Source organism: Neisseria sp. CP9, from assembly GCF_047758525.1.
GTDB lineage: Bacteria > Pseudomonadota > Gammaproteobacteria > Burkholderiales > Neisseriaceae > Neisseria.
On record NZ_CP180502.1, the window covers coordinates 403,701 to 461,371 of the forward strand.

47 protein-coding genes, 3 tRNA genes, 2 pseudogenes and 1 riboswitch (2 of these 53 cut by a window edge) are annotated in these 57,671 nt (G+C 49.2%); of the genes and pseudogenes, 25 read left to right on the top strand and 27 right to left on the bottom strand.

Annotated features, from left to right (window positions below; genetic code table 11):
- Positions 1 to 769: the 5' portion of a chorismate synthase gene (gene aroC / locus ACMYUL_RS01850; protein WP_415771773.1), read on the bottom strand. It extends 332 nt beyond the left edge of the window; only the first 769 of its 1,101 coding nucleotides appear in the window; it begins with the start codon at positions 767 to 769; its stop codon lies off the left edge, out of view.
- Between the two features lie 104 nt (positions 770 to 873).
- Positions 874 to 1,644 carry a sulfite exporter TauE/SafE family protein gene (locus tag ACMYUL_RS01855; RefSeq protein ID WP_415771775.1) on the bottom strand — a complete coding sequence of 257 codons (771 nt, stop codon included), beginning with the start codon at positions 1,642 to 1,644 and terminating at the stop codon, positions 874 to 876.
- Between the two features lie 425 nt (positions 1,645 to 2,069).
- On the opposite strand from ACMYUL_RS01855, the gene ACMYUL_RS01860 reads away from it, so the two are divergent.
- The 7 genes and pseudogenes from ACMYUL_RS01860 (at position 2,070) to ACMYUL_RS01890 (ending at position 6,106) form a co-directional block, all read left to right on the top strand.
- On the top strand, positions 2,070 to 2,534 hold the full coding sequence (locus ACMYUL_RS01860; protein WP_003764370.1) for an Lrp/AsnC ligand binding domain-containing protein: 465 nt from the start codon (positions 2,070 to 2,072) through the stop codon (positions 2,532 to 2,534).
- A 71-nt stretch (positions 2,535 to 2,605) separates the two neighbouring features.
- Positions 2,606 to 2,731, top strand: a pseudogene (locus ACMYUL_RS01865) (IS5/IS1182 family transposase); the annotation flags it as partial.
- A gap of 407 nt (positions 2,732 to 3,138) precedes the next feature.
- Positions 3,139 to 3,849: a phosphoglycolate phosphatase gene (locus ACMYUL_RS01870; RefSeq protein WP_415771777.1), complete on the top strand. Its 711-nt coding sequence runs from the start codon at positions 3,139 to 3,141 to the stop codon at positions 3,847 to 3,849.
- A gap of 275 nt (positions 3,850 to 4,124) precedes the next feature.
- Complete coding sequence (recX, locus tag ACMYUL_RS01875; RefSeq protein ID WP_415771779.1) at positions 4,125 to 4,595, top strand: recombination regulator RecX; 471 nt, start codon at positions 4,125 to 4,127, stop codon at positions 4,593 to 4,595.
- A gap of 74 nt (positions 4,596 to 4,669) precedes the next feature.
- Entirely contained in the window at positions 4,670 to 4,831 is a 162-nt protein-coding gene (locus ACMYUL_RS01880) for a hypothetical protein (protein WP_167390271.1), read from the top strand.
- Positions 4,832 to 4,955: 124 nt separating this feature from the next.
- Complete coding sequence (locus tag ACMYUL_RS01885) at positions 4,956 to 5,306, top strand: helix-turn-helix domain-containing protein (protein ID WP_242883573.1); 351 nt, start codon at positions 4,956 to 4,958, stop codon at positions 5,304 to 5,306.
- The gene (locus ACMYUL_RS01890; protein WP_415771781.1) at positions 5,210 to 6,106 is read left to right on the top strand and encodes an IS3 family transposase; all 897 of its coding nucleotides are present in this window, start codon (positions 5,210 to 5,212) and stop codon (positions 6,104 to 6,106) included. Before ACMYUL_RS01885 ends, ACMYUL_RS01890 begins: the two co-directional genes overlap by 97 nt.
- Before the next feature lie 168 nt (positions 6,107 to 6,274).
- Here ACMYUL_RS01890 and ACMYUL_RS01895 read toward each other — a convergent pair whose 3' ends face one another.
- The 7 genes and pseudogenes from ACMYUL_RS01895 to ACMYUL_RS01925 form a co-directional block, all read right to left on the bottom strand.
- The gene (locus ACMYUL_RS01895; RefSeq protein ID WP_415771783.1) at positions 6,275 to 6,880 is read right to left on the bottom strand and encodes a DUF4112 domain-containing protein; all 606 of its coding nucleotides are present in this window, start codon (positions 6,878 to 6,880) and stop codon (positions 6,275 to 6,277) included.
- A gap of 203 nt (positions 6,881 to 7,083) precedes the next feature.
- Positions 7,084 to 8,213 (bottom strand): annotated as a pseudogene (locus ACMYUL_RS01900) (DUF6396 domain-containing protein).
- Between the two features lie 358 nt (positions 8,214 to 8,571).
- Complete coding sequence (locus tag ACMYUL_RS01905) at positions 8,572 to 9,702, bottom strand: DUF6396 domain-containing protein (RefSeq protein ID WP_342032325.1); 1,131 nt, start codon at positions 9,700 to 9,702, stop codon at positions 8,572 to 8,574.
- A 167-nt stretch (positions 9,703 to 9,869) separates the two neighbouring features.
- Positions 9,870 to 11,000 carry a DUF6396 domain-containing protein gene (locus ACMYUL_RS01910; protein ID WP_342032326.1) on the bottom strand — a complete coding sequence of 377 codons (1,131 nt, stop codon included), beginning with the start codon at positions 10,998 to 11,000 and terminating at the stop codon, positions 9,870 to 9,872.
- Positions 11,001 to 11,191: 191 nt separating this feature from the next.
- The gene (locus ACMYUL_RS01915) at positions 11,192 to 11,932 is read right to left on the bottom strand and encodes a hypothetical protein (protein ID WP_415771785.1); all 741 of its coding nucleotides are present in this window, start codon (positions 11,930 to 11,932) and stop codon (positions 11,192 to 11,194) included.
- Positions 11,933 to 11,951: 19 nt separating this feature from the next.
- The gene (locus ACMYUL_RS01920; protein ID WP_415771787.1) at positions 11,952 to 14,264 is read right to left on the bottom strand and encodes a peptidoglycan-binding protein LysM; all 2,313 of its coding nucleotides are present in this window, start codon (positions 14,262 to 14,264) and stop codon (positions 11,952 to 11,954) included.
- A gap of 69 nt (positions 14,265 to 14,333) precedes the next feature.
- Entirely contained in the window at positions 14,334 to 16,976 is a 2,643-nt protein-coding gene (locus ACMYUL_RS01925) for a type VI secretion system Vgr family protein (RefSeq protein WP_415771789.1), read from the bottom strand.
- Between the two features lie 197 nt (positions 16,977 to 17,173).
- Between ACMYUL_RS01925 and rfbB the strand changes: the two genes are divergently transcribed.
- From rfbB to ACMYUL_RS01960, 7 genes are all read left to right on the top strand, one after another.
- Positions 17,174 to 18,241, top strand: a complete 1,068-nt coding sequence (gene rfbB / locus ACMYUL_RS01930; RefSeq protein WP_415771791.1) for a dTDP-glucose 4,6-dehydratase — start codon at positions 17,174 to 17,176, stop codon at positions 18,239 to 18,241.
- A gap of 69 nt (positions 18,242 to 18,310) precedes the next feature.
- Positions 18,311 to 19,186, top strand: coding sequence for a glucose-1-phosphate thymidylyltransferase RfbA (rfbA, locus tag ACMYUL_RS01935; RefSeq protein ID WP_003761467.1), 876 nt, complete (start codon positions 18,311 to 18,313; stop codon positions 19,184 to 19,186).
- Between the two features lie 173 nt (positions 19,187 to 19,359).
- On the top strand, positions 19,360 to 19,899 hold the full coding sequence (rfbC, locus tag ACMYUL_RS01940) for a dTDP-4-dehydrorhamnose 3,5-epimerase (protein WP_049231254.1): 540 nt from the start codon (positions 19,360 to 19,362) through the stop codon (positions 19,897 to 19,899).
- A 105-nt stretch (positions 19,900 to 20,004) separates the two neighbouring features.
- A complete protein-coding gene (locus ACMYUL_RS01945) occupies positions 20,005 to 20,883 on the top strand; it encodes a metal ABC transporter permease (protein ID WP_070513958.1) in 879 nt (292 codons plus the stop codon).
- A gap of 279 nt (positions 20,884 to 21,162) precedes the next feature.
- The gene (locus ACMYUL_RS01950) at positions 21,163 to 22,380 is read left to right on the top strand and encodes an aspartate kinase (protein WP_415771794.1); all 1,218 of its coding nucleotides are present in this window, start codon (positions 21,163 to 21,165) and stop codon (positions 22,378 to 22,380) included.
- A 279-nt stretch (positions 22,381 to 22,659) separates the two neighbouring features.
- Positions 22,660 to 23,310, top strand: coding sequence for a hypothetical protein (locus tag ACMYUL_RS01955; RefSeq protein WP_342031940.1), 651 nt, complete (start codon positions 22,660 to 22,662; stop codon positions 23,308 to 23,310).
- A 188-nt stretch (positions 23,311 to 23,498) separates the two neighbouring features.
- Complete coding sequence (locus tag ACMYUL_RS01960) at positions 23,499 to 25,724, top strand: NADP-dependent isocitrate dehydrogenase (protein WP_415771796.1); 2,226 nt, start codon at positions 23,499 to 23,501, stop codon at positions 25,722 to 25,724.
- Positions 25,725 to 25,919: 195 nt separating this feature from the next.
- On the opposite strand, the gene ACMYUL_RS01965 is transcribed toward ACMYUL_RS01960, so the two are convergent.
- The 4 genes from ACMYUL_RS01965 to ACMYUL_RS01980 all read right to left on the bottom strand — a co-directional run bounded on the left by ACMYUL_RS01965 (position 25,920) and on the right by ACMYUL_RS01980 (position 30,936).
- Positions 25,920 to 26,767 (bottom strand): IS630 family transposase gene (locus tag ACMYUL_RS01965; RefSeq protein ID WP_415771798.1). Its coding sequence is split into 2 segments (ribosomal slippage): positions 25,920 to 26,452 and positions 26,452 to 26,767, totalling 849 coding nucleotides; the frame shifts between segments, so codons are not numbered across the junction.
- Between the two features lie 534 nt (positions 26,768 to 27,301).
- On the bottom strand, positions 27,302 to 28,162 hold the full coding sequence (locus tag ACMYUL_RS01970; RefSeq protein ID WP_070513985.1) for a phosphoribosylaminoimidazolesuccinocarboxamide synthase: 861 nt from the start codon (positions 28,160 to 28,162) through the stop codon (positions 27,302 to 27,304).
- A 167-nt stretch (positions 28,163 to 28,329) separates the two neighbouring features.
- Complete coding sequence (locus tag ACMYUL_RS01975; RefSeq protein WP_246830425.1) at positions 28,330 to 29,760, bottom strand: calcium-binding protein; 1,431 nt, start codon at positions 29,758 to 29,760, stop codon at positions 28,330 to 28,332.
- Positions 29,761 to 30,348: 588 nt separating this feature from the next.
- Positions 30,349 to 30,936 carry a LemA family protein gene (locus tag ACMYUL_RS01980; RefSeq protein WP_246830426.1) on the bottom strand — a complete coding sequence of 196 codons (588 nt, stop codon included), beginning with the start codon at positions 30,934 to 30,936 and terminating at the stop codon, positions 30,349 to 30,351.
- Positions 30,937 to 31,521: 585 nt separating this feature from the next.
- Between ACMYUL_RS01980 and rfbD the strand changes: the two genes are divergently transcribed.
- Positions 31,522 to 32,388, top strand: coding sequence for a dTDP-4-dehydrorhamnose reductase (rfbD, locus tag ACMYUL_RS01985; protein WP_070513990.1), 867 nt, complete (start codon positions 31,522 to 31,524; stop codon positions 32,386 to 32,388).
- Between the two features lie 303 nt (positions 32,389 to 32,691).
- Here the strand turns inward: rfbD and ACMYUL_RS01990 are convergent, their stop codons facing one another.
- From ACMYUL_RS01990 to ACMYUL_RS02000, 3 genes are all read right to left on the bottom strand, one after another.
- A complete protein-coding gene (locus ACMYUL_RS01990) occupies positions 32,692 to 33,486 on the bottom strand; it encodes a Cof-type HAD-IIB family hydrolase (protein WP_342031943.1) in 795 nt (264 codons plus the stop codon).
- A gap of 176 nt (positions 33,487 to 33,662) precedes the next feature.
- Positions 33,663 to 33,737, bottom strand: a tRNA-Glu gene (locus tag ACMYUL_RS01995).
- A gap of 13 nt (positions 33,738 to 33,750) precedes the next feature.
- Positions 33,751 to 33,827, bottom strand: a tRNA-Arg gene (locus ACMYUL_RS02000).
- A gap of 118 nt (positions 33,828 to 33,945) precedes the next feature.
- On the opposite strand from ACMYUL_RS02000, the gene ACMYUL_RS02005 reads away from it, so the two are divergent.
- On the top strand, positions 33,946 to 35,358 hold the full coding sequence (locus tag ACMYUL_RS02005; protein ID WP_070513994.1) for a 3'-5' exonuclease family protein: 1,413 nt from the start codon (positions 33,946 to 33,948) through the stop codon (positions 35,356 to 35,358).
- 145 nt (positions 35,359 to 35,503) lie between these two features.
- On the opposite strand, the gene ACMYUL_RS02010 is transcribed toward ACMYUL_RS02005, so the two are convergent.
- From ACMYUL_RS02010 to hemA, 3 genes are all read right to left on the bottom strand, one after another.
- Positions 35,504 to 36,262 carry a tetratricopeptide repeat protein gene (locus ACMYUL_RS02010; protein ID WP_083299301.1) on the bottom strand — a complete coding sequence of 253 codons (759 nt, stop codon included), beginning with the start codon at positions 36,260 to 36,262 and terminating at the stop codon, positions 35,504 to 35,506.
- Between the two features lie 92 nt (positions 36,263 to 36,354).
- Positions 36,355 to 36,954: a Maf family protein gene (locus ACMYUL_RS02015; protein ID WP_070512660.1), complete on the bottom strand. Its 600-nt coding sequence runs from the start codon at positions 36,952 to 36,954 to the stop codon at positions 36,355 to 36,357.
- A gap of 98 nt (positions 36,955 to 37,052) precedes the next feature.
- Positions 37,053 to 38,306, bottom strand: a complete 1,254-nt coding sequence (gene hemA, locus ACMYUL_RS02020) for a glutamyl-tRNA reductase (RefSeq protein WP_415771803.1) — start codon at positions 38,304 to 38,306, stop codon at positions 37,053 to 37,055.
- 235 nt (positions 38,307 to 38,541) lie between these two features.
- Between hemA and cysI the strand changes: the two genes are divergently transcribed.
- Positions 38,542 to 40,296: an assimilatory sulfite reductase (NADPH) hemoprotein subunit gene (gene cysI / locus ACMYUL_RS02025; protein WP_070656683.1), complete on the top strand. Its 1,755-nt coding sequence runs from the start codon at positions 38,542 to 38,544 to the stop codon at positions 40,294 to 40,296.
- A 213-nt stretch (positions 40,297 to 40,509) separates the two neighbouring features.
- Here cysI and ACMYUL_RS02030 read toward each other — a convergent pair whose 3' ends face one another.
- From ACMYUL_RS02030 to ACMYUL_RS02040, 3 genes are all read right to left on the bottom strand, one after another.
- Positions 40,510 to 41,469: a siderophore ABC transporter substrate-binding protein gene (locus tag ACMYUL_RS02030; protein WP_415771805.1), complete on the bottom strand. Its 960-nt coding sequence runs from the start codon at positions 41,467 to 41,469 to the stop codon at positions 40,510 to 40,512.
- A 217-nt stretch (positions 41,470 to 41,686) separates the two neighbouring features.
- On the bottom strand, positions 41,687 to 42,142 hold the full coding sequence (nudB, locus tag ACMYUL_RS02035) for a dihydroneopterin triphosphate diphosphatase (RefSeq protein ID WP_342031947.1): 456 nt from the start codon (positions 42,140 to 42,142) through the stop codon (positions 41,687 to 41,689).
- The gene (locus ACMYUL_RS02040) at positions 42,142 to 43,521 is read right to left on the bottom strand and encodes a mechanosensitive ion channel family protein (protein WP_415771808.1); all 1,380 of its coding nucleotides are present in this window, start codon (positions 43,519 to 43,521) and stop codon (positions 42,142 to 42,144) included. The genes nudB and ACMYUL_RS02040 overlap by 1 nt, the downstream gene beginning before the upstream one ends.
- 245 nt (positions 43,522 to 43,766) lie before the next feature.
- Here ACMYUL_RS02040 and ACMYUL_RS02045 point away from each other — a divergent pair.
- Positions 43,767 to 43,843, top strand: a tRNA-Pro gene (locus tag ACMYUL_RS02045).
- 150 nt (positions 43,844 to 43,993) lie between these two features.
- On the opposite strand, the gene ACMYUL_RS02050 is transcribed toward ACMYUL_RS02045, so the two are convergent.
- Complete coding sequence (locus tag ACMYUL_RS02050; protein WP_342031949.1) at positions 43,994 to 44,677, bottom strand: 2,3-diphosphoglycerate-dependent phosphoglycerate mutase; 684 nt, start codon at positions 44,675 to 44,677, stop codon at positions 43,994 to 43,996.
- Between the two features lie 230 nt (positions 44,678 to 44,907).
- Positions 44,908 to 46,431 carry a fumarate hydratase gene (locus tag ACMYUL_RS02055; RefSeq protein ID WP_415771810.1) on the bottom strand — a complete coding sequence of 508 codons (1,524 nt, stop codon included), beginning with the start codon at positions 46,429 to 46,431 and terminating at the stop codon, positions 44,908 to 44,910.
- Positions 46,432 to 47,253: 822 nt separating this feature from the next.
- On the opposite strand from ACMYUL_RS02055, the gene ACMYUL_RS02060 reads away from it, so the two are divergent.
- The 5 genes from ACMYUL_RS02060 to ACMYUL_RS02080 all read left to right on the top strand — a co-directional run bounded on the left by ACMYUL_RS02060 (position 47,254) and on the right by ACMYUL_RS02080 (position 53,722).
- Positions 47,254 to 47,892, top strand: coding sequence for a 2Fe-2S iron-sulfur cluster-binding protein (locus tag ACMYUL_RS02060; protein ID WP_070512637.1), 639 nt, complete (start codon positions 47,254 to 47,256; stop codon positions 47,890 to 47,892).
- Positions 47,892 to 49,520, top strand: a complete 1,629-nt coding sequence (locus tag ACMYUL_RS02065; RefSeq protein WP_070512634.1) for an FAD-binding protein — start codon at positions 47,892 to 47,894, stop codon at positions 49,518 to 49,520. Before ACMYUL_RS02060 ends, ACMYUL_RS02065 begins: the two co-directional genes overlap by 1 nt.
- Positions 49,517 to 50,770, top strand: coding sequence for a complex I 51 kDa subunit family protein (locus ACMYUL_RS02070; protein WP_415771813.1), 1,254 nt, complete (start codon positions 49,517 to 49,519; stop codon positions 50,768 to 50,770). The genes ACMYUL_RS02065 and ACMYUL_RS02070 overlap by 4 nt, the downstream gene beginning before the upstream one ends.
- A 441-nt stretch (positions 50,771 to 51,211) precedes the next feature.
- Positions 51,212 to 52,663: a DASS family sodium-coupled anion symporter gene (locus ACMYUL_RS02075; protein ID WP_415771815.1), complete on the top strand. Its 1,452-nt coding sequence runs from the start codon at positions 51,212 to 51,214 to the stop codon at positions 52,661 to 52,663.
- 93 nt (positions 52,664 to 52,756) lie between these two features.
- Positions 52,757 to 53,722: an IS30 family transposase gene (locus tag ACMYUL_RS02080; RefSeq protein WP_415771817.1), complete on the top strand. Its 966-nt coding sequence runs from the start codon at positions 52,757 to 52,759 to the stop codon at positions 53,720 to 53,722.
- On the opposite strand, the gene ACMYUL_RS02085 is transcribed toward ACMYUL_RS02080, so the two are convergent.
- The 3 genes from ACMYUL_RS02085 to gcvT all read right to left on the bottom strand — a co-directional run bounded on the left by ACMYUL_RS02085 (position 53,703) and on the right by gcvT (position 56,005).
- Positions 53,703 to 54,293: a DNA-3-methyladenine glycosylase I gene (locus tag ACMYUL_RS02085; RefSeq protein ID WP_415771819.1), complete on the bottom strand. Its 591-nt coding sequence runs from the start codon at positions 54,291 to 54,293 to the stop codon at positions 53,703 to 53,705. The two genes, ACMYUL_RS02080 and ACMYUL_RS02085, sit on opposite strands and share 20 nt — an antisense overlap.
- 106 nt (positions 54,294 to 54,399) lie before the next feature.
- Positions 54,400 to 54,786: a glycine cleavage system protein GcvH gene (gene gcvH, locus ACMYUL_RS02090; protein ID WP_415771821.1), complete on the bottom strand. Its 387-nt coding sequence runs from the start codon at positions 54,784 to 54,786 to the stop codon at positions 54,400 to 54,402.
- A gap of 118 nt (positions 54,787 to 54,904) precedes the next feature.
- Positions 54,905 to 56,005: a glycine cleavage system aminomethyltransferase GcvT gene (gcvT, locus tag ACMYUL_RS02095; protein WP_415771823.1), complete on the bottom strand. Its 1,101-nt coding sequence runs from the start codon at positions 56,003 to 56,005 to the stop codon at positions 54,905 to 54,907.
- Between the two features lie 205 nt (positions 56,006 to 56,210).
- A riboswitch (glycine riboswitch) is annotated at positions 56,211 to 56,307 on the bottom strand.
- A gap of 283 nt (positions 56,308 to 56,590) precedes the next feature.
- Between gcvT and ACMYUL_RS02100 the strand changes: the two genes are divergently transcribed.
- Together ACMYUL_RS02100 and ACMYUL_RS02105 are read left to right on the top strand one after the other, a co-directional pair.
- A complete protein-coding gene (locus ACMYUL_RS02100) occupies positions 56,591 to 57,073 on the top strand; it encodes an Lrp/AsnC family transcriptional regulator (RefSeq protein WP_070498860.1) in 483 nt (160 codons plus the stop codon).
- Positions 57,074 to 57,232: 159 nt separating this feature from the next.
- On the top strand, positions 57,233 to 57,671 hold the 5' portion of the coding sequence (locus ACMYUL_RS02105) for a DUF1415 domain-containing protein (RefSeq protein ID WP_415771825.1). The gene runs 149 nt beyond the window's last position; 439 of the gene's 588 nt are visible here — the first part of the coding sequence; it begins with the start codon at positions 57,233 to 57,235; its stop codon lies beyond the right edge, outside the window.

Below are 57,671 nucleotides of genomic sequence, written 5' to 3' on the forward strand. Positions count from 1 at the left end.
TGCCACGCTGGACGACGCTACCGAAGCCTGCGCCGATTTCCACGCCTTTGACGGCGTTGATGCCCATCATGGCGTAGGCGATTTCGGCATCGAGGCGGTCGAAAACGGGTTCACCCAAACCGACGGGGACGTTGGCCGCTTCGATATGCAGTTTCGCGCCGACGGAATCCAACGATTTGCGCACGCTGTCCATATAGTTTTCCAGCTCGGCGATTTGGCTTTGGTTGGCGGCGAAGAAGGGATTTTGGGAAATGTACTCGTAGCCTTCAAACTGAATTTCTTTTTCACCGACTTGGGTGACGTAGGCGGTGATTTCCGTGCCGAATTTTTCTTTCAGCCATTTTTTGGCGACGGCTCCGGCAGCAACGCGGGCGGCGGTTTCGCGGGCGGAGCTTCTGCCGCCACCGCGGTAATCGCGCGTGCCGTATTTGTGCCAGTAGGTATAGTCGGCATGACCGGGACGGAAGCTAGTGGCGATGTTACCATAGTCTTTGCTGCGTTGGTCGGTATTGCGGATTAAGAGGGCGATGGGTGTGCCTGTGGTTTTGCCTTCGAAGACGCCGGAGAGGATTTCGACTTGGTCGGCCTCGCGGCGTTGGGTAACGTGGCGGCTGGTGCCGGGTTTGCGCCGGTCGAGGTCGGCTTGGATGTCTGATTCGGTCAATGCCAGTCCGGGAGGACAGCCGTCGATGATGCAGCCCAAACCTGCGCCGTGGCTTTCGCCAAAGGTGGTAACGGTGAAGAGTTGTCCGAAAGTGTTGCCTGCCATGTTTTCCCTCTATCGGTCATATGCTGAAAGATGACGGATTTTAACATACAAAGGTCGTCTGAAACGCTTTCGGGGGGCGAATCCTGCCTGCTGCGTACCTTCTGTTATCGAATCAAATCCCAAGCGAATTTTCCTATGGTCAGACACAACAACACCATAAATCCGTAACGCAGAAACTTGGTTCCGCCGCGTATCGCCAATTTCGCGCCGACCACGCCGCCGCACAAATTCGCCAGCGCAAGCGGAATCGCCCACGCCCAAAAAACATGACCTTGCGGGATGAAAACCGCCAGCGCGGCAAGGTAGGTGGTGGAATTGATGACTTTTGCCGATGCGTTTGCCGTTAGAAAATCATAACCGTAAAAACGGACGAATACGAAGGCCAGCAGGCTGCCTGAGCCCGGCCCGAAGATGCCGTCGTAAAAACCGATGAGCGCGCCGAAGAGTAAGCCCCATAAGGTTTCGCGGCGCGTCAGTTTTTCGGTGCGCACCGTCTGCCCCAAATCTTTTTTGATAAAGGTGTAAACACACATGGCAATCATGATGACCAGCATCGCCGGTTTCATGTAGTGCACGGGCAGATACGCCACGGCATTCGCGCCCAGATAGGAAGCGGCAAACGCCAGCACGGCGACGGGCAGCAGCATTTTCCACGGCAGGGGGATTCTGCGCAGGTATTGCCCCGTTGCAGTCAGCGTGCCGCATAAGGCAGCGAATTTGTCGGTGCCGATTACCGAAGCCACGGGCGTGGAAGCGGGCAGCAGGTTGAACAGCCCCGGTATTTGCAACAATCCGCCGCCGCCAACCGCCGCGTTCATCAGTCCGGCGCAAAATCCGGTGAGCAGTAAGAGGTAGAAAAACGAATCTACGGGCATAGCACCCTCCCTTGAAAAATGCCGCCTTATCGGTGCTGCGCGATTGTGGCGGAATGCTATATGAAACAGGCAGTATTTTAACTGAAAACCAATCTGCGCCACATTGCCGCCTATTCCGTTTCAGACGACCTTTTCTTTTAGATTCAGTAACTCACATTGCGGAAGAGGCGTTCCTCCATTAGAATCCGCCCTTCCTTGTTTTCCCGCCCATAAGGCACGACTAGGGACAAAACCGTTTTCAGACGACCTGTTTGCCCCGATGCCGCAAAAGCGCAATGCCATCGACCGCTGACTGACTTTCTTTTCAGTTGCTTTAAAGATATAGTGGGTTAACTTAAAACAAGGGTGGCTTTGCATTATCCAGCCCTGCGCTTTATCCATCTGCCTAAATGATGCGTTTCAGCTCAGTTGAAAGAAACTCCGCAATGAAAGAATTAGACAAAACCGACCTGAAAATCCTGAAAATCCTTCAGCAAAATGCCCGCACACCCATGACCGAGCTGGCAGAAAAAGTCGGATTATCCACTACTCCGGTTACCGAACGCGTCCGCCGTCTTGAGCGCGACAATTTTATTACCGGCTATCATGCCCGCCTCAACCCGCACCAACTCGGGCAAAGCCTGTTGGTCTTTGTCGAGCTGAAGCTGCGTTCCAAATCGGGCAATATTTTTGAAGATTTCCGCCGTGAAATCATGCGGATTCCGCAAATTTTGGAATGTCATCTTGTGTCCGGCGAATACGATTACCTGATTAAAGTCCGCCTGCCAAATATGGCTGCTTATCGAGATATGTTGGGCAATATCCTGCTGCACCTACCTGCGGCAGCGGAAAGCCGCAGCTATGTCGTTATGGAAGAGGTCAAAGAAACGGCTGTGTTAGACTTAGAGTGATTTAACTACATCAAAAAAGGTCGTCTGAAAGTTTATAACGCTCAGACGACCTTTTTTCAAAATACCTTTTATATAGTGGATTAAATTTAAATCAGGACAAGGCGACGAAGCCGCAGACAGTACAGATAGTACGGCAAGGCGAGGCAACACCGTACTGGTTTAAAGTTAATCCACTATACAAACCAGAGGAACGCTATCAACCAAGAGGCTTTAACGCGTTCAAACACATCCCTTCCCCATCAAATCCAAGCACATTCTCGCCAAACCTACAAACAAAAAAAAATGCACACATCCAACTGAATGTGTGCCAAGTCTACAAAGGAGAAATAGAGGAGAAACTATTAACTGACTACTCGAACCAGCTAACGAATCGGATTATCCATGAAAATAAAATTTTAGGCAAGTATTTTTCTTGTAAAATTTCTAAATTAATTTATTGGAATATTTAAGCTGTAACTCTATTTCATTACTCTTAGCATGCCGCTTCCAAATAAAAGTCACCCACTGCAAACCAAACACCAAGCCAGCATCAGCAGCCTCCAAGCCTTGCCTGCCGAATCAATGCTAAAATACGCGCCTCTTTCATCTACGAGTAAAACACATCATGACCGCCGCCATCGAACACGTCCAAGCCGCCGCCTTTGATTTGGACGGCACATTATGCGATTCCGTCCCCGACCTTGCCGCCGCGGCCAAAGCCATGCGCGAATATCTCGGCATGGAGCCGCTGCCCGCTAAAACGGTAGAAAGCTACGTCGGCGACGGCATCGGCAAACTCGTCCACCGCGTCATCACCAATGACCGCGACCAAGAAGCCGCGCCTGATTTGTGGGAAAAAGGCTTCGTGTTCTACATGAAATACTACCGCGACCACTTGAGTGACTTCACCCGTCCCTACCCCGAAACCGAAGCCGGACTGGCATTGCTCAAATCGCTGGGCATCCCGCTGGTGGTCATCACCAACAAAAACGAAATCCTCGCTGTCGAACTCTTAAAACAGCTCGGACTTGCCGACTACTTCAGCCTGATTCTCGGCGGCAACAGCCTGCCCGAAAAGAAACCCAGCCCGTTGCCGCTGCAACACGCCGCCGAAGTCTTGGGCATTGATCCTGCCAACATGATTATGGTCGGCGACTCCCGCAACGACATCATCGCTGCCAAAGCCGCCGGCTGCCTCAGCGTCGGCGTAACCTTCGGCTACGGCGACATGACCCTGCTCTCACAAGACAAAGCGACCAAGCCCGACTGGATTATCGGCTCACTGCCCGAAATCTACGAAAACCTGCAACCGAAAAAAGCGGAGGACGACGAATAATCAGTATCCTTGTTTTCAGACGACCTTTATTCCTGCTTCAAAGGTCGTCTGAAAGTAAAGCAGTGGAAATAAAAAGATTCGTCATTCCCGCGCAGGCGGGAATCTAGACTTTAATTTTTCAGAATTGTTTAAAAGTTGTGTTGATTTCAAATCACTGGATTCCCGCCTGCGCGGGAATGACGAAATGAAAGTTTCTTATCTCCCACTATCTTGCAACCTGCAAGTCAGATTCAAGAATCTGACCTACGAATCGACCTTTTTCAGACGACCTCTGCATGAAACCCCAAAAATCCCTGCGCGCCCGCGCGATGGACATCCTTTCCCGACAGGAAATCAGCCGTGTCGGACTCAAGCGCAAGCTCGCCCCGTATGCCGAAAGCGAAGAAGAATTGGAAAACGTGTTGGACGAATTTGCCGAACGCAACTGGCAATCCGACCAACGCTACGCTGAAGCCTACATCCACAGCAAAAGCCGCCAACACGGCTCCCTGCGTCTGAAACAGGCATTGGCGCAGCAAGGCATAGACGAAACCCTCAGCCGCGAATTCATGCCCGACAAAGCGCGCGAACTGCAAACCGCAGTCGCCGTGTTACGCAAAAAATTCAAACAACCCGCCGCCGATTTGAAAGACAAACAAAAACAAGCGCGTTTCCTCGCCTACCGCGGATTCGACATGGACACCATCCACGCCGCGCTCAAAAGCAGTTGGGACGAAGACGATGTTTTTGAATACGGAGAAAATTGAAACTCCCCGCTTGAATCTTCATGTCCATCGGCGTACCCTTACGCTTTTGCCAACCATTCACAACCGAGATAACCATGTCTGAAGAACAACGCAACACCCCCAATCCGCTTTTGGAAGACGAACGCAAAAACCCCGTTTACCGACTCGGTCGGGCTGTCGCCGGATTTATGGTTATCGTATGGGCGGGCGTATTGGCTTTAGTGTTCTATTTAGTCTTCCGTTTTTGGTTCAACTAAATTTCTCACGTTCCCCATCCCATTTTCTACAATAGTTCTCACCTTGCAAAAAGGTCGTCTGAAAAATGAACTGCACCCCAAAAGTTGGACACATACCCTCCAACCACCAAGGTGCAGTTTTTTTATGAGCAAATATACATTACACTTTAAATACCAAGCCGTACTCCACTACCTGCATATACGCAGCCAACAGCGTACCGCAGATCATTACGGCATCTCCCGAACCCACCTGCGACGATGGATACGCGCCTATCAAGAAGGCGGCATCGGCGCACTCGAACATCCCCAATCCAAAACCATGCCCCAACACCGCAAAAACCCCTTCATCGCCGACAAACCCGACCACGAAAAAACACAGGCGGAGCTTATCGAAGAGTTGTGCTATATGCGCGCAGAGGTCGCCTACCTAAAGGAGTTAAAAGCCCTCAGCCAAAAGCGGACCGAAAAGGACAAAGCCAAACCGTCCAAACACTGAGGGCGCAACACCCGCTCAAATACCTGCTGCACATCGCAAACCTGCCCAAAAGCAGCTTTTACTACCATCACCAAGATCGACCCGATCCCGACGAGGCCGACAAAGCCCTCCTTGTCGAAACCTACAAACGGCATAAAGGACGCTACGGACAAAGGCGCATTGCCGCAGCATTGGATTGGAACCGCAAAAAAGTGGCGCGGTTGATGAAGCAGTTGGAACTGAAAGCCCTCATACGGGCGAAAAAAGCCTACCGCCATCCCGCCATGGGCGAGATATCGGAACACCTCCTCAAACGCCTATTCACAGCCGAAAAGCCCAACGAGAAATGGCTGACCGACGTGACCGAACTCAAAGGAAAGGACGGCAAACTGTACCTCTCGCCAATCTTGGACCTGTTCAACCGAGAAATCGTCGCCTACGCCATGAGCCGCAATGCTAACAGCGAAATGGTGAAGGAAATGCTCGAAAAAGCCGCACCCCGGCTGACCGGCGAAGGAACGATGCTTCATTCGGACCAAGGCGTGCTGTACCGTACAGCGGGATATAGGGAATTGCTTGCGGAGCATTCCATGGTTCAAAGCATGTCGCGTAAGGCGAACTGTTGGGACAATGCGCCGATGGAGAGTTTCTTTGCGGTGTTGAAGACGGAGTGTTTCTATAACGCAGGTGAATTGACGGTGGACGAATTGATGAAACAGATAGATGATTATATAGACTACTACAACCGGGAGCGTTGCAGTTTGAAATTGAAAAAGCTGAGTCCTGTCGCATACAGAACCCAGCTTGCACAGAGCGCCTGAAAAGGCTTTTATGAGTGTCCAAGATTTGGGGGCCAGTTCAAAATCAAATATCGATTTTTCAGACGACCTTTTCAATTTATCCAAACGCATTTAAGTTCAGTCCCAACCACACCCGACAAATTTAAAGCCATTTCCGATAAATTGCATATCCGCTCAAATCACAGACATTCAAAACCAACCGGCAACAGCGTGAAACAGATAAGTCATACCGCTCCACGCCCATTTACTTACGACAACCGTTATCCAACCCATCAACACCAGCACAATCAAACCGAAAAAATCAGGCAGATGCAGATACAACCAAGCAGCAACAGGCTTGTGCCAAAAGTCTGATTTTTGTTGTTTCTTCTCCAAAGCCGCGTGCATAAACGGACGCTCCAAATGTATGTCGTAGTCGATGCCATACTCACTGCGCACATGCTCATTGATAACTTTCAAAGTACGGCGGCTCGGCTGCAAGAAAATATCAATAAGCGTACCGACAACAGGAATCATGCCAAGCACCATATCGGCAAAAGCAAGATATACGGCAGGACGCATTTTATGATCCGGCACGCCCAACTCCCGCCCCATACGAAAAGCCTTCATCGTCAACAAAAGTCCGGCAATATCCCCGACAAAAGGAATCAGCGACAATATGGCATCGACGCCGATACCCTGCTTGGTAAAAGGAATACAAAACAAACTATCCATAGTGTTGGCATATTTAGCCAACTCACGTTCACGTCGGATGATTTCCTGACGTTCGTAAGGTACAGGTGTGTGCTTCATCATGTTTTCTTGTAATGGGTTAATGAATTTTAGAACGGTGCAACGTCATTACTGCTTACGGTCAGTCTCTATAAAAGTTAATTTCAGTATGACGGCTTATAGAACAAGGTCGTCTGAAAAATATTTAAGTGTTTTTCACTTTATCAAAGTGCACTTTCAGACGACCTTTGGATAAGGTCAAACTACTTTGGCACGAATTGGTTTCTTTACTTCGGCAGACCGGTATTCGGATCCAATCCTGCCTGTTGCGCCAATCTGCGCACCAATTCATCGGATGGTTTTGCCGGAGCCGGACCTTCTTCAAAACGTTGGATGGCGATTTTACCGTCCCAACTCGGCAGTTTTGCCGGAGGCAGCGGGACGATTTCGTCTAGATCGTGAACGTTGAGCTCGGGTTTAAGGTGGCTCGGCGGGTCAGATAGTCGGAAATAATTTCGTATCGACGAGAACGTTCTTTATCCTCAGGAATCCCCCATTTTTTATGACGACTATCAGGGTTTTTACTATAGAACACTTTTCCTGCTATATGTGCAGATGTATCATTACCAGCTTTGACTCCTTGATGAGTATAAATTAACGCCTGTTTATAATTTTGCTCACTACTTTCTGTAACACTTGCCATTAACGCAGCATCAGCATCTGGATACATTTGATTGGTAGCACAAGTCCGCATTTTGTCAGTTACTTTTAACCTAACAGAATGACTAGAATCATCTTGTATTTTCATTAACAGCTCACCTACTTCATACTGCGCCTTGGCATTCCCCAAATCTGCAGCCTTGCGTAAATAAATTATTGCATCATCAGGGTCATGTTTTGGACCATAACCGACATCGATATAAAGCGACCACCAGTAATGTGCGCTGGCAGGTAGGATTTTCATCAGCTTTTCGTTCCAGTAAATACCTTCGCCACGACGTTCTCGAGTTTCGATATTGATGTCTTTGCTTTTCAGCAATATTTCCTGCAAAGTCAGGTTTGCCTGCCAATGTCCGTTGGCGGCGGCAATACGGTAATACGGCAGATAGCGGTCGAGTACGCCCGGTTTGGGCAGCCAGCGGTTTTTAAAATCGTGGTAAAGGGCGTAGCGGTATAGTTGATCTGCTTCCTGTGGCAAAGAAGGAAACTGTTCTTTGACGCAAGTAAATTCTAAGTTCTTGAGTTTGGAATGTTTGTAAGCATATGAACCCAAAACTTGCTTGCCTGCATCTGTTTGGGGATTTCTGACAACATCCATCGCAGACCTTGCCAGTTCCCTACCGACATCGCATGCGGTAAGCAATGGCATGCTCACCAATATAGTAGATAAAAGTGACGATATGTATTTGTTTTTCATTGTTTTTTATTGAAACAGTGTGTGTTTGGTTCAAATCATATGGGAGAGACCTTTGCAATAACATAGGTTACTAAAATTTTATGCTCAATCTCATTTTCAAAATGCAAAACCTTTCTGATTTTTCCTACTTTTTGCTCAATATTAGGAAGATTTTAGTCAATTGAAATTTTTTGGTGCATTTTTATGTGTCAAATTTCGTTAACAGACTATTTTTACAAAGGTCTCGGGAGGCAATCCCAAAGATTGGTGTTTAGATGAAGGTCGTCTGAAAGTACGGTTTCAACAAGTTTGAAACTCAACTATTGAAAACCATGTTTCAGACGACCTTAAGGCTTTATCCCCTGTCAGCCTATTTTATTTACTTCGGCAGACCGGTATTCGGATCCAATCCTGCCTGTTGCGCCAATCTGCGCACCAGTTCATCAGATGGTTTTGCCGGAGCAGGGCCTTCTACAAAGCGTTGGATAGCGATTTTACCGTCCCAACTTGGCAGTTTTTCCGGAGGCAATGGGACAATTTCGTCTAGGTCGTGAACGTTGAGTTCGGGTTTGAGGTGTGCTCGGCGGGTTAGATAGTCGGAAATAATTTCATATCGGCGCGAACGTTCTTTATCCTCGGGAATCCCCCATGGTTTATAACGACTTCTAGGACTCTTTACGTAAAAAACATCACTTAATAATTGTGCAGAAGAATCTTTACCTGCTTTAGTTCCTTGGTGAGAATAGAATAAAGATTTATCATATTGTTTTAAGTTCCTATATGATGCTGCTGCCATCTGTGCTGCATCTGCATTAGGAAACTGTTGAGTAGCAGCACATTCCTGTAGTGTATTACGTATCTTCAATCTATATTGTAAACTCGCATCATCTTCTATTTTCATAATTAATTCACGTACTTCATACTGCGCCTTGGCATTACCTAAATCTGCAGCTTTGCGTAGATAAATAATCGAATCATCTGCACCATGTTTGGGTCCGTAACCGACATCAATATAGAGCGACCACCAATAATGTGCACTGGCTGGCAGGATTTTCATCAGCTTTTCGTTCCAGTAAATACCTTCACCCCGACGTTCGCGGGTTTCGATATTGATGTCTTTGCTCTTCAGCAAGATTTCCTGCAAAGTCAGGTTTGCCTGCCAATGTCCGTTGGCGGCGGCAATACGGTAATACGGCAGATAGCGGTCAAGTACACCCGGCTTGGGTAACCAACGGTTTTTAAAATCATGGTAAAGAGCGTAGCGGTATAGTTGATCTGCTTCCTGCGGTAAGGACGGGAACTGTTCTTTGACACAAGTAAATTCTAAGTTTTTCAGTTTGGAACGCTTATAAGAAGATGAACCCAAAACTTGCTTGCCTACATCTGTTTGGGGGTTTCTGACAACATCCATCGCGGATCTTGCCAGCTCCCTGCCGACATCGCATGCAGTAAGCAAAGGTATGCTCACCAATATAGTAGATAAAAGGGACGATATATGTTTGTTTTTCATTGTTTTTATTGAAATAGTGTGTGTTCGGTTTAAATCATATGGGAGGCAATCCCAAAGTTGGTTTTTAGATGATGAGGTCGTCTGAAAGTACAGTTTTAACGGGTTTTAAATGTTGAAACCATGTTTCAGACGACCTTCAGGCTTTATTCCCTGTCAGCCTATTTTATTTACTTCGGCAGCCCGGTATTCGGATCCAATCCCGCCTGCTGCGCCAATCTGCGCACCAGTTCATCGGATGGTTTTGCCGGAGCAGGACCTTCTACAAAACGTTGGATGGCGATTTTACCGTCCCAACTCGGCAGTTTTGCTGGGGGCAGCGGGACAATTTCGTCTAGGTCGTGAACGTTGAGTTCGGGTTTGAGGTGAGCGTTTTTCCATAGAAAATCTCTAATGATACGATAACGCTTCGAACGTTCCAAATCTGTTGGAATACCCCAATTTTTATGTTTAGACTTAGAATTTTCCGTGTAAAAAGCACGTGACAAAGTTAATCCAGAAGAACTTTCTCCAGCCTTTAGAGCTTGGTGGCTAAATACAAGAGATTGTTGAAAATTCTCTTCATTTCTAGCATCAGCAGCCATCATTCGTGCTGCCATACCATCGGGATAAGTTTGATTTAAAGAACAAACACGCATCTTGTCCACTATTTTCAGCACTGTAGGACGGACCATCTCATCTTTTATTTTCAGCAACAGCTCACCTACTTCATACTGTGCCTTGGCATTCCCCAAATCCGCAGCTTTGCGCAGATAAATAAGCGAATCGTCTGGGCCATGTTTGGGACCGTAACCGACATCAATATAGAGCGACCACCAATAATGTGCGCTGGCAGGCAGGATTTTCATCAACTTTTCGTTCCAGTAAATACCTTCGCCACGACGTTCGCGGGTTTCGAGATTAATGTCTTTGCTCTTTAACAAGATTTCCTGCAAGGTCAGGTTTGCCTGCCAATGTCCGTTGGCTGCGGCAATACGGTAATACGGCAAATAACGGTCAAGTACGCCCGGTTTAGGCAGCCAACGGTTTTTAAAATCGTGGTAAAGGGCGTAGCGATATAGTTGATCTGCTTCCTGTGGCAAAGAAGGAAACTGTTCTTTGACACAGGTAAATTCTAAGTTCTTGAGTTTGGAATGTTTGTAAGAAGATGAACCCAAAACTTGCTTGCCCACGTCTGTTTGGGGATTTCTGACAATATCCATCGCAGACCTTGCCAGTTCCCTACCGACATCGCATGCGGTAAGCAATGGCATACTCACCAATATAGTAGATAAAAGTGACGATATATGTTTGTTCTTCATTGTTTTTTTTATTGAAATAGCGTGTGTTTGGTTCAAATCATATGGGAGACAATTCCAACGTTGGTATTCAAAGGTCGTCTGAAAACTTTCAGACGACCTTGATAGATGTTGAGCTTCAACTCAATCTACGATTGCTAGCCCTGCAAACAAAAGGGAAAGGATAAGTTGAGTTTCAGACAATCTGATGATATTTAATCAATAACATCATTATTATATTTTAAACGGCATGTTTGTTTTTCTTTATCTCCATCAAACCAAAAACGAAAATAATAGGGAGAATAATCTGGAGCATTACCTAATTCATATTCTGGATTAGGGCTTTCAAAAAGGTAATTTGGAATATTTTTAAATACCTCAATATGGGCAGAAGAACCATCTAATAATCTAATTTCAAACAATTTATTATCAGAAGAAACGTAAACTGCACCAACTTTTTTCATTGAGATAGGATTCTTACTTTTACTACTTAATGAAAATGCATCTAATACTAGATATTCTGATTTCAAATCTTGAATATTCATATTTTTTGACTTAATGAGCTGCTGAATTTCTTTGTATGTATCTTTCCAATACTCCAGTTCGTGTATATATCGATCAGATATACTTCTGAATTGAATAGATGTCCTATCTGTAGGATACGTAACATCTTTAACTCTTTTACCTTTTTCATCTTTACATTCAATCCATTCTGCATCCGTAGCATTTAGTAAGTCTAAAATACGATCCTGAGCGAAATCTGAAAGAATATTTTCACTTTTTGTTACTTTATTAATTGGAATTAATAGCTTAGCATCAGGCTTCTGTTGTCTATTTTCTAAAACTGTATCAGTACGTTTCTCCTGCGCCCGGTTCTTTTGCCCATCATGTTCGGACTGAGTGCAAGCAATACAAAATAAAAAACAACAAGATAATGTGATTTGTTTAATTCTCATAATATATCTCTTAGAAATGTCAGCTACCCGTTACAGACCAATGAGGATTATCAGCGCGAGTTCTTGGTTTGATATCCCAATGAAAAACTTTGTAGGTTTTACCTACTTCGATCATGTCTCTTTTTGATTTAATTACTACTGGTTGACCTGAAGCATTTTTAACCGTTTTACCGATTCCAAACCAAGGAGACAGGGTCATATCTATTGCCAGTCCTTTATTATGATTGGAACTAAAGGGTTCAGCGACCGTGTCACCTATGCCGTAAGCTGCTTTCATTTTTTGTGCATTGGCACGGGCCAGTCGAATATTGCCACCACATGTCCAATCAATATTAACATCTTCAGCATTGGCTGCCTGTTTATAATCCTTAAAACGAGGAATCCTCATTGGGTTGGATTCGCCCGAAACAATTCGAGCAGTATAATACATAAGATAAGACCGCTGTGGCGGACGTATGACCGAATTGATCCTGACTGAAATTCCAGCCTCTTTCAATGCCGCCAAGAATAACTTAACGTTAGATTTAAAGGGCTCCCTTAAATCTTCAAATCTCGCATTATCTGGGAATTTTTTAACCCATTCTACCCCACTTGGTAATTGACCTTCTCTTTGCTTTTTATCAGCTTCAGATTTTTTCTCATTCCCTACCACAGTTAACGGTTTCCCGTTCTTCTCAGTATGAGTATTCATCTGCTTGATCGGTTCAGATTGTCTGGGCTTTTCTGGCTGCTTGGATGCCTGTTTGTCTGTCTGTTTGGATGGCTGCTTATGCGGTTTGTTTTGTGCAGTATTATTTTTTGGCTTCAATACTTGTTCTACAACACTCGAAGCAGCCTGTGTTACCATTTCTGCCACAGCTGTTATTGAATTTGTTCCTAAAGCACCCTGTGCATTTTGTATTGCTTTCTGATTAACAGTAATCTGCCTAATAGAGACAGATTGCAAACATCGTAAGTGTAAAAGTGGTTTACCTTTATTTCCAAACCCATATACGAAACCGACTAAGGCCTTTACTTTTAAACGGCCTTCATGATCAGTTTTTTTGCTTTTTTCTCTTTGCCTATAAAATATACTGAATTCTGTATTGGAAACAGCTTTCCCTTTGGTATCTACAACTGTAATTGTAAACGTGTGTACAGGAAGCGAAACCTTCACTACTGTATCACGTAGACTTTCTGTAACCGTAAATGACTTGATCGGCTGGAGGTTGCCTTCACCTGCCATACAAATCTGAATAGTTTGTCCTATTTCCGCAATAATATTTTCTTTAATTCCTTGTGTATTTGTAATGTGTTGTTTGGGCTTCCCTTTGTACACCAAAGTGAATTTCACATTACTTATTGGTTTTTTGGTATCTCCTTCTAAAAGGCTGAGATGGAAGTTGACATCTTTAGACGCATTATTTTCCGCATCTGAAGAAGGCTGTTGTGGCTGTTGTTCCATTTCATCTTGTTTTTTAGGCTCAGGAGTGCCTTTTGCTGCCAATGGTGCAGAAACTTTCATATCTGAAGCTATGATCTTATATGGCTGTACCTGATCCGCTTTTTGAGAAATTGTCTCACTTTTGCGGCCATCAATTTCTAAAATAATTTCAGCGTCAGGATGTCTGACTATAACGGGCAGCTCCCCATCTTTATCAGTTTTATGGGTAACTTCAAATTTACTATTTAAATGCTTTCCATTATAGGAAGAAAAAATTTTAACCGTCTTATCTTTTAGAACGAGACCATCAGCATCTTGCAGTTTTACTCGGATTTTACGTTTACAACAGGTTTCCAGGTCGTAACCAGCAAATAAATCGAGATATTCGCTGATATGTGTTTTGTTACCATCAAACTCGCTGTGTCGTTTTCCTGTTTTTTTATTAATTTTGTAATTTCCAGGCATATCTAAAAAAGATGCTAAACCACCAGAACCAACTAGATGGCAGCCGGCAATACAGCCTGATTCGGTAATTTCTATCCCCTTAACAATTTTTCCATAATACTCATTAAACCCCCATACTCGTAATCTTTTACACCATAAATCGATAGTTAAATTGATTGCTGCTATTTGAATTTCACGAGATGACCTAAATGCTTCTTCTGATACTGCCCCATTTTTTCCTGTCCAGCTCCCCTCTTCTGTATTATAACCTATATCAATTAGAGCCTCTCTTCCATACTGGAACAAACCAATATATCCTCGTTTATTAATTTTATGAAGAGCTTCTCTGTTTACTAAATCATCCTTATTTAAATCAGCAGGACTTTCACGCCTAGCTAATGCATAGATAAAACCTTTTCTATTAGAAGGATAAGATATGTCATATACAGCCTTATTTTTTCTCATAATTAATTTCCTAAATAAGCATTCTTAATAATAAATTTAATATTTCCTAAAATAGTATTTTTAAGTATATTAATTTCCGAATTGGTTGTAATCTTCCAATAAATTATCCTCGACGACTTCTTCCGTCTCAGATATTTCTTCGCAATCATGATCTTCTTCATCATCACAGGCACAACAGTGATCTTCATGTTCTGTCTCATTATCTGGGATTAGAGCCCATTTTTGCTCTTTGGTCAGCTTACCTATCACAGAAATTTCGATTTCATCTTTCGAATCCCCATAAAATCTTGATGTTCTACCTTTTTCATCAAGCACTTCAATCCGCTCGGAATTTTGACTTCTATTAATGACTTGATAACTAATGCCTGCAGTTAAAAAATCTGGCGTAAATATGCTACTAAAATCAAAACGTCTACTAAACAAACCAGTCTGAGGAAGCAATGGCATTCGTGTATTTATACCATTCGGCCCCGTCACCTCCAGCGGCGCCTTCACCCTAACCAGCTTCGGACTCCCGATCTCCACCTCCCCGTTCGCCAGTTTGATATACGCCCCTTTGCAGGTAATCAGGATCTCTTCCTTCGCCGCAATGGTGATTTTCCCTGCGCTGCTGGTTAACGTTGCATCCTTCAGCGCATTCAGCTGCAATTCGTCATTCTGTGCTTGCACTTCCACTTTTCCCTGATTGGCCTGCACCTTGATGCCGCTGCTTTGCGCAAACAGGTTGAGGCTTTCTGCCGCATGGGCGGTCAGGCTTTGACCGGCGGTGATGTCGGTATGGTTACCGCTGACGAGGTGGATGTTTTCATTGGCGGTGTGCAGTTGGCTTTGTTGGGTTACGGTAGCAATACCGGCAGGGGCGGTTTGGATCAAGCCGGCTTCTTTGAGGTCTTTAAGGGCGTCTTTCAGACGACCCCTTTGGGTTTCTTCATCGGTGTGGTGGTTGTTGGCGGTTTGGGCGGCTTTGTTCAGGCTTTTGGCGAGGGAGAGTGCCTGTTCGAGTTGGGCGATGGCATCGTCCATATCCAGCACTTTGCCGTTGGCGTCTTGGTTTTGTGCGCTGACGAGTATGCCTTTACCCGCCCGTACCGCACCCCAGCCGTCGGTTCTGAGTTCGAAGCCTTCGCCGTTCTCTCCGCGTTTTGTCCTACCGCTGTCGACGATGTGGCCAAGGTTGAGTTGGGATTTTTGGTAGTCGGTGGCGAGTTTGATGTGTTCCTGACCTTTTTGGTCTTCCATCCTCAGTTTGTTATTCGCCCAGGTACGGATGACGTTCCTTGTGTTCCAATCGGCAGGGATATGATCGGGATGGGCGCTGTCGTGCATGACGCCGGAGATATACGGACGGTCGGGGTTGCCTTGGACGAAGGACAGCATGACTTCGGTGCCTTCGTGCAGGGGGAAGTGGATGCCGTATTCGGGACCGGCATAGGGTTTGGCCAGTCGGACGGGACGGCTTTCTCCGCCGGGACTCCATTCGTCCAAATCAAACGGCAGTTTGACGCGGTAGCGTCCCATGTCGTCGATGTAGGCGTAGGTGCAGTTTTCTGCTGCGGTCACCCGTGCGGGCAGTGTGCCGGCGATATGGGGGCGCGGGGTGGTGCGTTCGGGACGGAAGGCGAGTTGGGCGGGAACGGCAGTAAAGGTGTGGCTGTAGGCGGTATCGCGACTGCCGCTGTGTTCCATGCTGAGTACCAGCCAGCCGTCGGGTGCTTCGGGGAAGGCGGTATCGGTTTGGAACACTTTCATCGGTGCCATGGAGACGACGTTGCCGCTGCCGTTGGCGACGGTTTGGCGGCAGAGGACGGCTTCGTTCAACAGGGTCGTCTGAACTTTGGCTTCATCGGGGGTTTTGGGATGAAGGCCCCAGTTTTGCTGTTTGCCCAATAAGACGGTATTGTCGGCAGACTCTTCGGATTGTTTGTTGTCGGTTTCGGCAAAGAGGTCGGTATCGGCAGTGCGGTAGTTGTAGTCGGCACTGCGTATGCCTTCGACGATGGGATTGTGACGGATGCTTAAGTTGAAGAGTGCTTCGGTACCGACGCTTTCCAGTCCGGCATGGGGACGGTAGGAAACGGGTAGGCTTTGGTCGCGGAAGTAGTGTTCGGGACTGTCGCCGAAGACGACGATATCGCCGTGTTGTTCATGCTGTTCGAAGGCATACCAAATGCCTTCTTCCTCACACAGACGGTTGATAAAGGCAAAGTCGCTTTCGAGATACTGGGTCACATACTCGCGGACGCTGTAGCTGCGGCTTTTTTGGAAACGGTAGTCGACACCGGAGAAGCCGTGGTGCTTGAAGACGGCGGCAACGATGTCGGGGACGGTTTGGTTTTGAAACAGTCGGGAAGATTGGAAATGTTTTAAAGCCGCGAAACGCGGCTCTAAAACAAAGCGGTAAACGGTTTCATCCTTGGAGACCGACAGTTTCTCGCATGAAGTCACAATGCCCTGCCATTGTTTCGCCGGAGACTCGTCCGAACCGGCTGCGAAGGCGGCGGCGACTTCGGACAATACGGCCTCCTGCGGACGGATTTCAAATGCTGCGCGCTGGTTGAGGTAGGAAGACAGCGGCAGTGAGGAATCGGTGGAGGTGGCGGTGATTTCGACGCGGTAGGCGGTATTGGCGGCTTCGGAGGCGGTGAAGGATTTAACGGAGAGGGACGGGGAGAATCGGGCGAAGGTGAGATGATAGGATTGGCGGGCAGTCATGATAACACTAGGATGAATTTATGATGAACGCCTGGAATATACCATAACCATAATGACGAATATATTTATTAAGATGAATGGCATAAATTTCACCTAAACGGCAAGAAAAATACTATGTCGTTAAATTCCCTCCATGTATACACGTATACGCGTATACAGTTATAATTCAAGGCTGTACTGTATCTTAGACCCATCCCATGAAAAAAATCCTCGTTACCGGCGGTGCGGGCTTTATCGGCTCGGCAGTTGTCCGCCACATCATCCAAAATACCCAAGATTCCGTCATCAATCTCGACAAGTTAACTTACGCAGGCAATCTCGAGTCGCTGACTGATGTAGCCGACAGTCCTCGTTACGCTTTTGAGCAAGTGGACATCTGCGATCATGCCGAACTTGACCGCGTGTTTGCACAACACCAACCTGATGCCGTCATGCACTTGGCGGCGGAAAGTCATGTCGACCGCTCTATCGATTCTGCCGGCGAATTCATCCAAACCAACATCGTCGGCACGTTCAACCTGCTGGAAGCTGCGCGCGCCTATTGGCAACAGATGTCGTCTGAAAAACGCGAAGCTTTCCGTTTTCACCATATTTCCACCGACGAAGTCTATGGTGATTTGCACGGCACGGACGATTTGTTTACCGAAACCACGCCCTACGCCCCGTCCAGCCCCTATTCCGCTTCCAAGGCGTCCAGCGATCATCTCGTGCGTGCATGGCTGCGCACTTACAGCCTGCCGACCATCGTAACCAACTGTTCGAACAACTACGGTCCGTATCACTTCCCTGAAAAACTCATTCCATTGATGATTCTGAACGCACTCGACGGCAAACCATTGCCCGTGTACGGCGACGGGATGCAAATCCGCGATTGGTTGTTTGTCGAAGACCACGCCCGCGCGCTGTATCAGGTTGTTACCGAAGGCGTCGTCGGCGAAACCTACAATATCGGCGGGCACAATGAAAAAGCCAATATCGAGGTGGTCAAAACCATCTGCGCCCTATTGGAAGAACTCGTTCCTGAAAAACCTGCCGGCGTGGCGCGCTACGAAGACTTGATTACCTTCGTGCAAGACCGCCCCGGCCATGACGTTCGCTACGCCATCGATGCCGCCAAAATCGGCAGGGAACTGGGCTGGAAACCGCAGGAAACGTTCGAATCCGGCATCCGCAAAACAGTGCAATGGTATTTGAACAATAAAACTTGGTGGCAAAATGTATTGAACGGCAGCTACCGTTTGGAACGCTTAGGAACAGAAAAATAAGTTTTCAGACGACCTTCTAAGTCAGGGAGGTCGTCTGAAAATCAAAATACATCACTTCAGGAGAAACTTATGAAAGGCATCATCCTTGCCGGCGGCAGCGGCACACGCCTCTACCCCATCACGCGCGGCGTATCCAAACAGCTTCTGCCCGTGTACGACAAACCCATGATCTACTACCCCCTGTCCGTATTGATGCTGGCAGGAATACGCGAAATCTTGGTTATTACCACCCCCGAAGACAACCCGTCTTTCAGACGACTGCTCGGTGACGGCAGCGATTTCGGCATCTCCATCAGCTACGCCGAGCAGCCCAGCCCCGACGGCTTGGCGCAAGCATTCATCATCGGCGAAGAATTTATCGGCAACGACAACGTCTGCTTGGTCTTGGGCGACAATATTTTCTACGGTCAGTCGTTTACCCAAACTCTGAAACAGGCTGCTTCTAAAAAACACGGTGCCACCGTGTTCGGCTACCAAGTCAAAGACCCCGAACGTTTCGGCGTCGTTGAATTTGACGAAAACTTCAACGCCTTATCCATCGAAGAAAAACCGAAACAGCCCAAATCCGACTGGGCGGTAACAGGCTTATATTTCTACGACAACCGCGTCGTCGAGTTTGCGAAACAAGTCAAACCGTCCGCACGCGGCGAACTCGAAATCAGCACGCTCAACCAAATGTATCTTGACGACGGCTCATTGTCCGTCCAGCTTTTGGGACGCGGCTTTGCATGGTTGGACACCGGTACGCACGAAAGCCTGCACGAAGCCGCTTCATTCGTCCAAACCGTGCAAAACATCCAAGACTTGCAAGTCGCCTGTCTCGAAGAAATCGCCTGGCGCAACGGCTGGCTTTCAGACGAGCGTCTGGAAGAACTCGCCCGCCCGATGGCAAAAAACCAATACGGTCAATATCTGTTACGCCTGCTGGCAGGCATAAACCGGTAAGGTCAAACAGATTGTATAGTGGATTAAATTTAAATCAGGACAAGGCGACGAAGCCGCAGACAGTACAGATAGTACGGCAAGGCGAGGTAACGCCGTACTGGTTTAAAGTTAATCCACTATATTCATCGAATCACGCGTAGTTTTTCTTAATTCGTTCAAGTGGAATTGAAAATATGAAAATCATTGATACCACCATTCCCGAAGTCAAACTTTTAGAACCGCAAGTCTTCGGCGACGCGCGCGGCTTCTTTATGGAAACCTTCCGCGACGAATGGTTTAAGGCCAACGTCTGCGACCGCACCTTCGTACAGGAAAACCATTCCAAATCAGGCAAAGGCGTATTGCGCGGCCTGCATTACCAAACCGAAAACACGCAAGGCAAACTCGTCCGCGTTGTTGTCGGCGAAGTGTTTGACGTTGCCGTCGATATGCGCAAAGGTTCGCCGACTTTCGGCAAATGGGCGGGCGAAATCCTGTCGGCGGAAAACAAACGCCAACTGTGGGTGCCAGAAGGTTTTGCACACGGCTTTTACGTTTTGAGCGATGAAGCCGAATTCGTTTACAAATGCACGGACTATTACAACCCGAAAGCCGAACATTCGCTGATTTGGAACGACCCGACCGTCGGCATCGAATGGCCGCTGCAAAGCGAACCCAACCTGTCGCCCAAAGACTTGGCAGGTAAAATCTTGGCAGAAGCCGCAACCTTTTAAGGTCGTCTGAAAACGATTGCAGGCGGTTATCTTATTTGCCCTTATGCAGCAGAATCAGGATAATGCGCCTGCATCGATTATTCTCAAACCCAAACGGCAAACACCATGAATTTTTACGATTTACTGATTTTTCCGTTCGCAGAGTTCGATTTCATGCGTTATGCGCTGGCATCGATATTCTGTCTGGCACTCAGTGCCGCACCTGTCGGCGTCTTCCTCGTGATGCGCCGCATGAGCCTGGTTGGAGACGCATTAAGTCATGCCGTTTTGCCCGGAGCCGCGATAGGTTATATTTTCGCCGGTTTGAGCCTGCCGGCAATGAGTATCGGCGGCTTTGTTGCCGGCATGCTGATGGCTCTTTTGGCAGGATTGGTCAGCCGTTTTACCTCCTTGAAAGAAGACGCCAACTTTGCCGCATTTTATTTGAGCAGTCTGGCAATCGGCGTCATCTTGGTCAGCAAACAAAAAGACGGCAACGTAGATTTGCTGCATTTGCTGTTCGGTTCCGTCTTGGCAGTGGACATCCCCGCCTTGCAACTGATTGCCATCGCCGCCAGCGTAACGATTGCCGTCTTGGCAATCATCTACCGCCCCTTAGTCTTGGAGAGCATCGATCCCCTGTTTCTAAAAGCCGTTGGCGGGAAAGGCGGCTTTTGGCATGTCGCGTTTCTCGTGTTGGTAGTCATGAATCTGGTTGCCGGCTTTCAGGCACTCGGCACGCTGATGTCGGTCGGTTTGATGATGCTGCCCGCCATTACCGCGCGCTTGTGGGCGAAAAATATGGGCATGTTGATTTTATTGTCAGTCTTGCTGGCACTCTTCTGCGGCTTTGCGGGCTTACTGTTTTCATATCACGTCGAAATACCGTCCGGCCCTGCCATTATTTTGTGTTGCGGCGTCTTATACACCCTGTCCGTCATCTTTGGCAGTGAAGGCGGCATATTGACCAAATGGATACGCGGCAAAAAACACCGCACCGCTTGACGGCAAACCATACTCCCAAAACCAATCAAACCGTCAATTCATTGCTCCTGATTCGGTTTCATTACCCAACTGAAACAAAAGGTCGTCTGAAAACCATCCTCTTGGTTTTCAGACGACCTTTTGTCATGAATGACACTCCACCGCCCTTATTCTCCGATTCCGGTAGAAAATTCGATTATTCCCGTCCCAGCCTTGAATTTCATGTAAAAAATAGTAATAATAAGCCCTTTTCCAGCAAACCATGCTGCCCGACCAACTCCCCTCAAGAAAGCACGAAACATGGCGTTAATCGTACATAAATACGGCGGCACATCAGTAGGCTCGCCCGAACGCATTAAAAACGTAGCCAAACGTGTCGCCAAAGCCCGCGCCGAAGGACACGACATCGTTGTCGTCGTATCCGCCATGAGCGGCGAAACCAACCGCTTGGTTGCGCTGGCGCACGAAATGCAGGAGCATCCCGATCCGCGCGAGCTGGACGTAGTTTTAGCTACCGGCGAACAAGTGACCATCGGCCTTTTGGCAATGGCATTGAAAGACATCGGCGTGGATGCCAAAAGCTACACCGGCTGGCAGGTCGCCCTCAAAACCGATACCGCCCACACCAAAGCCCGCATCGAAAGCATCGATGACGAAAAAATGCGCGCCGACCTCGCCGATGGCAAAGTCGTCATCGTCGCCGGTTTCCAAGGCATCAGCAGCGAAGGCGATATTTCCACCCTCGGACGCGGAGGTTCCGACACCTCCGCCGTTGCACTCGCCGCAGCCCTCAAAGCGGACGAATGCCAAATCTATACCGACGTAGACGGCGTTTACACCACCGACCCCCGCGTCGTACCCGAAGCGCGCCGCATGGATACGGTTACATTTGAAGAAATGATCGAACTGGCAAGCCTCGGCTCGAAAGTCTTACAAATCCGTTCAGTAGAATTCGCCGGAAAATACAAAGTGCGCCTGCGCGTACTGAGCAGCCTGCAAGACGGCGGCAACGGCACCTTAATTACCTTTGAAGAGGACGACAACATGGAAAGAGCTGCCGTAACCGGTATCGCATTCGATAAAAACCAAGCCCGCATCAACGTGCGCGGCGTACCCGACAAACCCGGCGTCGCCTATCAGATTTTAGGCGCGGTTGCCGATGCCAACATCGAAGTCGACATGATCATCCAAAATGTCGGCAGCGAAGGCACCACTGATTTCTCCTTCACCGTACCGCGCGGCGATTACAGACAAACCATCGAAATCCTGACCAAGCTGCAAGACAGCATCGGCGCAGCCGCCATTGACGGCGACGACACCGTGTGCAAAGTCTCCGCAGTCGGCTTAGGCATGCGTTCGCACGTCGGCATTGCCGCCAAAATCTTCCGCACCCTCGCCGAAGAAGGCATCAACATCCAAATGATTTCCACCTCAGAAATCAAAGTTTCCGTCTTGATTGACGAGAAATACATGGAACTCGCCACCCGCGTCCTGCATAAAGCGTTTAATTTGGGTTAATTGGGTTTTAGCGGCAGCCGACAATTGGGGGAAATACCTCTGCTTAAATTGTCTGTCACTGCTTCCTCCTAACAATCAGCCCACAACAAAATCTAAGGTCGTCTGAAAACCTGTACACAGATTTCAGACGACCTTATTTTGATATTCAACATATCCCGAAACAATAACCCTGCCATTCCATACAAATAGTTTTAAGCATATCAATCGAGTCCGTGCTAGAATCAAGCGTCTATCATTTCGATAGCATCGATTATCTGCCTATTTCTTCAAAGGACTCTTATGAACACCTTAACAAAATTCGGCTTGGCATTATTCACCGCTGCGGCATTGGCAGCCTGTGGCGACTCCGGCAAATCGGCTGACAGCAAACCCACTACCGTACAAACAGCCGAGGGCGAAGTTACCCTCTCCGGTAAATACGCTGAAATCATCAATAAATTCCCCGTTCCCGATCCTAAATTGGCAGAGCCGATCACCATTTCCGACAAAAAATCCCCAACCGGTTTGGAAGACCTGAAGAAATTCATGGAATATATCTCAGGAGCGGAAGCACAAAAAATCGCGAAAATGTCTTCCAAGCTGCAACAAACTGCATTAAAAGGTGATGAAGCAGCCGCGCTTGCAGCTGTCAAAGAGTTGACACCCGCTCTTGATAAATACCTTCAAGATGCCGAGAAACTCAATATTCAAGATGCTGAAGTTAAAGCCGTTCTTGACCGTATGCTGCAAACAAGCAAAACAGCCAACGAAATGATCATCCTGTCCAGCGAAAATGCTTCTGCACTAAAGATTGACATGAAAGACAAAGAGGCTGTCCAATTCATGAAGGCATACCAAGACAAAACCCACAATATGGAAACGGTTTTACGCCAAGCCAATCAGGAAGTACAAAAAGCTGCTCAAGCCTTGGGTAAAAAATATGCTCAATAATCTGAGTTAAATTCCACCAGAGGTCGTCTGAAAACGCTACCTAAGCCGTTTCAGACGACCTTTTTGCAAGCTGCTTGATAACATATTAAAACCATATCCCAAGCCTGCCGAAATATGCCATAATAGCCACGCAGCGCGCTTTTGTGCCGCATTCGAAAAGAAAAACCTAACCTACAAGAGAATATCCCATGACTAGCAAAGCCACCATTATCTACACCCATACCGACGAAGCTCCCGCGCTGGCGACCCAATCCCTGCTGCCGATTGTGCAGGCATTTACCCGCCATGCCGGTATCGAAGTCAAAACCAGCGATATTTCCCTGTCCGGCCGCATTTTGGCGGCGTTTCCCGAGCATTTGACCGAAGCGCAGCGCGTACCCGACGCGCTTGCCGAATTGGGCGAACTGGTGAAACAGCCAGACGCCAACGTAATCAAACTGCCGAACATCAGCGCGTCCGTACCGCAACTGACCGCCGCGATTAAAGAATTGCAGGCAAAAGGCTTTGCCGTCCCCGATTATCCTGCCGACCCGCAGACCGATGAAGAAAAAGCCGTGCGCGAACGTTACGACCGCATCAAAGGCAGCGCGGTCAATCCCGTTTTGCGCGAAGGCAACTCCGACCGCCGCGCGCCTAAGGCAGTGAAAAACTTTGCGAAAAAAAATCCGCACAGCATGGGCGCATGGACGAAAGACTCCAAAACCCACGTTGCCACCATGCAAAGCGGCGACTTTTTCCATAACGAACAATCCGTTACCGTACCCGATGCGACTTCCGTATCCATCGTGTTCACCGATAAACAAGGCAACAAGAAAGAGCTGCGCGAGCCCGTCGCCCTGAAAGCCGGCGAAATCATCGACGCAACCGTGATGAGCAAAAAAGCCCTGCTTGCCTTCCTTGCCGAACAAGTAAAAGATGCGAAAGCAAAAGGCGTTTTGTTCTCGCTGCACATGAAAGCCACCATGATGAAAGTGTCCGATCCCATTATCTTCGGACACGCCGTCAAAGTATTCTTTGCGCCTGTCTTTGAAAAATTCGGCGACAAACTGGCTGCCGCCGGCGTCAACGTCAACAACGGCTTCGGCAACCTGCTTGCCAACCTCGACAAACTGGATGCGGACACCCGCGCTGCCGTCGAAGCCGAAATCGCCGCCGTTTACGCCGCCAACCCCGATTTGGCGATGGTCGATTCCGACAAAGGCATCACCAACCTGCACGTTCCCAGCGATGTCATCGTCGATGCTTCCATGCCCGCGATGATCCGCAATTCCGGCCGTATGTGGGACAAAGACGGCAAAGCGCAAGACACCAAAGCCGTGATTCCCGACAGCAGCTACGCCGGCGTTTACCAAGCGACCATCGACTTCTGCCGCGAATACGGCGCGTTCGATCCGACAATCATGGGTACCGTGCCCAACGTCGGTCTGATGGCGCAGGCGGCCGAAGAATACGGTTCGCACAATAAAACCTTCGAAATCGAAGCCGACGGTCAAGTTCAAGTCATTGATGCGGCGGGTAAAGTCCTGATACAGCACGACGTTGAAGCAGGCGACATCTGGCGTATGTGCCAAACCAAAGACGCGCCCGTCAAAGACTGGGTACAACTCGCCGTCAACCGCGCCCGCCTGAGCAACACGCCCGCCGTGTTCTGGCTCGACGAAAACCGTCCGCACGATAAAAGCCTGCTCGCCAAAGTCAAAGCCTACCTTGCCGAACTGGATACCAACGGCCTCGACATCCGCGTCCTCGCCCCCGAAGAAGCCGCCAAGTTCAGCTTGGGTCGTCTGAAAAACGGCGAAGACACCATTTCCGTAACCGGCAACGTCTTGCGCGATTATCTGACCGACCTGTTCCCGATTTTGGAACTCGGCACCAGCGCGAAAATGTTGTCCATCGTTCCGTTGATGAACGGCGGCGGTATGTTTGAAACTGGCGCGGGCGGCTCCGCACCGAAACACGTCCAACAGTTCCTCGAAGAAAACCACTTGCGCTGGGACTCGCTGGGCGAATTCCTCGCGCTCGCCGTATCGTTTGAACATCTGGCGCAAAAAACCGGCAACACCAAAGCCCAAGTCCTCGCCGACACGCTGGATGCCGCCACCGAAAAACTGCTGTTGAACGACAAATCGCCCAAACGCAAAGCAGGCGAACTCGACAACCGCGGCAGCCATTTCTACCTCACGCTCTACTGGGCGCAAGAACTGGCAGCGCAGGATAAAGACGCAGAACTGAAAGCGGCATTTGCGCCGTTGGCAGAAACCCTGACCGCCGATGAAGCGAAAATCGTTGCCGAGCTTTCCGCCGCACAAGGCAAAGCAGCCGACATCGGTGGCTACTACGCCCCAGACGCAGCCAAAGCCGCCCAAGCCATGCGCCCGAGCGCAACGTTCAATCAGGCATTGGCAAAGCTGTAAAAGCATTAAGATAAAGCTGTAAACATGAAAGGTCGTCTGAAAACCTGTATTCAAAGGTTTTCAGACGACCTTTTTAATCTTTCCAAAGCACCAACTTGCCTTTAGCAAATGAGCAAGAATTTGAACAAGATGACGAAGTTACGAACCGTAGAGATGAGGCTCATACTTTACCCTCTCAGAAATTCTTTTTTATAGTCAATTAAAATCAAAATAGGACAGTAACGCATCGTCAAATCGGGCGTAATCAGACAATACGGTTCGCAGATACCGCTTAATATTCGCCCACACCTTCTCAATCGGGTTGAGCTCAGGTGAATAAGGTGCAAGAGGCAATACCTTATGTCCCCATTTTTCCGCCATTTCCCGTAAGACACCCATACGGTGAAATCGCGCATTATCTAAAATAATCACCGATTTTTGAGTCAATGCGGGCAGTAGGCATTGCTGAAACCACGCTTCAAAAAAGACTCCGGTCATCGTATTTTGATAAACCATCGGAGCAATCAGCCGGTTGCCGACTTGTGCGGACACCAGAGATAAGCGTCGGTATCTTTTCCCACTTATCTGCGCTTTCACTATTTGCCCTTTCAGGCTGCGGGCATAGGGGCGGAACAGGTAGCGGTCAAATCCTGTTTCATCCAAATAAACACGTTGGTAGTCGGAAAATTCGGCCGGCTGTGTCAAATAATGCGTTACTTTGGCCGGGTCTTGTTCTTTGTAAGTGGTGGTCTTTTTTTGCGCGTCATCCCCATCTGTTTGAGTGCATAGCAAACGGCGGCTGCCGTACAATCAAAATGTTTGGCGATTTCATGCAGATAGGCATCCGGGTGTTGCCCAACATATTGAGCCGGTTTTTGCCTATCCAATTTGACGGCATTTAGACCGGTAACTTGATGTTTTAGGCTGCCTGTTTGTTTTTTAAGGCGAATCCACAGGTAAAGCGTGTTTCTTGACAAGTTAAACGTCGCTGCGGTTTGGCTGATGTTTTTGCATTGTTCGTAATAGTTTAAAGCTTTGTTTCTTAAGTCCGCAGAGTATGCCATGGTTAGACCTTAAAAGTTGAGTATTGTACTATTTTATTTTTAATTGACTATAAATTTAGACGGCAACTCTGATTCGAATTTCATTCATCTCTCCAGCTCATGCAATATTGCGGCACATTTTAAACAATACAAAAAACTAAAGACCGTCCGAAAAATCGGGCGGTCTTAGATATTGGTAGGAATTTCAGCATTATTCCTTAGCGTGCTTTCGGTGTAGTCGGTGCAACTGGTTTTCCAGTGAACGAAGCACGTTTTGCGGCTTGAAAGATAGCCAATCGTCTACGATGTTGCATCATTATTTCCTTTCTTTTTCTATTATTTGGATTATTCCCGGTTCTATAAACCGGATGCCCTATCTATACCATTTATTTTTTCAAATAAAATATAGTACAGTTATTGTGAGATGCTATGGAGGACATCATAAATACTTTATCCGTTGATGAACAGAGGATTTTTGTAAATTTATGATTTTATTCTTTAATCGGAAAATAAAAACGGACTGACCTGATTTGCCACAGCCAGTCCGCCTTTATATTATTCCGTCAATAAATTCAATGCTTCCCGATATTTATCAACTGTTTTCTGAATAACATCGCTAGGGACGTCCGGTGCCGGAGCTTTTTTGTTCCAACCGCTTTGCTCCAACCAATCCCGAACAAATTGCTTGTCAAAAGACGGCGGATTGGTGCCGACTTGATATTGGTCAGCCGGCCAAAAGCGGCTGGAATCGGGCGTCAGCACTTCATCCATCAGGGTTAATGTACCGTTTTCATCCAGCCCGAATTCGAATTTGGTATCGCATATGATGATACCGCGTAATTTTGCATATTCTGCGGCTTCCGTGTAAAGCTGAATCGCTTTAGCGCGTACCTCAGCCGCCAGCTCTTTACCGATAATGCGTTCGCATTCTTCAAAACTGATATTTTCATCATGATCGCCGACGGCAGCCTTGGTGGACGGAGTAAAAATCACTTCTGGAAGCTGCTGCGCTTCTTTCATCCCTTCAGGAAGTTTGATGCCGCAGACAGAACCGTTTTTTTGGTAATCTTTCCACCCGCTGCCCGCCAAATAACCGCGCACAATCGCCTCTACTTTGACAGGAGTCAGTTTCTTGGCGACAACCGCACGTTTCTCAATGGCTTTGGCTTCATGTTCAGGCAACACGTCATAAACCGTGTCACCGGTAAAATGATTGGGCATGATATGCGCCAGTTTTTTAAACCAGAAATTGGAAATCTGCGTCAGGATTTCTCCTTTACCCGGAATCGGATTGTCTAAAATCACGTCAAATGCAGACAGTCGGTCTGACGCAACCATCAACATGCGTTTGCTGTCGATTTCGTATAAATCTCGCACTTTTCCGGAGTAAATCTTTTTCAAGCTGATTTCGGACATTTCGGGTTTCTCCCTTCGCTGACTCGGTTTAAACAGGATTCCGTTATTTTATCCGAATTTGGATTTTTGGGTCAGATTGTTTACAAAATAGGTCGTCTGAAAACGTTTTGCACGGATGCAGACGCTTTCAAACGACCTTATCAATCCTAAGTATAGCTAATCAGAGATTAGATGCTAGGAACTTGGGTTTGTTGTTGGATACTGTTTACAGCTGACAGAGAGTAGTAATCGCCATGACCGGTTACTTCGTAAGTGCTGCCATCGGCAAACTTGAAGTTTTCGATTTTGTGGTTGTTACCGGAGAACCAGTCGTCAATGGTAACAGTGTCACCGCCGCCGACAGATACGGTCAGGCTGTTGCCTGTTTTGCTCAACAACACGTCGGAAGCAGAAATACCTTTGCCGAATTGCAGGGTATCGTTACCGCTTTCGTCTTGGATGGTGTCGCGACCGTAACCTTTATCGAAGAAGTAGGTATCGTCGCCGGTACCGCCGATCAGGACATCGTTGCCGATGCCGCCGTCGAGGTAGTCGTTACCGTCTTTACCAACCAGGCAGTCATCGCCTGCCAAGCCGTACAGGTGGTTGTTGCCGGAGTTGCCGTTGATGTCGTTGTTCAGAGCGTTACCGGTACCGTTGATGTTGCCGGAACCTTGCAAGAACAGGTGTTCAACGTTGTCAGTCAGGGTGTAGTCGATTACGCTGCGAACGGTATCGATACCGCCGTTAGCATTACCGTATTCGATAACTTGGTCGCCTTTGTGGTCAACAAAGTAAACGTCATTACCGTCACCACCGCGCATGATGTCAGCGTCAGAACCGCCGTTCAGGTAGTCATTACCGTCACCGCCTTGCAGGTAGTCTTTACCGCCTTGACCGTACAGGGAGTCACCGTTGTTGTCACCTTGCAGAGTGTCGTTACCGTCACCACCGTAAATCACGTCAGCACCGTCGCCACCGTAGATAACGTCATCACCGCCTGTACCGTAAATGGTATCTTTCTTATCAGTACCTACGGTTTTGGTCAGACCGTCTTTATCTTTGGTTGAACCATCGACATGGATGATGTTACCCGGATTTTTGTCGTCATGGCCGTAAGTATTTTGTTGGTTTTGGTCATCAACGCAATCTTTGCAGTCTTTGTCGTTAGGTTTAGGCTGCGGTTTTGGTTGTGGTTTAGGTTGCGGTTGAGGTTGAGGTTGAGGTTTAGGCTGCGGCTGAGGTTGTGGCTGCGGCTTAGGTTGGGGTTGTGGGTGGGGTTGAGGCTGTGGTTTTGGCTCAACCGGTGGGCAGTAAGGATCAACATGCTTCGGAGGAACCGGTTTTGGAGCCGGTTTAGGGTAATAAGGTTTACCCGGGTTACAGTTGAAATCGATGATGATGCATTTGTACGCAGGTTTCGGCGGAGGGCAGTAGGCGCCATGACCGAATTTGCCGTGAGGCATTTTGAAGCCGTGTGAAGAACCGTAGTTATGGAAACCGCCTTTGTAACCGAAACCGCCATGGCTCGGTGGGCAGTAAGGATTGTACGGTTTGACCGGAGGGCAATATGCGTTGAAGTGGCCTTTGGATGAGTAGCCGCCATAATGATAAGTCATAATAAATCACTCCCAGAATATAATTAAGAAGCATAGGCCTTTTGACAAAAATACAGACCAGCCAAACTGCCTACATTGTTATTTTAGTGATATTTCGCAGAAAACTTACATTCTCATCACCAACGGTATAAATTTAGGATAAGTGGAAACTAATTTTTCCATGAGAATGAACAATATTACATTGGAAACTACCTTTATTATTTCCTCAAAAATGCAATATTATGATTATTTTAATCAAATGAAAAAACAATACGCAATTGAAATATTATTCATATATTTCAATGGTTTTTTAAAAATTGCTAGTTTTTACTCAATTCTGCTTGGTTTTAATTAAATTGGAAATCTTCCTTCCTTCCTTACCTATCAATACTTTATCGTTTTACCAGCCATTTTGACATCTGAATATAATTTAAATATTTTTACACTAAAATTTTATCTTTACAAATCAAACAGATAAATCAGAAAATTATACCAATCTTGATTAATAAACAATAATTCGTTGCAAAATGACAAAAGGGTCGTTTGAAACTGCATATTTTCAGACGACCCTTTTGGGTACCACTCAAATCCATTGGCTGCTAAACTGTATCAAAATTGCACCCGTTGCGCATTGGAAATTTCACGTTCATTCTCAATACTGAAATTTGCCCTTACATACTGCCCGAAAAGTTTCGCGGTCATACTTTGCGGGAAACGCCTCAACGTAGCGTTATAGGTGCGGACAGCCTGAATATAGTTATTCCTTGCTTGATTAATCCGGTTTTCCGCCTCTTCAAGACGCGTAGTCAGACGCTGATAATCCAAGCTTTCCGCCAAAAGCGGATAATGGTCTGAAATCAGTGTCATTTGCGTCAAAATTCCGCTCAATTCTCCCTGAACCTCCTGAAAACGCTTCAATTTCGCCGGGTTGGCAGCCTCCTCCAAATTCAGATTCATACGGACCGCCCGACTTTGAACGTCAGACAACTTGAACAAAATATCCTCTTCAGGGCCGGCATACGTCTTAACGACATTCGATAAATCGGACACCAATGCCGAACGCTGACCGTATTGCTTCATCACTTCCACCCAAGCATGTTTGATATCCTGTGCTTGAGCATGCATCACATAATAGCTGCGCCCGACAATACCTATTACCAATGCGACCAATACTATCGGACACCATTTTTTCCACATCAACCACATACTCCGTGAATATACTCAACATTGCTTACCGTATTTAGTTTTCAGACGACCCCAATCTTCATAAGAGGTCGTCTGAAAACCACCAAACAGTATATCGCTAAGCTACCCTTACCCAGATAAAAATCAAACAAACAAAATTATTTTCAGATAATCGGTATCGCTGCGAAGTTTGCACTATAATATATCGGGCATTGACAGATTCCCTACCGCATCGGATTTTTATTATTCCTCTTGCAAAAATCAGCATGATTTCAGGGTTAAATCCGCTTTCCATCTTTTTCGAAAACAGGCGGGGTCGTCTGAAAATAGAAAATGGGAAGCATCTTCTGCCTTCATTTCTACGCAAGGATGATGCAGTAAAGGCGTCCCAGCCTGAATTTGCAAAAGGGTTATTTCACAAAATGGTCTTATTGGCGGGTCAAACATCTGCCCAACCGTCTTCCAATCTGTTTTGTCTTGAATGTACTGTTTCAGCGTTCCCGAATAATGAATTCGGACGCTTGCCCAAATCGTTCCAATTGCCGTCCTTTTAATCCGGCAATACTTTTTTAAAACTTTCAAACGAGGAGACACCCTATGCGAACCCTGTTAACCGGTTCAAAAGGACAATTGGCGCGTTGCTTTCGCGACCGCCTGCCTGAAAATTGGGAATTGATTGCCACAGATTCGACATCCTTGGATATTACAGATACCGAAGCCGTTCGCAATATGGTTCAAAACTTCCAACCCGACGCCATAGTCAATGCAGCGGCCTTTACCGCAGTCGATAAAGCAGAGGCCCATGTCGGCACCGCATTTGCCGTCAATGCCACCGCCGTCCACAACCTCGCCTCTGCCGCCCGCGCCTGCCAAGCCCGCTTTATCCATATCTCTACAGACTATGTGTTCGACGGCACAAACAAGACCCCATACAAAGAGCAAGACTATACCAACCCGCAAAGCGTGTATGGGCGCACTAAAGTCTCAGGCGAACTACTCGCCTTGGCAGCCAATCCGGACAGCGTCATCATCCGTACCTCATGGTTATTCAGCGAATACGGCAACAACTTTGTCAAAACCATGCTCCGACTGGCAGGAGAAAGAGACAATCTCTCCATCGTCCATGACCAAACAGGCTGCCCCACCTACGCCGGCGACCTCGCCCAAGCCATCATTACATTGCTGCAACGACCCGTCGCTCCACGGGGTATTTACCATTATGGCGGCAACAAATCGGTAACATGGTATGAATTTGCCCAAGCCATTTTTCAAACGGCTCAACAACACGACCCACAGTTCAAAATTCCGCAACTGAACGCGATTACGACCGACCAATACCCCTTACCCGCCCTGCGTCCTGCTTACAGCATTATGGACTGCCAAAAAATTGAAAACGAATGCGGCATCAAGGCATCCGATTGGCAAAAAGCGTTAAATGAAATCATCGGCAAACTGGATAACTAATCAACACCCTCTGCCGTATAAAACAAAAGACCGCAACAAACGAAGCAGTCTTTTGTTTTACTCAGGATATACTGGCAGTAGAACAGAAATGCCGTATCACCATTATCAACCCTTTCTCGTAAGGTCGTCTGAAATTTCAGACAACCTTAGTGGATTAAATTTAAATCAGGACAAGGCGACGAAGCCGCAGACAGTACAGATAGTACGGAACCGATTCACTTGGTGCTTCAGCACCTTAGAGAATCGTTCTCTTTGAGCTAAGGCGAGGCAACGCCGTACTGGTTTAAAGTTAATCCACTATATTTATTCGATAACGCCCAATTCCTGCAATCCCCGCAACACCCCATCCTCGTCCACGCTTGGACATACAAATTTTGCCACAGCCTTTGCCTCAGCTTCCCCATTGCCCATTGCCACCCCGAATCCGACAGTAGACAACATTTCCAAGTCGTTGAAGCTATCGCCAAATGCCATAACATCCTTCATTTCAATCCCCAGCTTACCTACCGCATGAGCAATTCCTCTTGCCTTAGAACCTTCAGCACGGAGCATATCCAAAGCAGATTCATGCCAACGAACCAATTTAAACCCGTTTTGTTGAATTTCATCTTCAATGGCACGTTCTTGATTTGAATCTGCAAAGATCAGCATTTGATACACTTTTGCGCGCTGAAAATATTCTTTATCCACCAAATAATTGGGGAAAATATGCGCTAACGTATCTTTGATAAGTGATGAAGAACGGGAAACTGCGATTTCATTGTTATTCACGAAGGCGTAATCAATCTTTTTATTGTCCAACAACGCGCATATTTCCATCATATTCGCAGAGTCCATCGGATATTCCTGCAACACTTCCCCGTGAAACGACGTATATTGCCCATTAATGGTCACCAACATATCGATTCCGCTTTCACGGATAAGCTCCCGCACTTTTTTCGGAATAGCCGCAGGAGGACGACCTGTTGCAATCGCAGTCAATATCCCCTTCTCTTTCAATGCCATCATAGCTTGATGAACTGAAGGTCTTAGCGTATCGGTATATTTTTGATAGAGGGTATCATCAATATCGAAGAAGATAATTTTCGGATTTTTCATAAGCAGGCAAACAAAAGTTTCATCATTTCAAAGTTCGACTATTGTACCGCCAACCTAATCAAAAAAATATCTGGTTGATATATCTAAACATTTATGACCACAAACAACCAGAGTTTTATCTTTTTCGGAGATACAAAAAAGACAAGCCCCTGAAAAATCAGGGGCTTGTCAAAATCTGGCACGCCCACGGGGAATCGAACCCCGGTTACCGCCGTGAAAGGGCGATGTCCTGACCGCTAGACGATGGGCGCAGAAATTTTCTATTGGCGCACCCGGAGCGATTCGAACGCCCGACCCTCTGGTTCGTAGCCAGATACTCTATCCAACTGAGCTACGGGTGCACTGAAAGAAAGATTCGAATTATATTTTCCCATACAGGGCTTGTCAAGGGTTTTCTTGGATAAACGACAGGCAAAGTGTAGAATACTGCCCTGTTGTGTGAATTTTCAGGAATTTAGAATGTTTCATCTTTCTCGCTGGTTGAGATTATCGGAAGCTTTTACTCGATTGAAGCGACCTGTTGTGGTCGTTGATTTAGAATCTACCGGCGGCAATCTGTATCAAGACAGGGTGACGGAAATTGCTTTTCTGCGCTTTGAAAACGGCCGGGTAGAACATTACGAACAATTGATCAACCCGGGGAAGCCGATTCCTGAATTTGTCATCCAACTGACCGGCATTACCAACGAAATGGTGGCGCAGGCTCCCGCTTTCGACCAAATTGCCTCCGATATACTGCCTTTGCTTCGCGGGGCATTGATCGTCGCACACAACAGCCGTTTCGACTACACCTTCCTGCGTCATGAATTTTGTCGGGCAGGCATTGATTTTGCCGCTCCGGCGTTGTGCACTGTCCAACTGTCCCGCCGCCTATACCCTCAATTTTATAAACACAATCTTGACAGCATTATCAGCAGGATGGGTATCCAAACGGACGAGCGGCATCGTGCATTGGCAGATGTTTTGGCGCTTGCCGATTATTTGGAACACAGTCTGAAAGAGAAAACCTCGGAAGAATGGGACAATCACTGCCGCGCTCTGATGAATCCGAAAATGCTGCCGACGCAGCTATCCGATTCTTTAGCTGCAAAACTCTATTCATTACCTGATACCGAGGGCGTGCTGGTGTGGTTTGACCATTCAGAAAAAGTGTATTCCTTAGAGGCGTATGAAAAAACGTATAGCGAAATCGCCGCCCTACTCCACAGCAAAGAAGGCTTGCACTATATTCAAAATGCCGCAGATGTGAAATTCATCCCCGCAGTAGGGAGCCTGCATGCCTTGTGGTTGAAAGCGCAGGTTATGCAGGAATATCAAGAGGAGTTATCTGCACCATTTCCCCTCAAGCAACTGAATCCCAAAACATTTATGACCGTTAAGTTCATCCCCGACGAACATGGCGTACTGAAGGCACGAATTGTGCCGCTAGACAACGGCAGCAGCACCACCCGCCCTTACGGTTTGTTTATCCACAAAAAAGCGGCAAAACGCGCATTGAACATCTGGGCGCAAGAACATAATTTCTGTCCCGATGCCTTAAACATTTTGCCGGTCAGTCATGCAAAAGGAACGTCATGTCCCGTACATGCCGTCGGAAAATGCGATGGAACATGCCATAAAGGTGACGGAATCGAAGAACAAAATACCCGAATTCATGCCATGGCATCCAAGCTGCCTGTTGCCGACTGGGGGAAAGTGCATGAAGTGGAAATCACGGAAACAGACGAATTATCAGGCCACAGCGTCATCATGCGCTGCGCCGGAGGCGCTTTAGAGCTGCCGAACGGACACTGGTATTTCGACAACCTGCTGCCGTCTATATTAAAAATTAAATTCAAACGAGACAGACAAAACATCCGCGTTATCGCTTGAGTAATTGACGTAAGTGGACAAACAAAGAGGTCGTCTGAAAACCAAGTTAGCGTTTTCAGACGACCTTTTATCATGACTGAGAATTATCCAAATCTACGGTTTATCACAGCTGTTTCAAATACAAAACCTCAATCCGTCATAAGATTTATTGAGCTATTCTTTTGGATACTCGAGAAGGAATAGAGACGTTCTCCCCCTTGTTATTTATTTGAGAGAGGTATTTTTTATAAAAGATTTTCGCATTTCGTTTATCTTTTGAATCCCAATACGCATCTGCAAGATTTAAGTATGCAACAGTTCTGTCTGGGAATGCCTTAATAATTTTATGTAAGAGATATATTGCAGGTTTGTAATTGTTATGATTACTAAGATAAAATGCAATATTATTATAAGTTGTAATATTTTTCTGATTCATCGGATATCTGCCTAGATACCAATCCATTCTACTTTTGTCTATATCAAAATCCGAGTAATTTTTAACATACTCTTCTAAATCGTCTAATGTATTTTCAACCGCATAAAACGTTCTACATTTCTCACCATGCATCTTTAAAACAGCCTGCCTATCATAATCTTTTATGGGCTTATGGATATTTTTTCTGCACTCTAAAGATTTAACGTCAAAGTCTTCCTTATACAGACTAATAGTTTTTAATTTATCTAAAATTAATAACTTCCCAGTCTTTTTGATGTAATATTCTTCATAAAATCTTCCGCCAAAATCATCAACACTAACGACAATAAAATCGCCCTCCTCATAAGAGGTAATATTTTCCTTCTTTACGTCACTAAAAAAATTATTTATTTCAATCGATTGCCTTTTATCTCCAATTTGTTCGTAATTATTGGCGCTTACTGACACAGGAAACAGCATTATTAATAAATACAAACCGATTTTTTTCATTTTCTTTTTACTCTTTCTAAATCTACAAAATACAGCCATAAAGACAAACAAAGAAGATTGATGGTTTTTACTGCAACTGAGCAGCCCGAATCTCAGAAAAAAGGCGGAACAGACAACTCAAATTGCTTCAATAAACCGACGGTTTCATAAACGGGCAGCCCCATCACGCCGGTAAAGCTGCCTTGCAAATGCTCGACAAACATGCCTCCCAAGCCTTGGATTCCGTATGCACCGGCTTTATCCATCGGTTCGCCGCTTTGAATGTAAGCGGAGATTTCGTCATAGGATAAGGTTTTGAAACGCACATCACTGGTTTGTAAGACGCTGCGCGTTTCGCCTTGCCAATAAACGCATACGGCGGTCAGCACTTGATGGGTTTGCCCTGACAGCCGCCCAAGTATTGCGGCGGCATGCTCTTTGGTTTCGGGTTTGCCGAGGATATGGTTTTGATAGGCAACGGTAGTATCAGCGGTCAGAATGGGAAATTCGGGCGGCGTATCATGTTTTGCAAACCATTGCGCAACGGCAGCGGCGTTCTTTTCGTTCGCCATACGCTGAACATAATCGGCGGCATTTTCGTCAGGAAACGGCGTTTCATCGATATCGGCGGGAATGCGTTGAATTTGGTAGCCTAAGTTTTCAAGGATTTCACGGCGGCGCGGGCTGCCGGAGGCGAGATAAAGTGTCTGCATAGTAGGGATAGTTTTCAAGGAAATTTTGGGATTTAACCGATAAGGCAGATAAACATACGGAAAGGTCGTCTGAAAATTTCAGACGACCTTTCTAATCGTTAATCGTGTTGATCCAATTGATAAATTTGGGCAACAGCATCGACCAGATTACTGTTTTCCGAGCCGGCTTTATTGAGGGTTTGAGTGGGCGAGTGGAGGAGTTTGTTGGTCAGTTGGATAGAGAGCCGCTCCAGCACTTCTTCCGCCGATGCGCCTTTGGCAAGCTGTTTCATCGCATTTTCCAAAACCTGCCTGCGGGCGCGTTCGCCTTCGTCACGCAGGGCGCGGATAAGTGGGACGCTTTGGCGGCTTTGTTGCAGGCGGACAAACTCGCCAACCTTCTCTTCCACCATGGCTTCGGCTGCGGCAGCCGCTTTTTGGCGGGCTTCCTTGCCGTTTTGAACGATGCCCATCATGTCGTCGACGGTGTAGAGATAAGCGTCATTCAACTCCCCTACTTCGGCTTCGATATCGCGCGGAACGGCAAGGTCGAGCAGGAACATGGGCATATTGAGACGCAGGCGCAAGGCGCGTTCTATCATGCCTTTGCCAACCAAAGGCAGCTGACTGGCGGTAGAGGAAACGACGACATCGTATTCGTGCAAGATATCGGGCAACTCTGTCAGCAGACAAGGCTCAGCATTCAGTCCGAGTTTGTCGCACAACTCTTGGGCGCGCGGCAAAGTACGGTTGGCAACGGTAATGAGTTTGGGATTTTTGGCGGCGAAATAGGTGGCGACCAATTCAATCATTTCGCCCGCGCCGATAAATAGAACGTTCAGGTCGCCGATATCGGGAAAAATCTGCTCGGCAAGCTTGACGGATGCGGAAGCCATCGAAACGGAATTCTCGCCGACAGCGGTGTCGGTACGCACTTCTTTGGCAACGGCAAACGTTTTTTGAAACAATGCATTGAGGTTGGTATTGATGCTTTCTTGCTCTTGTGCGACACGCACGGCATCTTTAATCTGTCCCAAAATCTGCGGCTCGCCCAATACCATGGAATCCAATCCGCAGGCGACGCGGAAAGCGTGGCGGATGGTTTCGTTGTTGTCCAAGGTATAAAGATAGGGGCGGATTTCTTCGGCGGGCAGGTTATGATATTGCGCCAGCCATTCGATGATTTGCTCGGTTTCGCCGACGCAGTAAAGCTCGGTGCGGTTGCAGGTCGATAGAATTACTGCCTCCTTCGCTGCTTTGCTTTGAGCAAGGTTGCGGACGGCTTCGGGCAGGCTTGCTGCGGCGAATGCCAGCTTCTCGCGTATACTCAAAGGCGCAGTTTGGTGGTTGAGTCCGACGGCGGTAAGTTGCATGGGATAAGGTGGGAGAGATGGTATGTGTCGGCGGGTATTATAGCTTAACTTGACTTTGAAATGAATGTGTTGGCTTCCAAACAAACAGTGCGATTGGCAAAATTTAGATTACTTGGGGTCGTCTGAAAACATCAGATTCATATAACGAAATCATCTTTAAATCGAACAAACCATTCTTTCCCATTTTCAGACGACCTGATTAAAGTAGCTCCAAACTGAGAATAAGGAGCACCCTATGACTACTACCGCCGACCCGCGCGCCAAGCTGCCCGATACCCCGCTTTCCGGCAACGAAGCCCTGAAAGACCGCAGCGACTATCTGCACGGTACCATCAAAGACGATTTGACCGACGACTTTACCGGCGGCTTTACCGCCGACAATTTCCAGCTCATCCGTTTCCACGGCATGTACGAGCAGGATAACCGCGACATTCGCGCCGAGCGCACCGACCAAAAACTCGAACCCTTAAAAAACATGATGTTGCGCTGCCGCTTGCCCGGCGGCATCATCACGCCGGCACAGTGGCTGGGCATAGACGAATTTGCCGGCGACCACACCATTTACGGCTCTATCCGCCTGACCAACCGCCAAACCTTCCAATACCACGGCATTTTAAAAACCGATTTGAAACTGGCGCACCAGTCCCTGCACAAACTCGGCCTCGATTCCATCGCCACCGCCAGCGACGTCAACCGCAACGTACTTTGCACCAGCAATCCCGTCCAAAGCCCGCTGCACCAAGAAGCCTACGAATGGGCGAAACGCATCAGTATGCACCTTCTGCCGCGCACCATGGCATACGCCGATGTCTGGCTGGACGGCGAAAAAGTGTTCACCACCGAACCGACCGAGCCGCGCAACAAAGAAATCGCCGACGATGTCGAACCGATTTTGGGCAAAACCTACCTGCCGCGCAAATTCAAAACCGCCGTCGTCATCCCGCCTGACAACGATGTGGATATCCATTCCAACGACTTAGGCTTCGTCGCCATCGAAGAAAACGGCAAACTTGTCGGCTTCAACGTCCTTGTCGGCGGCGGGCTGTCCAGCGAACACGGCAACACCAAAACCTACCCCAACACCTCCTACGAATTCGGTTTCGTCCCCCTCGAATATACCCTCAACGCCGCCGAAGCCGTCGTCAGCACCCAGCGCGACTGGGGCAACCGCAGCGACCGCAAAGCCGCGCGTACCCGCTACACCCTCCAGCGCGTCGGCGTCGAAGTGTTCAAAGAAGAAGTCGAAAAGCGCATGGGCATCAAGTTCCAACCCATCCGCCCCTACGCCTTCACTCATCGCGGCGACCACATCGGCTGGGTTAAAGGACTCGAAGGCAACTGGCACCTGACCCTGTTCATCGAAAACGGCCGCCTGCTCGACTACCCCGGCAGACCGTTGAAAACCGGCGTGCGCGAAATCGCCAAAATCCACCCGGGCGACTTCCGCCTGACCGCTAACCAAAACCTCGTTGTCGCCAACGTTCCGCCAGAGCTGAAAGACACCATAGACAAAATCGCCAAAGAACACGGCTTAATCAGCAAATCCATCACCATCCAGCGCGAAAACTCCATGGCATGCGTTGCCCTGCCAACCTGTCCGCTGGCAATGGCGGAGGCCGAACGCTTCCTGCCGTCGTTTTCCGACAAAATCGACGAAATGTTCGCCAAATACGGTTTGGAAGACGAATACATCGTTTTGCGTGTAACGGGTTGTCCCAACGGCTGTGGCCGCGCCATGCTCGCCGAAATCGGTTTGGTCGGCAAAGCCGTCGGCCGCTACAACCTCTACGCAGGCGGCAACCGCGAAGGCACCCGCATCCCACGTCTCTTTAAAGAAAACATCACCGAACCCGAAATCCTCGAAATCGTCGACGGCTGGGTCGGCAACTGGGCGCAAAACCGCCTCGACGACGAAGGCTTCGGCGACTTCGCCATCCGCACCGGCATCGTCAAACCCGTCCTCGACCCGCCGCGCGATTTTTGGGCTTGAAAACCTGTTGGCAGATTAAGAAACGCAGTTGTATAGTGGATTAAATTTAAATCAGGACAAGGCGACGAAGCCGCAGACAGTACAGATAGTACGGCAAGGCAAGGCAACGCCGTACTGGTTTAAAGTTAATCCACTATAAATCAAAAAGTCGTCTGAAAACCCGCAATGCTTGTTTTCAGACGACCTTTTGATTGTTCAAAGCAACTTGTTTGCTTATTTCGCCGCATTAAACGCGTCGGTAACCTGCTTGGACGCGTTCAGCAATTCTTGCGCGCCGCCCGCCGCCAAGTAGGTTTCGGGAACGAGGTAAACCACTTGTCCTTTTTTCCATGCGGTCGTTTCGGCGACCAGCGGGTTGTTCAACACGTCTTTCGCCGCCTGCCCTTCCTCGCCGATGGCAGCGCTGCGGTCGAGGACAAACAGCCAATCTGGATTTTTCTCTTTCAGGTATTCGAAGCTGACGGGCTGACCGTGGCTGCCTTCTTTGATGGCTTCGTCAACGGCTGGAACGCCGATGTCTTTGTGCAGCCAGCCGCCCAGTCGTGAAGACGGGCCGAAGGCGGACATTTTTCCACCGTTGACCAGAATCACCAAACCTTTGCCTTTACCTTGCGCGGCGGTTTTCGCGGCTTCGAAAGATGCGTCGATTTCGGCTTTCAGCTTGTCGGCTTCCGCCTGTTTGCCGAAGATTTGCGCCAGCGCGTCGATGCGCTCTTTGGCACTTTCTTTGAGGTTGGCGGTATCAGCGGTCATCTCGATGGTCGGCGCAATGGCGTTCAACTTGTCAAACGCTTTGGCTGCACGGCTGCCGATGATGATGAGCTGCGGTTTGTAGGCGTTAAGCGCTTCGTAATCCGGCTCGAACAGCGTACCGGCAGGTTTCGTTGTTTTGTAATATTCGTCCAAATAAGGCAGCCGGTTTTTATCGACAGACAAACCGGTTTTCACGCCCAATTTGCTTAACGTGTCGAGCATACCCAAGTCATAAACGGCGATGCGTTCGGGATTTTGCGGCACTTTCGCGTCGCCGCGCGTCGTTTTGACGGTCAAGCCCGCGCCTTCGGTTTGGGTTGCGGAAGCGGTTTGGGCATTTTGGTTGGAAGCGGAATCTTTCGGCGAACACGCACCCAAGGCAAGGGCGCAGCATACGGCTAAAGCAGTCAGGCGTAACATGGATTCTCCAAGCAGATAGAAAACGAAAATATGGAAAAGGCCGTTTGAACAAAGGATTTAAGGGCTTTCAATCAAAAAGCCGAACGTTCAGACGACCTTTACGGTTTGATGTTACCAAATTTAATCAATAACAATTATCGTTTATTTTATTAGATATAAAAGAGACTGTCTATTATCCTTTAACCCCGTTTGCCTGCTCTCTATGCGCCGTCATCCTTCAAACGCTCAAACCCAACCTTTTCCCCAATTCCAAAATTGCCCTTTTGTTCGACGGGGAAAACACTTTTTCCGCCGCTTCTTCTATGCCGAACCATCCGTAAGCGACGTGTTCGTCGGGTTGCAACACAATCGCCGTATCGCGCGGGATTTCGGCGGAAAAGATGTGTTCGCGGTTTTCAAACACGCCTTTGGGATAGCGGTGCCGCCAATGATGGTAGATTTCGTAAACCGTGCTGTCGTGCCAGTTGCAGAGCTGTCCGTCCGCAAGGCGGATGCCGGTTTCCTCCCAGACTTCGCGTTTGGCGGTTTCCTCTATGGTTTCGTCCGGCTCGATGCTGCCGGTTACCGACTGCCAAAAACCTGGCGGCGAAGTGCGTTCGATTAGAAGGATATTGCCGTCGGCATCATGCAAAACCACCAGCGCGGACACGGGATACTTCAAGGGCTTTGCCATCAATCGTCTCCGGCAGCGTCCATCGCGGGATCAGATTTGGTATCGCTGCGCGCCTGCATTCCCGCCTTAATCATGGCAATATTGCTCGGCGACTGTTCTTCGTTCAGGATGCGGACTTCGCGTTGCGGATAAGAGAATTCGATGTCGTGTTCGTTAAACTGCCGCCAAATATCCAGAAAAATCGCCGATTGCAGCGCGGCAAAACCGTTTTCCGGGTCTTTCACCCAATAAGTCGCGCGCAAATCGATACCGTTGTCGCCGAAATTGGTCACCACCGCCAAAGGCGCGGGATGTTTGGAAACACGCGGCTGTGCGGCGGCTGCACTTTTAATGATGTCCAGCGCCTTAATCAAGTCGGAATGATAGGCAACCTGTATATTGAACGCCTGCTGCAATTCGCGGCTGGTATAAGATTCGTTGACCACCATCGAGGTAACGAACGTCTCGTTCGGAATCAGCGCCTCCGTACCGTTGGCATTGCGCAGCACGACAAAACGCGAAGTAATTTTAGTGACATAGCCGGTAAAGTTATTGACCGTCAGACGGTCGTTCATACGGATGGAGCGGTCGCCCAAAATGATAAAGCCTGAAATGTAGTTGCTCGCCACTTTTTGCAGGCCGAAACCGATACCGACACCCAACGCACCGCCGAACACCGACAATACCGTCAAATCAATCCCCACCAGCGGCAGCGCAATCAAGACCGCCAAAACCATCATCACCGTTTTGATGATTTTGGACAAAATCATGGACAGATTATTGTCCAGGCTGCTTTTCTCCAAACGCTCGCCGATAAAACGCGCCAACCACGACGCGCCTATCATCAGAAGCCCGACCCACAAAATCCCGTTCAAAATCATCAACAGGCTCAGTTTGCCCGAACCGACCGAGAAGCTGATGCCGTCGAGCATCGCCAAAATCTTATCATCCAAGCCCGACAGCCAAAGCACGAAGCCTACCCACAAAACCATGGAGACCGATTTTTCCAGCCAGTCGGTCAGTTTGTTCTGCGGCAAAGCGGCATGAACAACCGCCACGCTGACCCGAATCAGAATCATCCAGCGCGCCGCCAAAATCAGCAGATGCAGCCATACCGGGCGAAACTCCGTCAGGTTGCAGACAAACAAAGCCGCCGCACCGAAAATCATCATCAGCACCGGCCACAAAATCCGCCTGCCTATATGCCGCAATAGCGCGAAGTTACCTTGTTCCGCAAAGAAATAACGGTTTTTTAGTCGGTTTGACAACCAAAATGCTACCGCCATCAGTATCAATACGCCGACCAGCTCAATCCAGCCCGAAACCTGTCCGAAATTGCGCTCTACCAAGCTAGACGTAAACGCCTGACGCGCAAACAATTCATGCAAAATATTGTCCATCAGCCCTGTTTTTTCATTAAAAATCAAAGCTGAGATTATATAGCAGCCATTAAATTCCGCCACATCCGTTTACCCCAAGGTCGTCTGAAAACATCGCGGCTTCCAATCAAGTATGAACCATTTCGCAGCCCTACCCTCCCTGACGCCAAACAAATTCAAAGCCGCTTCAAACAGATAGCCCAAACCGCCCTGCCTTACGCTTGCCAAAGCCGGACAAGAAAACTATAATCTGAAACTTATCGAGTCGGAGTGTGGCGCAGTCTGGTAGCGCACTTGCATGGGGTGCAAGGGGTCGAAGGTTCGAATCCTTTCACTCCGACCAAAAATTCAACAGCCCGGTCATTTTTGACCGGGCTGTTTTTTGCCTTTAGCTCCCTCAAACTTTATATTTCAAGCGTTTCTCACAATCAAAAGGTCGTCTGAAAACCCGAATCCGAGTTTTCAGACGACCTTTTGCCTTATCCGAAAAAGCTTACAGATAGAATTTTTCAACCACTTTCAAATTGTCGTCCAATTTGTACACCAGCGGCTGACCGGTCGGGATTTCCAAGCCCATAATGTCTTCGTCGGAAATGCCTTCGATGTGTTTTGCCAGTGCGCGCAGGGAGTTGCCGTGTGCGGCGACCAAGACGCGTTTGCCGCTCAGAAGCGCGGGGGCGATTTGGTCTTCCCAGAACGGCAATACGCGCTCCAAAGTAACTTTCAGGTTTTCTCCGTCGGGGATGACATCGGCGGGCAGGTTGGCATAGCGGCGGTCGTTGTGCGCGGAGAACGGGTCTTTCGGGTCGAGCAGCGGCGGCAGGGTGTCGTAGCTGCGGCGCCAGATGTGGACTTGCTCGTCGCCGTATTTTTCGGCGGTTTGTTTTTTGTCCAAACCTTGCAGTTGGCCGTAGTGGCGTTCGTTCAGCCTCCAGCTTTTGATTTGCGGCACAAACAGTTGGTCGGATTCTTCCAAAACGATGTTGCAGGTTTTAATCGCGCGGGTCAGGACGGAAGTGAAGGCGATGTCGAACTCGTAGCCTTTTTCCTTCAGTTTTTTACCAGCGGTGGCGGCCTCGGCAAGCCCCTGCTCGCTCAGTTTCACGTCGCGCCAGCCTGTAAACAGGTTTTTCGCGTTCCATTCGCTTTGTCCGTGGCGGATAAATACCAATTCCATGTCGTATGCTCCAATTTGAGGTAGGTAGAAGGGGCTATTTATAACATATTTCGGCTGCTTCTGCAGTCGGGGCGGGGCGATGCTTGTTCTTTATCAAGACTTGTCCGCCATATTGCTTTGCCGTTCATTCCTCTACCCTTGCAATCGTAATGTTTCCAAACAAATTAAAGGTCGTCTGAAAACCCTGTTTCAAGTTTTCAGACGACCTTTTTCAACCTGGCATCAAGTCATTAGGACTCGACGGGGATGATGCCGATTTTTGCCTGCCATTTGCGCGGGGCGGTGGCGTGGATGGACTCGCCCTTGCTGTCCACGGCGACGGTTACGGGCATGTCTTTGACTTCAAACTCGTAAACCGCTTCCATGCCCAATTCGGGGAACGCCAAGACTTTGGAAGATTTGATGGCTTTTGCCACGAGGTATGCCGCGCCGCCGACTGCCATGAGGTACACGGCTTTGTTGTTGGCGATGGCTTCGCAGGTGGCTGCGCCGCGCTCGGATTTGCCGATCATGCCCAAGAGGCCGGTTTGTTCGAGCATTTGGCGGGTGAATTTGTCCATGCGGGTGGCGGTGGTCGGACCTGCCGGGCCGACTACTTCGTCGCCGACCGGATCGACGGGGCCGACGTAGTAAATCAGGCGGTTGGTGAAATCGACAGGCAACTCTTCGCCTTTGTCGAGCATATCGACGAGGCGTTTGTGCGCGGCATCGCGGCCGGTGAGGATTTTGCCGTTCAACAGCAATACGTCGCCGGTTTTCCAGCTGGCGACTTCTTCTTTGGTCAGTTTGTCGACATCGATGCGTTTGCCGTTGTCGGGACTGTAAGTCAAATCGGGCCAATCTTCAACGCGCGGCGGGGTCAGTTCGACCGGACCGGAGCCGTCCAATTCGAATTCGACGTGGCGGGTGGCGGCGCAGTTCGGAATCATGGCAATCGGTTTGGAAGCGGCATGGGTCGGGTAATCGAGGATTTTGACGTCCAACACGGTGGTCAGTCCGCCTAAACCTTGTGCGCCAATGCCCAACGCGTTGACTTTTTCAAAGAGCTCGAGGCGCAGGGCTTCGGTGGTGGACAATTCTGCACCTGACGCGGCTTTTTCCTGCAATTCTTGAATGTCGATGTGGCTCATCAGGGATTCTTTTGCCATCAGCACGGCTTTTTCGGGCGTACCGCCGATACCGATGCCCAAAATGCCGGGAGGACACCAGCCCGCGCCCATGGTCGGGATGGTTTTCAGCACCCAATCGACGATGTTGTCGGAAGGATTGAGCATGGCGAGTTTGGATTTGTTTTCAGAGCCGCCGCCTTTTGCCGCGCAGGTTACTTCGACTTTGTCGCCCGGTACGATGCTCATGTGGATGACTGCGGGGGTGTTGTCTTTGGTGTTTTGGCGTTTGCCGGCCGGGTCGGCGAGGACGGACGCGCGCAGGGTGTTGCCTTCCCAAGTGTAGGCGCGGCGTACGCCTTCGTTAACCATTTCTTCCACGCTCATGTCTGCATCCCATTGGACGTTCATGCCGACTTTGAGAAAGACGGTTGCGATACCGGTATCTTGGCAGATGGGTCGGTTGTTTTCCGCACACATACGGCTGTTGACCAAAATCTGCGTCATCGCGTCTTTGGCGGCGGGATTTTCTTCCTTCTGCCACGCCTTATAGAGCGCGTCGATGTAGTCTTTCGGATGGTAATAGCTGATGAATTGGAAGGCATCGCAGATACTTTGGATAAAGTCTTCTTGCTTGATGACGGTCATGATTGTGTTCCTTTTCTCATGGTAGGGAGGGTTTGTTCACTTTTTATAGATGTCGTTTTCAGACGACCTTAATCGGTGTAATAGTGCTGTCAATCGCTATGGGCGACAATATAATTTTTATAATTAATTGATTCTTATAAAACTTAATAACCCATCATTCTACTCGGATGATGATAACGGATATTGTCGGCAATTTTCACTGATAGAAATAAAACTACAAGCAAAATGATAGTTCAAAGCGTAAGGGGTCGTCTGAAAACTTCGGTTTCACCGCCGCAATGAACCTTACTAATAACATGAATTTAAAAAGAAACAATTACTTTTCAGACGACCTATCCTTCTTTTTTCCACCATACACAAATGTAAAAGCCGTGTCATTCTACCCATGATGATTTTTGATAGAAGTCAAACTTAGTTATTTTTCTGAAATTTTATAACATCATTTTCATTTGCTTACACTTTGCAAATTTATCTAATAAATACATAGATATATACTTTCATATTAATTGCTTAATAATGATATTTACTCGTATCTCAAAACGGTCTTTAACTCTTATTCTTTTATCGTACGTCTATTTTATCTTACAAAATAACAAGATGGCGTAAAGGTCGTCTGAAAACTGCTGTTTTGTGTTCATAAACTGCCCCTATCCTACCTTCACAGCTCCGCCATCATCAAGAAATCCAAATTCTGATACACTGATAAAAGACATTCAGACATTGATTTATAAGATATTTCCCAAAAATATCCGCACTTCTAAAAAATTTGTAATAAAAATACACACATCCAATTTCCCCTATCTCATTCCACAGGACACTACCATGAGTGAAAACTTGTTAACCCTGACCATAGACGGCCACGAGGTCAAAGCCTCCGCCGACTCGTCAATCATTCAGGCCTATGCCCGTTCAGGCAGCGCGATTACTGCCAACGTCGGCTGTATGGGGCAAGGCGTGTGCGGTTCGTGCCGCTGCATGATCCGCAAGGAAGGCGAGCACGAGGTAACGACTGCATTGGCGTGTGAAACCAAAGTCGAAGAAGGGATGCAGGTCAGCTTCTTGGACTACTTCATTCCCGAGCATATCCAATATTACGACGTGAGCGAGGTCGGCGACGGCTGGAACTGGCTGGACGACACCGCCAAAGCCTTCCCCGAAGCGCAACACTGCCGTCATTGCGGCGGCTGCAACAGAGCCTGCCCCAAAGGTTTGGAAGTGGAAAACGGCGTAGCGCAAGTGGTATCGGGCGATTTCGGCGCGGCTGCGCTGACCTTTGATCAATGCGTGATGTGCAACCTCTGCACCCTTTCCTGCCCCGAACACATCCGTCCGAACCACTTAGGCTTGTTCGCCCGCCGTATGAAAGCGGCGCGCACGCTGCGTCCGGTGGATTTGATGCGCCGCCTGCAAGAAATCGACAGCGGCAAAATGAAAGTCAAATTTGAAGAGGAGGCAATGTGATGGCGAACGAAATCCAAGGCATAGACTACGAAACCGCCCTTGCCAACCTGCGCGCTTCCTCATTGGAACTGCGCGGCGACTTGCCGGAAAAAAACGAATTGTTGAGCCAGTTTCACCCCGACTATCAGGCAAATGCGCGCGTCAAACTGCCCATCGGTCCGAACACGGGCGATTACTGCCATCCTGATTTGGCGAAACTGCTGATCAGTCATCCCCTGATTGACGACTATGATTTGTCGGGCGCGGAACATTTGAACACTGACGTGCTGGTTATCGGCGGCGGCGGTGCGGGCGCGGCAGCGGCATTGTCTGCAACCGAAGCAGGCGCGCGCGTGATTATGGCGAACAAGCTGCGTATCGGCGACAGCAATACCGTGATGGCCGAAGGCGGCATTCAGGCGGCAGTCGGCGCGGAAGACAGCTTGCAGCAGCACTTTGACGACACCATCAAAGGCGGCCACAACGCAGGCAAAAAAGAATTGGTGGCGCAAATGGTTACCGACGCGCCGTCCGCCATCCGCTGGCTGATCGGCTTGGGCATGACTTTCGACCTTGCCAAAGGCGCGGACAGCAACGGCATGTTGAGCCGCAAACGTGCGGGCGGTACGACCGTGCCGCGCATTCTGAGCTACCGCGACTTCACAGGCCTCGAAATGATGCGCGTACTGCGCGAGGCGGTCGAACTCGACGAAAACATCACCCAGCTCAACCGCCACCCCGCCATCGAATTATTGTCGGACGAACACGGCCGCTGCGTCGGCGCGATTTTGTACGATTTGGAAAAACGCTCTTTGGTATTGGTTCACGCCAAAGCCGTGGTCTTGGCAACCGGCGGCAGCGGACGGCTGCATTTGCAGGGTTTCTCCACTTCCAACCACTACGGCGCAACCGCCGACGGTCTGGTGATGGCATACCGCATCGGCGCGAAACTGCGCGACATTGATTCCTTCCAATACCATCCGACCGGCGTCGCCCATCCGCCACACTTGGCGGGTGCGCTGATTTCCGAAGCCGTGCGTTCCGCAGGCACGAAACTGATCAACGGCTTGGGCGAGCGTTTCGTTGACGAATTGCAGCCGCGCGACGTCGTTGCCGCCGCCATTTTGCGAGAGTGCCGCGAAGGCCGCGGCGTGGTGCGCGACGGACAGGTCGGCGTGTTCCTCGACACCCCGCGCCTGATTGAAAACGATCCTGATGTGTTGAACCGTTTGGTTACGCTCGGCCACGTCGCCCACAAATGCGGCATCGACCCCGCCGTCGAACCCGTAATGATTCATCCGACCCTGCACTACCAAAACGGCGGCGTCGAAATCAACGGCGACGGCGCAACCTGCGTCGAAGGCCTCTATTGCGCCGGCGAAGTAACCGGCGGCATCCACGGCCGCAACCGCTTAATGGGCAACGCGCTTTTGGACATCATCAGCTTCGGCCGCCGCGCGGGTAAAGCCGCCGCCAATTGCGGCCTGCCGTTGAAGAAAGTGCGCGGCGGTGTCGGACACGTTCACGATCTGCAACGCGAAATGACCCGCGCCGGACTGACCAGCGACATCAAAGCCCCCGTTTTATATCCCGACTACGGCAAATTCGATTTGCGCGAACACGCCGGTTTGCAGGAGCAACAATCATGAACCAAGCCAATCAAAACTTACTGCACCCGTCCCGCCAAGTCGGCGCGGATTTGGCCGCGTGGCGCAAAGTCGGCGGCGGCGAAGGCCTGCTGGCGGCGCTTGCCGATCCTCAAAGCATCGTTTCCAAGCTGCAAGACGCCAACCTCTGCGGCATGGGCGGCGCAGGTTTCCCAACCTGGCGCAAATGGGAGGCGGCCGTTGCCGCACAAAGCAAACACGGCGACAAATACGTCGTCTGTAACGCCAACGAAGACGAACCGGGTACGTTTAAAGACCGCGTGTTGCTGGCGAAAACGCCGCACCAAGTCATCGAAGGCGTCCTGATTGCCGCCGTCGCCTGCCGCGCCAACAAAGCGATTATGTATGTCAACCCGCACCAGACCGAATCCGTCGCCGCCATCGTACCCGCCATCGAGCAGTGGAAAAAAAGCGATTTGTTCATCCGCATCGAAAACTATCTGGGCAAACCTTTAGACCTGAAATTAGTCGAAACTTCAGGCCGCTACATCGGCGGCGAAGAAACCGCCGTGATTTCATGGTTGGAAGGCGGTTTCCCGTTTCCGCGCCGCAAGCCGCCTTTCCCTGCCGAAAGCGGTGTCAACGGCGAACCGACCTTAATCAACAACACTGAAACCTTCGCCAACATCCCGCAAATCCTTGCCAAAGGCGCGGAATGGTACAAATCGCTGGGTTTGGGCGATGCCGCAGGCACGAAACTCTACTCGCTTTCCGGCGACGTATTGAATCCGGGTCTGTACGAACTGCCGATGGGCACGACCTTGCAATCGCTGATTTTCGATCACGGCGGCGGTATGCTCGAAGGGCGCACGTTTAAAGCCGTCTTCACCGGCGGCCCGTCAAACACGCTTCTGACCGCGAAAGATTTGGACGTGCCTTTGGACTTCGTGTCCGTGCGCGAACGCAAATCCAGCCTCGGTACGGGCGCAATGATTGTGATTTCCGAAGGCACCAGCGTGGTACGCAAAGTGGCTGAGTATGTGGAATTTTTTGCGTCCAACTCATGCGGACAATGCCCGCCGTGCAAAGGCGGCACTTTCCAACTCTCGCGCCTGCTCAACCGCGTGGATACCGGCATCGGCACTTCAGACGACCTCCGCGCCTTGCAAAGCCTGTGCCAACTGCTGCCCCGAAGCGGCCGCTGCGGCCTGATTGACGGCGCGGTTACCGTGTTGCAAAGCTCGCTGCGCACCTTCCCCGAAGAGTACGGCCTGCCTGCGGAGCAGGATTAATCCGATACAGGGTTTCAGACGACCTTTTCTATATAGGAGGTCGTCTGAAAAATACTTGTAGATTGGGACATGACACAACATTGTAAGTATTTGTTGGGTTTCACAACCGAACCTGCTAAATCTGAGGTTTTACCCTCTCCCTAGCCCTCTCCCACGGGGAGAGGGAATGATGGTGCTGAAAATTGACCATTATCGGACTTTCTGCAATCTGTCCCCTCTCCCCGTGGGAGAGGGTTAGGGAGAGGGCAAAACGCAATAACCTTAAGAAAACGTCGTCTGAAAAAGATGGCAACAAAAAAATACGCATTACCCAAACACTCAAAAGAAAAACATAAAAAACAACTGCTGCCAAATACGTTTCAGACGACCTGTTCCCACCAAAATCAGGCACACGTCGTCTGAAACCCAATTTCCCCAATACCTCAAACTAGGAGACTCAACATGGGCTTCAAGCCAATTCCTGCTGCGGTTGCGCTCGCGCTGACGCTGATTATCTGGTTCGCCATACCCGTGCCGCAGGGCGTATCGCCCGACGCATGGCACCTTTTGGCGTTGTTCGTCGGCATCATCGCCGGCATCATCGGCAAAGCCATGCCCATCGGCGCAATGGCGATTTTGGGCATTACCTTGGTCGCGCTGACCGGCGTGACCAACGAAAAAGCCGCCGACGCAACCAAAGACGCTCTGAGCAGCCTCAACAACTCGTTAATTTGGATGATCGGTATTGCCATCATCATCTCGCGCGGTTTGTTGAAAACCGGCTTGGGGATGCGTATCGGCTACCTGCTGATTTCCCTTTTCGGCAAACGCACGCTGGGCGTAGGTTACAGCTTGGCTTTGGCGGACTTGGTCATCGGTCCGGTAACGCCGAGCAACACTGCGCGCGGCGGTGCGATTGTGCATCCGATTATGCGTTCCATCGCCCTGAGTTTCGATTCCGACCCCGAAAAAGGTACTGAGGGCAAAATCGGTAAATACCTCGCGCTGGTCAACTATCACGCCAACATCATCACCTGCTGCATCTTCGTTACCGCAACCGCGCCCAACCCGCTGGTCGTCGAATTGGTCGCCAAAGCCACCGATTCGAAAATCCACCTCTCTTGGGGCACATGGTTCGCCGCCATGGTCGTACCCGGCCTGATCGCCATGTTCCTGATGCCGCTGGTGCTGTATTTCCTGTATCCGCCCGAAATCAAACAAACGCCTAACGCGACCGCCCTTGCCAAAGAAAAACTGAAAGAAATGGGCGCGATGAAGCGCGACGAAAAAATCATGCTCGGCATTTTCGTGATTCTGCTGCTTTTGTGGGCAGGTGTTCCCGAAATGCTGTTCGGCGTGAAAGTCGATGCCACCGCCACCACCTTCCTCGGCCTGAGCCTGTGCCTGCTCACCGGCGTACTGACTTGGGACGACGCGCTGAAAGAAAAAGGCGCGTGGGACACCATCGTCTGGTTTGCCGCCTTGGTCATGATGGCGAACTTCCTCAACAAATTGGGGCTGATTGCATGGCTGTCCGAATCCCTGCAGGGCGGCATTTCCCATCTCGGCTTGGGCTGGGAAGCCGGCTGTGCGCTGTTGGTACTCGCCTACCTCTACGCCCACTACGTTTTCGCCAGCGGCACGGCACACGTTACCGCCATGTTCGGCGCGTTCTACGGTGCAGGTCTGGCGTTGGACGCACCGCCGATGCTGTTCGCCCTGATTATGGCGTCCGCCACCGGCATCATGATGTCGCTGACCCACTACGCTTCAGGTTCATCCCCCGTCATCTACGGCTCGAACTATGTCAGCATGACCGAATGGTGGAAAGCCGGCTTCATCATGAGCGTGGTCGAAATCCTGATTTTCGGCACCATCGGCATTATCTGGTGGAAAGTGCTGGGCTACTGGTAAACCCTGACGGATTCGCATTTGAAGTGCAACTTTCCATAACAGAAAAAGGCCAGTATGCGGTAGCATACGGCCTTTCCTGCAAGAAAGATTGCCATGAGCTACACACAACTGACCCAAGACGAACGATACCATATCCAATACCTGTCCCGCCACTGCACCGTCACTGAAATCGCCAAACAGCTTAACCGTCACAAAAGCACCATCAGTCGCGAAATCAAGCGGCACCATACCCAAGGACAGCAATACAGCGCCGAAAAAGCCCAGCGGCAAAGCCGGACTATCAAACAGCGTAAGCGACAACCCTATAAGCTCGATTCGCAGCTCATTCAACACATCGACACCCTTATCCGCCGCAAACTCAGTCCCGAACAAGTATGCGCCTACCTGCGCAAACACCACGGGATCACACTCCATCACAGCACCGTTTACCGCTACCTCCGCCAAGACAAAAGCAACGGCGGCACTTTGTGGCAACACCTCAGAATATGCAGCAAACCCTACCGCAAACGCTACGGCAGCACATGGACCGGAGGCAAAGTGCCCAACCGCGTCGGCATAGAAAACCGACCCGCCATCGTCGACCAGAAAACCCGCATCGGCGATTGGGAGGCCGACACCATCGTCGGCAAAGATCAGAAAAGCGCATTATTGACCTTGGTCGAACGCGTTACCCGCTACACCATCATCTGCAAATTGGATAACTTAAAGGCCGAAGACACTGCCCTAGCGGCCATTAGGGTATTAAGGGCACATAAAGCCAGAGTGCACACCATTACCATGGATAACGGCAAAGAGTTCTACCAGCACACCAAAATAGCCAAAGCATTAGCAGCGAAAACCTATTTTTGCCGCCCTTACCATTCTTGGGAGAAAGGGCTGAATGAGAACACCAACGGACTCATCCGACAATATTTCCCCAAACAAACCGATTTCCGAAACATCAGCGATCGGGAGATACGCAGGGTTCAAGATGAGTTGAACCACCGGCCAAGAAAAACACTTGGCTACGAAACGCCAAGTGTTTTATTCTTGAAGCTGTTCAAACCACTGATACACTAGTGTTGCACTTGAAATCCGAATCCAAGGACTCTGTCCATTTCGGTCGGCATTCTAAAACTTCTTGATAAACCGGACAGCTTTCAATATGCGCGCCGGGCAGGTAGCCGGTACTCATTAAAAATTCGCCGACGATTTCGCCGCCGACAAATTTGAAATGTTTTTTAAAGAGCTTCACCCACTCGGCTTTATCGAGCGGATGGTTCGTATCGAGCCAGTGTTTGAACGAACCGTATTCCTGTTGCAACTTTTTGATTTGTCTAGCGTTGTAAATAGCGGCATTGATTTTCAGGCGGTTGCGGACAATACCTGCGTCGGCAAGCAGGCGTTCGATGTCGGCTTCGTCGAATGCGGCGACAGTGTCAATGTCGAAATCTTTAAATGCAGCCCGAAACGCCTGCTGCTTTTTCAGCATCAACGTCCAACTCAACCCCGCCTGATTGATTTCCAACACCAGCCGTCCGAACAATTCATTGTCGTCTGAAATCGGAAAACCGTATTGCGTATCGTGGTAATGTTTGTTCGGATTGTCGGTATCGTTTGGGAGAGCGGCAACAAATTCGCAGTAATTCATGTTTTATCAACCAAGCAAAACAAAGGTCGTCTGAAAACCTAAAACGGGGTTTCAGACGACCTTTCAAAATCGAAACGCGGCAAAATGCCTGCCGCGCAAGTTTAAATCAATCCACTTCGCCCGCGTATTGCTCGGCGGTCAGCAAGCCGTCGTAGTCGGCCAGATTGGCAGGTTTGATTTTGAAGAACCAGCCTGCGCCGTAAGGGTCGCTGTTGGCGGTTTCCGGCGCACTGGGCAAATCTTCGTTGACGGCAACGACTTCGCCCGCAATCGGCGCGTACACGTCGGACGCGGCTTTCACAGACTCAACCACACCGGCTTGTTCTTCAGCGGCAAGGTTCGCGCCGACTTCGGGCAGCTCGACGAACACGATGTCGCCCAACAACTCTTGCGCGTGGTGGGTAATGCCGACGGTAATCGTACCGTCTTCTTCAAGGCGCAGCCATTCGTGGCTGGCAACGTATTTCAGTTCGGCTGGGATGTTGTTGCTCATGGTTTGATTCTCCATTGGTTTTTGGCTTAAAGAGTGAAGCCTTCGGATAGGATCGACAGGCTGTTCTACGTTTGTTTTCAGACGACCTTAACTTTGGCAAAGGTCGTCTGAAACCGCATCAATCAAACTGTTTCTGTCCGTTGCGTACAAACGGCAGCTTCAATACGCGCACGTCCACTTCCTTGCCGCGCATCAGCACTTTGGCGGTATCGCCGTCAAAATCTTTCGGTACGCGGGCGATGGCGATGGATTGTTTCAGGCTGGGCGAGAATACGCCGCTGGTGGTTTCGCCTTTGCCTTTGTCGGTCAACACTTCCATATGCGCGCGCAGGATGCCGCCTTTGTCGAGCAGCAAACCGACTTGTTTGACGGCAACGCCTTTTTCTTTTAATGCCAACAAGGCGGCTTTGCCGACGAAATCTCGGTTTTCGTCTTTCAAATCAACGGTCCAACCCATGCCTGCTTCGAGCGGACTGGTGTCGTCGTCCATGTCGTTGCCGTAGAGGTTCATACCGGCTTCCATGCGCAGGGTGTCGCGCGCGCCGAGACCGCAGGGCTGTACGCCGGCTTGTTGCAGGGCTTTGAAGAATGCGGCGGCTTCGGTGCCGGGCAGGATGACTTCGACGCCGTCTTCGCCGGTATAGCCGGTGCGGGCGACAAACCAGTCGTTGCCCAAATCCGCGCCTTGGAACGGTTTGAGGTTGTGGACGACATCCGCCCATTCGGGTTTGACGGTCAGGAGTTTTTCGATGGCTTTAGGACCTTGTACGGCAAGCATACCGAGGTCGTAGCGCGGGTTGAAGGCGACGCCGAATTCTTGTCCGACTTTGTGGAACTGGGCGGTGTCTTTTTCGCGGGTCGCACCGTTGGATACGATGCGGTATTGGGTCTCGGCTTCGTTGGTGCGGTAAACGATCAAGTCGTCAATTACACCGCCGTTATCGTTGAGCAGTGCGGAATAAAGGGCTTTGCCGACGAAGGAAAGTTTGGCAACGTCGTTGGCAATCAGTTTGCGGAAAAAGGCTTTGGCGTTCGCTCCGGCGACGTCGGTAACGAGCATATGGGATACGTCGAACATGCCTGCGTCGGTGCGCACGGCTTCGTGTTCGGCGATTTGCGAACCATAATGGATGGGCAGCTCCCAGCCGGCAAAATCGACCAGCTTCGCGCCTGCATCTTGATGGGCTTGGTGAAACGGGGTGGTTTTCAGGGCAGTCATTCTCAGCTTCTCCGGATTTATTGTTCAGATGCCGTCCGCACAAGATGCGCGGAAGACCCTATCTGTCCTTGAACCTGAGATTTTCGGCCGTATCCGCTTGATGGCAAACCAGTCTGCTCACTGCTTTGCGCGGCTGTCTGAATGGTGGTTCAGACGACCTTCTCCCCTTCGGTGGGTGCGATTGCACCGCTCTCCAGATGTTTTATTTCAATGTGCAGTCCCTGTTGCCTGAGCGATTTAAGGGCATCTGCGCCTTCGGCGGCTACGCGTAACCTGATGTAGCTCTCTCCTGCACATGGCGCGATTATGGCTTGAAAAGGCAGTTTGGGCAAGCCGTCTTTTATATGACGGACATTCGTTTTGTCCAAATTGGCTAAAGCATGTTTGCAGACAGGAAAATTAAATCAATTTGTTTGCATCCATACTTTTTAACACAGATTATTTTCAAAAATACTTTTTCATTGGTTGATTGTATGTTAAGTAAATGTTATTTGTTATATACTCTGCCTAACTGGTCGATTTGAGCGTTCAAACGAACACAATCCGACTGATTTTTAACCTATACAACAACAGGGAGCAAACTAAATGATACCGATAACCTTGGATAAAACCGACCTTAAAATCTTACAAGTCCTGCAAGAAAACGGCAGATTGACCAATGTAGAATTATCCGAGCGAATCGCGCTTTCACCCTCTCCCTGCCTGCGCCGCCTGAAACAATTGGAAGACGCAGGAATCATCCGCCAATATGCCGCCCTGCTCTCCCCCGCAGCCGTTCATTTGGGCTTGCAGGCATTTATCCGCGTTTCCATCAGCAAGGCAAAAGATGCGCGCGAAGATTTTGCGCAATCGGTGCAGGAATGGCCCGAAGTATTGAGCTGCTTTGCCCTGACCGGCGAAACCGACTACCTGCTCCACGCATTTTTTACCGATATGAACTCGTTTTCCCATTTCGTTTTGGACACGCTTCTGTCCCACCACGGCGTACAAGACGCACAATCAAGCTTCGTGTTGAAAGAAATCAAAAACACAACCGCCCTGCCGTTGGGACACCTCATCCCCGATTAAGGGCAAAACATAAAGGTCGTCTGAAAATGAAAACCCTGTATTTCTCAGCGTTTTCATTTTCAGACGACCTTTTTTCATCCTCATGGCGGCATCCTGAAAACAGAAAGTTTTATGCTATACTTGAGAATTATTTTTAATTAAAGCCAATCCGATCCCCGTATGACTACCCCCGACTCAGCCACCGTAACCGACCACACCCGCCAATGGCTAGAAAAAGCCGTCATCGGGCTCAACCTCTGCCCCTTCGCCAAAGCGCCGCACGTCAAAAACCTCGTGCGCATCAGCGTCAGCCAAGCCCACCATCTGGACGGTTTCCTTGAAGACCTAGACCGCGAATTGCAGCTTTTGGGCGACACGCCCGCCGACGAGCTGGAAACCACCCTGCTTGTCCACCCGACCCTGTTCCCCGACTTCGACACCTTCAACCAAATGCTCGACATCGCCGATGCCGCCGTTGTGGACAACGGTTTGGAAGGCATTGTCCAAATCGCCCCGTTTCATCCCGATTTCCAATTTGAAGGCACGGATTCAGACGACATCAGCAACTACACTAACCGCTCGCCCTACCCCACCCTGCATCTCATCCGCGAAGACAGCA

What these genes read in the sequence shown, in the direction of transcription:
- ACMYUL_RS01980 (WP_246830426.1), bottom strand. Translation starts at nt 30,936, where the DNA reads ATGTGGAAAAAATGGTGTCCGATAGTATTGGTCGCATTGGTAATAGGT.
- ACMYUL_RS01920 (WP_415771787.1), bottom strand. Translation starts at nt 14,264, where the DNA reads ATGAGAAAAAATAAGGCTGTATATGACATATCTTATCCTTCTAATAGA.
- ACMYUL_RS02085 (WP_415771819.1), bottom strand. Translation starts at nt 54,293, where the DNA reads ATGAATTACTGCGAATTTGTTGCCGCTCTCCCAAACGATACCGACAAT.
- nudB (WP_342031947.1), bottom strand. Translation starts at nt 42,142, where the DNA reads ATGGCAAAGCCCTTGAAGTATCCCGTGTCCGCGCTGGTGGTTTTGCAT.
- ACMYUL_RS01950 (WP_415771794.1), top strand. Translation starts at nt 21,163, where the DNA reads ATGGCGTTAATCGTACATAAATACGGCGGCACATCAGTAGGCTCGCCC.
- gcvT (WP_415771823.1), bottom strand. Translation starts at nt 56,005, where the DNA reads ATGACTGCCCTGAAAACCACCCCGTTTCACCAAGCCCATCAAGATGCA.
- ACMYUL_RS02075 (WP_415771815.1), top strand. Translation starts at nt 51,212, where the DNA reads ATGGGCTTCAAGCCAATTCCTGCTGCGGTTGCGCTCGCGCTGACGCTG.
- ACMYUL_RS02065 (WP_070512634.1), top strand. Translation starts at nt 47,892, where the DNA reads ATGGCGAACGAAATCCAAGGCATAGACTACGAAACCGCCCTTGCCAAC.
- ACMYUL_RS02030 (WP_415771805.1), bottom strand. Translation starts at nt 41,469, where the DNA reads ATGTTACGCCTGACTGCTTTAGCCGTATGCTGCGCCCTTGCCTTGGGT.
- ACMYUL_RS01860 (WP_003764370.1), top strand. Translation starts at nt 2,070, where the DNA reads ATGAAAGAATTAGACAAAACCGACCTGAAAATCCTGAAAATCCTTCAG.
- ACMYUL_RS01955 (WP_342031940.1), top strand. Translation starts at nt 22,660, where the DNA reads ATGAACACCTTAACAAAATTCGGCTTGGCATTATTCACCGCTGCGGCA.
- hemA (WP_415771803.1), bottom strand. Translation starts at nt 38,306, where the DNA reads ATGCAACTTACCGCCGTCGGACTCAACCACCAAACTGCGCCTTTGAGT.
- rfbD (WP_070513990.1), top strand. Translation starts at nt 31,522, where the DNA reads ATGCGAACCCTGTTAACCGGTTCAAAAGGACAATTGGCGCGTTGCTTT.
- ACMYUL_RS01910 (WP_342032326.1), bottom strand. Translation starts at nt 11,000, where the DNA reads ATGAAGAACAAACATATATCGTCACTTTTATCTACTATATTGGTGAGT.
- ACMYUL_RS02060 (WP_070512637.1), top strand. Translation starts at nt 47,254, where the DNA reads ATGAGTGAAAACTTGTTAACCCTGACCATAGACGGCCACGAGGTCAAA.
- ACMYUL_RS01885 (WP_242883573.1), top strand. Translation starts at nt 4,956, where the DNA reads ATGAGCAAATATACATTACACTTTAAATACCAAGCCGTACTCCACTAC.
- ACMYUL_RS01975 (WP_246830425.1), bottom strand. Translation starts at nt 29,760, where the DNA reads ATGACTTATCATTATGGCGGCTACTCATCCAAAGGCCACTTCAACGCA.
- cysI (WP_070656683.1), top strand. Translation starts at nt 38,542, where the DNA reads ATGACTACTACCGCCGACCCGCGCGCCAAGCTGCCCGATACCCCGCTT.
- ACMYUL_RS02080 (WP_415771817.1), top strand. Translation starts at nt 52,757, where the DNA reads ATGAGCTACACACAACTGACCCAAGACGAACGATACCATATCCAATAC.
- ACMYUL_RS02015 (WP_070512660.1), bottom strand. Translation starts at nt 36,954, where the DNA reads ATGCAGACACTTTATCTCGCCTCCGGCAGCCCGCGCCGCCGTGAAATC.
- ACMYUL_RS01915 (WP_415771785.1), bottom strand. Translation starts at nt 11,932, where the DNA reads ATGAGAATTAAACAAATCACATTATCTTGTTGTTTTTTATTTTGTATT.
- ACMYUL_RS02010 (WP_083299301.1), bottom strand. Translation starts at nt 36,262, where the DNA reads ATGAAAAAAATCGGTTTGTATTTATTAATAATGCTGTTTCCTGTGTCA.
- ACMYUL_RS01945 (WP_070513958.1), top strand. Translation starts at nt 20,005, where the DNA reads ATGAATTTTTACGATTTACTGATTTTTCCGTTCGCAGAGTTCGATTTC.
- ACMYUL_RS02070 (WP_415771813.1), top strand. Translation starts at nt 49,517, where the DNA reads ATGAACCAAGCCAATCAAAACTTACTGCACCCGTCCCGCCAAGTCGGC.
- ACMYUL_RS01990 (WP_342031943.1), bottom strand. Translation starts at nt 33,486, where the DNA reads ATGAAAAATCCGAAAATTATCTTCTTCGATATTGATGATACCCTCTAT.
- rfbA (WP_003761467.1), top strand. Translation starts at nt 18,311, where the DNA reads ATGAAAGGCATCATCCTTGCCGGCGGCAGCGGCACACGCCTCTACCCC.
- ACMYUL_RS02040 (WP_415771808.1), bottom strand. Translation starts at nt 43,521, where the DNA reads ATGGACAATATTTTGCATGAATTGTTTGCGCGTCAGGCGTTTACGTCT.
- ACMYUL_RS01960 (WP_415771796.1), top strand. Translation starts at nt 23,499, where the DNA reads ATGACTAGCAAAGCCACCATTATCTACACCCATACCGACGAAGCTCCC.
- recX (WP_415771779.1), top strand. Translation starts at nt 4,125, where the DNA reads ATGAAACCCCAAAAATCCCTGCGCGCCCGCGCGATGGACATCCTTTCC.
- rfbB (WP_415771791.1), top strand. Translation starts at nt 17,174, where the DNA reads ATGAAAAAAATCCTCGTTACCGGCGGTGCGGGCTTTATCGGCTCGGCA.
- ACMYUL_RS01970 (WP_070513985.1), bottom strand. Translation starts at nt 28,162, where the DNA reads ATGTCCGAAATCAGCTTGAAAAAGATTTACTCCGGAAAAGTGCGAGAT.
- ACMYUL_RS01905 (WP_342032325.1), bottom strand. Translation starts at nt 9,702, where the DNA reads ATGAAAAACAAACATATATCGTCCCTTTTATCTACTATATTGGTGAGC.
- ACMYUL_RS01880 (WP_167390271.1), top strand. Translation starts at nt 4,670, where the DNA reads ATGTCTGAAGAACAACGCAACACCCCCAATCCGCTTTTGGAAGACGAA.
- ACMYUL_RS02100 (WP_070498860.1), top strand. Translation starts at nt 56,591, where the DNA reads ATGATACCGATAACCTTGGATAAAACCGACCTTAAAATCTTACAAGTC.
- ACMYUL_RS01925 (WP_415771789.1), bottom strand. Translation starts at nt 16,976, where the DNA reads ATGACTGCCCGCCAATCCTATCATCTCACCTTCGCCCGATTCTCCCCG.
- gcvH (WP_415771821.1), bottom strand. Translation starts at nt 54,786, where the DNA reads ATGAGCAACAACATCCCAGCCGAACTGAAATACGTTGCCAGCCACGAA.
- ACMYUL_RS01870 (WP_415771777.1), top strand. Translation starts at nt 3,139, where the DNA reads ATGACCGCCGCCATCGAACACGTCCAAGCCGCCGCCTTTGATTTGGAC.
- rfbC (WP_049231254.1), top strand. Translation starts at nt 19,360, where the DNA reads ATGAAAATCATTGATACCACCATTCCCGAAGTCAAACTTTTAGAACCG.
- ACMYUL_RS02005 (WP_070513994.1), top strand. Translation starts at nt 33,946, where the DNA reads ATGTTTCATCTTTCTCGCTGGTTGAGATTATCGGAAGCTTTTACTCGA.
- ACMYUL_RS02050 (WP_342031949.1), bottom strand. Translation starts at nt 44,677, where the DNA reads ATGGAATTGGTATTTATCCGCCACGGACAAAGCGAATGGAACGCGAAA.
- ACMYUL_RS01855 (WP_415771775.1), bottom strand. Translation starts at nt 1,644, where the DNA reads ATGCCCGTAGATTCGTTTTTCTACCTCTTACTGCTCACCGGATTTTGC.
- ACMYUL_RS02055 (WP_415771810.1), bottom strand. Translation starts at nt 46,431, where the DNA reads ATGACCGTCATCAAGCAAGAAGACTTTATCCAAAGTATCTGCGATGCC.
- ACMYUL_RS01895 (WP_415771783.1), bottom strand. Translation starts at nt 6,880, where the DNA reads ATGATGAAGCACACACCTGTACCTTACGAACGTCAGGAAATCATCCGA.